Here is a 57,320-nt window from a genome sequence, read left to right as displayed (position 1 = left end):
CGCACTGGAGGCGCTCGGCGCACCGAAGCTCGGCGCACCGGCGACCGGACCGCTCACCGTCTGGATCGGGCGCGATGCCGGGCGCTCCTGCGGCTGGTAGGCCCGCAGCTCACCGGTGGCGGGCTGCCCCGGCCGGCGACCGAACAGGCCACGCTTCTGCTGGGCGGGCTTGGCACCCTGCTGGGTGCCCGAGCCGGTCGTGCGGCGGCTCGGGAGGTCCGCCATGAGCTCCTCGAACGCGGGCAGCGCCTCGAAGGACGAGTCGGGACCCTCCGGAGCCTCTGCCCCGAAGCTCTCCGGCTGCTGCCCGTCGTCGCCCCGCACCGGGCCTCCGTAGCCGCCCTGCGGCCCGCCGAAGCTCCGTGCGGACGCCGGCGCGTGCTGCGACTGGTCGCCGCTCCCGGCCGGGAACCGCATCACGTCGGTGTCGGACATCCCCGGCAGTGCTGCCGGGTCCTGCGTGATCGGGTCGAGCTGCAGCGACTGCGTTCCACCGCCCTCGACCGGGTCGATCGTGTTCAGCGAGCGGAAGCTCGAGAAGAGGGCGCTGCGCTGGTCCACGTCGACCGCGGCCGGCGTGGTGTCCTCGAAGACCGGCGCGACGGGCTCCTCCGGCTGCGGCGCGCGCTGGCGGCTCGGGAGCGAGCTGCCCTCGGACACGTTCGACGGCGGCGCCCAGGCGTTGTCGTCACCCTGGTACTCCTGCGGGAGCGACGGCGTCTGGATCTCCGGCAGCACGATCGAGCCGGTCGGCGTCGTCTCCGCCGACGGCTGCGCAGCCGTCGAGCTGCGCCGACGGGCCAGGCCGAGCGCCGTCGTGCCGTCCGTCAGGGCGTTGATGTCGACCTGCTGCGCCGCGGGCGCCGGCTGCGCCGCGAAGGCGGCAGCGGCGATCTGCGACGTACCGGTCGGGACCGGCATGCCGCTCTGCTGCGGGAAGGAGGTCGTGGCCGGCGAGGCAGGGTTGACCGCGGGCGAGCCGAAGCCGTTGGTGGGCGCTCCAGCACCCCGCATCGCGCCGGTACCCGGGCCGGCAGCCAGACCGCCGTTGAACTGCGAGGCGGCAGCCTGCGTGTTGGCCTCGAGCGGGTCCGTCGGCATCGGCAGCGGCATCGCGTTGTCGGGCATGAACAGCACCGCAGGGAAGCGGACCGTCACCTCGGTGCCGGTGCCACCCTCGCCGACGCCGAACTCCACCAGGGCGCCGAGCCGGTCCGACAGGCGGCCGACCACGTAGAGGCCGAGCCGCTGGGCACCGACGGCGTCCGACGCGGCGTGGCTGAGCACCTTGCGGTTCGCCTCGGCCACCTCGTCAGGGTTCATGCCGAGACCGTGGTCGCGGACGACGACGGTGACGAACTGCTCGTCGCGCGCCGTCGTGACCTCGACCGGCGTGTGCGGCTCGGAGAACATCGTCGCGTTCTCGAGGAGCTCGGCCAGCAGGTGCGCGGCGTTCAGCGCGTTGTGGCCCAGCATCATCGGGTCGACCACGAGGTTCAGGCGCACGCGGTCGTACAGCTCGATCTCGGAGGACGCCGTACGGATGACGTCGGAGACCGGCATGGGCTGGCGCACGCGACGACCGGAGTCGATGCCCGCGAGGACCAGCAGGGACTCCGCGTTGCGGCGCATCCGGGTCGCGAGGTGGTCGAGGCGGAACAGGTTCGACAGCGTCGACGGGTCTTCCTCGGAACGCTCCAGGTCGTCGAGGAACGCGAGCTGCCGGTTGAGGAGCACCTGGTCACGGCGGGCCACGTTGACGAACATCTCGGCGATGGAGCCACGGAGGGCTGCCTGTTCGCGGGCGACGTCGATGGTCGTTCGGTTGACGTCGTTGAACGCCGCGGCCAGCTGGCCGATCTCGTCCGACGACTCGACGGTGATCGGGTCGAGGTCGATGCTCGGGCCCTGGCCGGGCACCGACACCTGCTCCACCAGGGTGGGGAGGCGGTCACGGACCACGCCGGCGGCCTGGGTCAGGCGACGCAGCGGGGAGACCAGACGGCGGGCGATGACGAGCGCGGTGATGATCGAGAAGCCGAGGGCCGCGATCGCGATGCCACCGGTGAGGTAGGCACGGTTCGCGGCGACGTCGGCCTGCTCCTGCGCGAAGCCCGCGGCGTCCTCGCGGACGGCGTCGCGGACGATACGGGCCTCGTCCACCCACTTGGCGGACTCTGCCTGGAACTGGTCGACCTGCGCCAACTGGATGGCGTCGAGCTGCCCCCGGGCCATCGAGCCGCGGACGTTACCGAGGACGCCGTCCATCACGGGCACCTGGTAGTCACCGGGGATGCGGTCGTAGAGGTCCTGCGTCTCGTCCCACCGGCGGTCACCCAGGTTCACCAGGTCCGCCGCGCGGAGCGACATGGTCCTGGCGGCTTCCGCGCGCTGCGGGTGGTTGTTGAAGATGTTGAGCGCCAGGGCGACGACCGGGCGCTCGTAGGTGTTCGTCAGCATGAGCTGGTCCATCGAGTGGTACGCCGTGAGCCGGGTACCCAGGTCGCGGTCCTCGGACGTGTCGGCGATGGCGTCCATCACCTCGAGGGCGCCGTCGATGTAGCCGCCGTACGCGTCCGTCGCCGCCTGCTCGGTGAGTCGTCCGGCAGCGACCTTCTTCTGCACGTCGGTGATGGCCGCACGGTCCTCGATGGTCTCTGCCACCGCGGTCTTGACGCGCTGGTCGAGCATCGAGATGTCGATGTCCAGCAGGGCCTCGTCGCGCTCGTCGAGAGCCTTGATGGTCTGCGCCTGGGCGGCCGGCCTCTCCCACTTGGGGCTGCCGTCCTCGTTCTTCGCCTGGGTGACGCCGTCGTCCTCCATCTCGGGCACGCCCTGCAGCAGGGCCATACGAGCCGCGCTGCCTGCCTCGCCGTCGTCGATCATCGCGACGATGTTGTACGACCGCTCCTGCGCGAACGTCGTTCCTGCCGCGTCCTGGTACTGCAGCGCGGCGACGAGATCACTCGTCTGCTGCGCGCGCATCGCGTCGACCACCGACAGACCGATGATGTACGCCGCCGCGATGACCAGGACGATGGCAGGCGTGACCAGTGTCGCAAGAACTTTCCCGCGCACTCCCAACCTGCGGAACATGCGTACCTCTCTCCATCACTGATCCGGAAGGGGGTGGCGTGCTGGTGCCCGCCGAACGACCCTCGGTGCTGCGTACAAGTTACCGGCACCTGGTTTCCGCTGACGACCCTCGTGAGGCCACACGGAAGTAGGCTTCATCGATGTGCGAGCCGTCACGATATCCGGACCGGGCCCATCAGGGAAACTCTCCGTTTCATCCCTGAATCCACCGATTGCTGGCCAAAGGGACGTGGTGATCACCGTCGCCGCTGCCGGAGTGAACCGTGCTGACCTGCTCCAACGCGCCGGATACTACCCCCCTCCGGCGGGTGCCCCCGACTGGCCGGGTCTTGAGATATCCGGAACTGTGAGGCGTGTCGGGCCCGGCGTGTCGCGCTGGCGCGCCGGAGACCGGGTCACCGCACTGCTCGAAGGCGGTGGTTACGCGGAGGAGGTAGTGGTCCGCGAGACCCAGGTGCTCCCAGCTCCTGAAGGTGTCGACCTCGTCGATGCGGCAGCGCTTCCTGAGGCCGCGTGCACCGTCTGGAACAACCTCGTGGACGTCGGGCGGCTGCACTCCGGTGAGTGGCTGCTGGCCCACGGCGGGTCCGGGGGCATCGGCACCATCGCGATCCAGGTCGCCCGGGCGCTCGGCGCGCACGTGGCCACCACGGCCGGCGGACCGGAGCGCACCGCGCGGTGCGCGGCGCTCGGGGCGGACCTGGTCATCGACCACCGGGAGCAAGACTTCGTGGAGGAGGTGCGGCGGGTGACGGACGGTCGCGGCGCCGACGTCGTGCTCGACCTGCTGGGCGGGGGCGCGCTGGGTGACAACGTCCGCGCACTGGCCCGCGGTGGCCGCCTGGTCGTCATCGGCATGCAGAAGGGACGGCGCGGCGAGCTCGACCTGAGCGACCTCCTCGCCCGGCGCGGGACCGTCACCGGCACGCTGCTCAGGTCGCGACCCGCGGACGAGAAGGCGCGCATCGTCGCCGACACGGAAAAGCACGTCTGGCCGCTGGTCGCGGACGGGCGGGTCCGCCCAGTGGTGCACGCCCGGATCCCGTTCGCCGAGGCGCAGTCGGCCCACGAGCTGCTGGAGTCCGGAGAGGCCTTCGGCAAAGTCCTCCTGGTGCCCTGATCAACCCGTGCCTATATATAGGCATGGTCGACAATTTCGTTCCCGTGCGAATGCTGCCATGCGGACGACAGGCAATCCGGGCAAGACTGGACCCATGACCGACGAGCGAGCCAACCCCCAGCCCGACGAGCGACGCGATGACGAGTCCGGCCACCGCGAGCGCCCCGACGACGAAACGTCCACCGTCCACCCGCAGGTGGTGACCCCGGACGGCGCGGCAGTGCCGTCGGGCCGTACGTCCGAGAGCGGCGACGACGAGGACGAGGTGAACGAGGCAGAGGCCGTGGTGGGCCAGGTCGAGGAGCCGGCCAAGGTCATGCGCATCGGCGGCATGGTCAAGCGACTGCTCGACGAGGTCAGGGACGCCCCGCTGGACGAGGCCGCGCGCTCGCGCCTCGCCGAGATCCACGAGCGGTCGATCCACGAGCTCGAGGACGGGCTCTCCCCCGACCTCGTCGACGAGCTGCACCGGATCACGCTGCCGTTCTCGGACGACTCCGCGCCGTCCGACGCCGAGCTCCGGGTGGCTCAGGCGCAGCTGGTCGGGTGGCTGGAGGGCCTGTTCCACGGCATCCAGACGGCGCTGGTGGCACAGCAGATGGCCGCCCAGGCGCAGCTCTCCCAGATGCGCCGGGCCCTGCCGCCCGGCACCGGGACGTTCGGTCCGGGCGGTCCTGGCGGTCCTGGCGGCCCCACCATGCCGGGCGGCCAGGACGACGAGTCGGGCGGCGAGCGCCGGACCCCGGGTCAGTACCTCTGATCCGGTCACCGGGCCGGCACGCTGGAGAGCCTCGCCCCATCGGGTAGAGGCCGAGCCGTCAGAGGTCGGAGGGGTCTACCAGAAAGCCGTCCTCGTCGGCGATCTCGCCTCCCGCGGCGGCATGGACGGCGCCGGCGAGCCGGGCCACCAGCTCCGCCGCGCGCTTGCGCGCGACGCGCAGCTCCATGGACGGGAACTCCCGCTGTGACTCCGCGAGGTCGTGCGGCTCCCAGTGCACCCAGTAGCGCACCGCTCCCTGCTCGGCCCACGGCAGGCCGCGCAGCAGGCGCGGCAGCTTCTCCTCGCCGCTGATCTCCACCGAGACGATCCCGTCGACGCCGAGCTCCACGACCAGCCCGTACCCGTCCAGGACGCGCGGGCCGGTGAGGGCCTTGATGTCGTAGTCGTCCGCGGCCGCGTGCAGCTTCTTGCGCAGCTCGGGGTCAAGGGGGTCGCCGGGGTACAGGGGCTTCTCCGCGATGCCGTCGGGCGGCCCGCCCCATTCCTGGCCGTCCATGTGGAGGCGGGCGCGCGGGTGCACCTTCTGCAGGATCGTGTGCGCGGCTTGCGGGTCGAGCCAGACGTCGGAGTACACGGTCATGTCGATGGCGGCCCCGGCGTCCGGGGTGAGCACCACACCGGCGCCGGCCTTCGCCGTCGGGCCCGCAGGGTTGGGGGCGTCCCACAGGCCGCCCACGTCCAGGCGGAGCGAGCCGCCCAGGCGGCGCGCCACCGAGACGAGCCACTCGACGAGACGGCGCTCCTCGCGCTCGGGCATGCCCGCGGCGAAGGCGCGCCCGACGCCGTCGCGGTCGCCGGCCGGGAACGGTGGCTCACCGCGTTCCCGGTGGCAGACGACGTCGAAGGCCATCGCGGCGCCCGGCGGCACACCGAGATCGAATCCCACGCCTGCAGGCTGGTACGGCCCGTTGATCACGGCGTGCCGGGAGACCCGCAGCACGCCGACCTCCTTGCCCTGCGCACGGCGACCCTGCGGGGCTCCGGCGACGTTGCCGGGGAGGATTCCTGCGGGCACCACGTCCCACCGGGTGGCGGAGAACCGGGAGAGCGCGAGGACCTCGATCTCGTCCAGCTCCACGTCGCCGGGCACGGTCAGGACGTGCCGTGCCTGGTGCGCCTGCGCGGCCGTGCGCGGCAGGAGCGGGAGCTGAGGAGCGGCCATCGGGTTCCCTTCAAACGTCCGGGTGCCCGGTCCGCGCCGGGCACCCGGAGCCTACCGCTCGGCGAGCATCCCCAGAGGCCCCGTCCGGCCCGGCGGTCACACCTCGGTGCGGTGGAAGTTCTTCGCCGAGCGGGACGCCGTCGGACCGCGTTGGCCCTGGTAGCGGGAGCCGTACAGGTCGGATCCGTACGGGTGCTCGGACGCCGACGACAGCCGGAAGAAGCACAGCTGTCCGATCTTCATGCCCGGCCACAGCTTGATCGGCAGGGTCGCGACGTTGCTCAGCTCGAGCGTCACGTGCCCGCTGAATCCCGGGTCGATGAAACCGGCCGTCGAGTGCGTCAGCAGGCCCAGCCGCCCCAGGGAGGACTTGCCCTCGAGCCGGGCGGCGACGTCGTCGGGCAGGGTGACCGACTCGAACGTGTTGCCGAGCACGAACTCCCCTGGATGCAGCACGAACGCATCGCCGTTCTCCGCCTCCACGAGGCGGGTCAGCTCCGGCTGGTCCTCCGCGGGGTCGATGTACGGGTACTTGTGGTTGTCGAACAGCCGGAAGAACCGGTCGAGACGCACGTCGATGCTCGACGGCTGGAGCATCGACGGTTCGTACGGGTCGAGGACTACGCGGTCGGCCTCGAGCTCGGCACGGATATCGCGGTCGGAGAGGAGCACCCGGATACGGTACTGGCCACCGCGGGGCCGCGCCGCCCCGCGGCGGGCCCGCACCGCGACCTCACCGCGCGACCGTCACCACTGCAGCGGCTTGTGCTTCGCGTCGACCGACCAGTAGCCCTTGCGCATCACGAGGTACAGGATGCCCTCGATCGCACCCCAGATCGCGGGGACGAACCACGCGTTCCCCAGCGACACCGCGGTGATGAGCAGCATGATCCAGCCGAGGCCCTTGTAGCCGAGGTAGAACCGGTGCGCGCCCACCACGCCCAGCAGGATCCCGAGCAGACCCACCGTGATGCGGGACTTGCGGCCCGGCACGTGCTCGACCGGCGGCGTCGGGCGGTCGTAGTCGTACTGCTGCTGGTAGTTCGCCGGGCCGACGCCCGACGGGGCCTTGCCCGCTGAGGCCCTCTTGGACGTCTTCATGGCGCGCGTGTCACCCGGTGGGGGCGGCGGGGGCTTCGGCGGGCTCGGCGGCCGCGGGGGCAGCCGCTTCGTCTCCTGGTAGATCGGCTCGGTCGGCTTCTCGCTGGGGTGCTCGGTCACTGCTGCTCCGGCTGCTCGGCGACACTCGCTCCGGAACCCGGTTCGGGCTTCTGGGCGAGGTTGGGTATGATCAGGTCGCACGCCAGGTTCACGGGCGCTGTTGCGGAACCCTAGCGGGGTTTCTCAAGCAGCAGATACCCGGCCAGAACCGGACGATGCGGGTGTAGTTCAATGGTAGAACTTCAGCTTCCCAAGCTGATAGCGCGGGTTCGATTCCCGTCACCCGCTCCACGGGCTCCGCCCCAGGTCAGGAGATGTTTCCTGACCTGGGGCGGAGTCATTTCCACGGGCCGCGGAGCGGCTTCGTGCCACTCAGGTGCCAGGACGTCTCGGTCGGCAGCGAGCCGTGCTCAGCCCCGGACCGGTGCCGTCAGGTGCAGCGAGACCGCCAGCCCACGTTCGGCGACCGGCACCCAGCCGCTCCAGCATCGCCACACCGCCGGCCCTCCGTCGTCGTGGTGTCCCCGCTGCTCGGCCAGGTGGAGCATCCCGGCGAGCCGTACGGCGTCGCGCATCCGCGCGGCGACGACGTCCACGGTCACCACCCCCACCACGTCGTCCTCGAGATCCAGGTGATCCACACCTGCCCGGACGTCCAGGGTGTGGATGTCGAAGATGTGTGCGATCAGCGCGGTGACCTCGACGAGCTCCGCGAGATGCGCTCCCGGCATCGGGCACTCGTCGGCACCCGGGATCGCGTCGCAGGGCCCGGCCGTCACGTCGGCCACGCCCGAACCGGCCGCGTCGTTCCCCTGAGCTCGCCGTAGACGAACATGTCCATGTTGTTCCAGCAGCCGGTCCACACCGTGAAGCCGGGCTTCGTCGCCGGGTAGTCCGTCGCGACGGTGATCCCGAGCTGGGCGGCGATCTCCGCCCCCTCGCTCAGCCGCGCCGGATGCACGACCAGATGATCGCGGAACACCTCGACCCACTTGATCCTCGCGTCCCCTACCTCCGCCAGCAGGTCCGCCGCACCGGCCGCGGAATCGGCCAGGCTGCCTGCGATCGTCGCCATCTCTCCCACCTCTCCGCGCCTACCTCTAGGCGCATAGACAGCCTGTTGGGGGCTTGCCGGGCGTCGCAACCGCTACGCCGAAAAGTTGCGTATACGCACTGGCTGCGGGTTAGGTGGGTTCCGTGTCTAGAGAGGGACGTGTGACTGCCGCAAGCATCGCCAAGGATCTTCGTGCCGCGATCCGCTCCGGGACCTACAAACCGGGCGATCGCCTTCCGAGCGAAGCAGCGCTCATGTCGAACTACGGCGTGGCGCGCATGACCGCGCGCCACGGCTTGTCCATGCTCAAGGACGAGGGCCTGACCGTCACCCGGCACGGCTCCGGCGTGTTCGTCCGCGCCTTCGAGCCGATCGTGCGGGACACGACCGGTGCCAAGGCCGACGAGTCCACCGTGACGGCCGAGACGGACGAGACCAGCGCAGGGCTCACCGTCCGCACGCTCGCCGTCACCGCGGAGGCGGATCCGCCCGAGAAGGTCCGCGCGACGCTCGGCCTCGCCGAGGACGCCAAGGTGACCGTGCGCGAGCGTCTGCATCTGCGCGAGCGCAAGCCGGTGCTGTTCGCGACGTCGTACCTGCCGGCGGAGATAGCGGCCGGCACGCCGATCGCGGACCAAGAGGTGGGACCGGGCGGCACGCACGCTCGCCTCACCGAGGCCGGGCACGCACCGGTGCGGTTCCGCGAGGACGTGGTGGGCCGCATGCCGACGATCGAGGAGATCGAGGAGCTGCGGATCGAGCCCGGCACACCGGTGCTGTCGGTCACGCGGACGGCGTTCACGCAGGACGGCACACCCGTCGAGGTCAGCTACGTCGTGCTCGACGCCGGTGAGTTCATGCTCCGCTACGACATCGGCGGCTGAGCCGTCGGGTCGACCCGACGGCTCCCGCGCCGCACCCGCCGCTGATCCGGCCGGTCAGCCCTGCCCGGGCCGCGCCCTCGGCTTGAGGCGGAGGTCCGGCAGGGCTGGTGCACGCAACGGCCCGCTCGGATAACCGCGCACCTGGCCGAACCGACGGTCGGCGGCTCCGTCGGCGTACGCGGTCGCCCCGGCACGTGGTCCTGAGCCCGTCGAAGGGCCCAGCTCCGCGACCAGAGCCATCCAGTCCTCGCGAGCCCTGACGATGTCCTCGTGCGTGCGGCCCATGAAGTTCCACCACATGATGACGTCCTCGGCGAACGGCACACCGCCGATCAGGACCGCCCGGGCCGGCGCGCCGGCGGACGCACGCACCACGAGCGAGGATCGCCCCGGCGCCGTGTAACCGAGGTTGGCGGGCGGCACCACGCTCTCCTCGAACGTCACGTCCCCGGTGTCCACCAGCAGGGCATGCTCGTGCGCCGGGTCGACGTCGAGCCGTACCGCCGCGCCGGCCTCCAGGTCGATCTGTGCTCCCACGAGCGGTGTGTACGTCGTCGCGGGCGAGTCGAGCACCTGGCCACCCACCGCGAGGCGCCCGATGAACACCTGGACGACGGCGCCGTCGTGCCGTGCGACCGGGAGGTCGCCGTGGTGCTCGAAGTGCGGGTCGAGGCCGAGCGCCGAGCCCGGTAGCGCCGTCCACAGCTGTACGCCGTGCAGCCGGGGCGGGCGCCCGTGCGCCGGGGACTCCTCCGAGTGCGAGATGCCCACACCCGCCGTCATGAGGTTGAGCTCGCCCGGCCGGACCGTCTGGAGGGAGCCGACGGAGTCGCGGTGGAGGATCTCGCCCTCGAAGAGCCAGCTCACCGTCTGGAGCCCCGTGTGCGGGTGCGGAGGCACCTGCATGCCGTCGCTGGACGAGACGTCGTCAGGACCGTAGTGGTCGCTGAAGCACCAGGCCCCCACGAGGGACCGGGCGCGCTGCGGGATGGTGCGCCGAACGTTCATCGCCCGCGGCCCACCGAGCGGCACCTCGCGGGGGGTGAGGAGCTCGACGCCGGCACCCTGCTCGCCCGCTGCGCAGACCTGCTCGGCCGGGTGGCTCTCGAGATTGCTCATGCCCTGAGCCTAGGTCGGAGCCGGCGTCCGGGCGCAAGGCCAGGGCCCCCGGGGCAGGCCGGGGGCCCTGGCGTGAAACCGCGCACCCGTGGCCGCCGTCAGCGGGACCAGGGCGCCGTGTTGACGTCACGGCCCCGACACGTCCGTCAGACCCGGATCGCCAGGTCTGTTCTGCACGGACGCCTCGGACGCGGGCGGTCTTCCGGCCCCGTACAGGCACCTGTGACGTCATCCACAGCCCGTACCGCGGTACGGGGCGTCCTGTCGTTCTCCGGTCAACCATGTGTCCGATGCCCGGGCCGGTCGGTACTGCTGCAGCGCACCGCATCTGCACCCGGATCGTCGAACCATTGCCCACGTTTCTATCCGCGTGGCGCACGCCCGGCAACCGCTCCACCGTTGTAATTTTCACCCTTCCTTCGCCCACAGTTTTGTCCACAGGAACAGGCCCGGATTTGCCACACCGCACACAGGGCTGTGGATAAAATCTGTGGATAACTAAAGGGCATTCACACCCAGGCTCGCGATCCCTGGGCGCCACCCGCGGTCGGGTCGTTGCGCCCGTCCAGCTCCTCAGGGGCGGCGATGAAGCCTCCGTCGTCCACGAGGACTCCCCCGATGCGGCTCTGCAGCGCCACGGCGAGGCGGGCGATCGAGACCCGCAGGCGGGCCCGCGCGATGGCATGCAGCCCGGACACGTGCTCCAGCTCGAGCTCGTAGGGGTCCGCCGGCGCCCAGCCGATGCGATACGCGAACGGTCCGTAGGTGCGCCAGTCGAGCGAGCCCAGCGCGCGCGGCACCCGGTCGACGCGCTCCACGTCGACGACTATCGCTCCGTCGTACGCGGTGGTGCCGGCGAGGGTGTAGCGCGGCGACCCGTCGGGTGTGGTCTGCTCGGCGGACACGTCGGCGGTGGCGATGAGCGACCGCAGCATGGGCAGCACGTCGCCAGGCATGAGCGGATGCGCGGCATAGAGCGCCAGGTTCACCGATCCAGCGGCGTCCGGGAGCAGCACCTGCCTGCCATCCGCGAGCACGGCACCACCTGACTTGCGCGCCGCCGCGACCATCCACTGCACGATGCGCAGCTCCTCGCCCTGCGGCAGCGCATGCGGGAAGGCCCGCGCGATACCGTCCCGGTCGTCGTACGACGACGGGGCGGCGCCACGGACGCCCCGTAACCCGTCCGCCCGGGTCACCGCGTACGCCTCCGCCTTCGTGGCGGAGATCTTGAGCTCGGCGAGGTGCGACTCGCCGACCTCGAACGGACCGGTCGCCACGTGCTCCTCCCCGAGGCGCAGGACACCGGGGACGAGCGTGTCCGGCTGTGCCATACCCCGGAACCGGGCACCGGCGACCCGGCGCGCCCCCGAAGTACGGGACGGTTCTCGAAGCCATTCGGTGTCCGAGAACCACGCGGCAGCGAGCTCGCTGACGGTGACAGGGCCGTTCGTACTGGGCAGGATCAGAATGTGACCCGAGGCGTGTTCCGCTGGAATCACACCCGCCAGAAATGTCATGCGGGGCACTTTACTGCCGGTCACTTTCAGCGATGATGCAGGCATGTTACGGCGAGGAAACGTGCTCGTGACAGTACCCGCACAGCGGTAACGTGCCTGGCGACAGCCATTTAGCAGCGCCTCGTCCTAATACCCATGAATCTACATAGGCAGACTGAGTCTCAGTGCAAGAAGACGAGAAATAGCGCAATTCATGGACCGCATCGTGCGGCGTGCGGACACCGCACCGCGGACGTCCCAGCCCGTCCCCGGCGCACCCGACGAGCCCCGATCCGGAGTTCCAGTTACCTGACGATGCGTGCCTATGATGTCAGCATGCCCAAGATCATCGGCAAGAGCCTGCACGAGCACCGGCAGATGACAAGGCACAAGCTGTTCACCGCTCTGTCCACCCTCATGGCGGAGCGCGGGTTCGACACCATCACGCTGGCCGACATCGCCGCAGCGGCGCACGTCGGCCGGACCGCTGTCTACAACCACTTCCACGACAAGGAAGCGCTGCTCCTCGGCTTCATCACGCACGAGACCGAGCAGTACGCCCACACGCTGGAGCGCGCGCTCGACGGCGTGGACGACCCGGTGGAACAGCTGCGTACCTACATCCGCCAGCAGGCCCAGCTCACTCGCGTCTTCCACCTCGCCCCTGGCCCGGATCTCCGGACGGTCCTGTCCCGCGCCACGCAGCAACGCCTGCGCGAGCACGCCGACATCGTCGAGGCGATCCTCCGCCGCATCCTCGCCGCCGGCATCGATGCCGGGACGTTCCCGCCCCAGGACATCGAGCCGACGGTGCACCTCGTCAACGCCTGCTTGTCCGGCCGCCTCATCCCCGACGAGCCCGTCGCCCGCGAGCGCACCATCCGCGCCGCCGAGTCGTTCGTGCTGCGCGCGGTGGGAGCCCGGACCCCGGTCCCGGCCTGACCCTCTGGCAGGGGTTGTGGACGTGCGCGGGTCAGGTCAGATCCAGCGCTTCCAGCGGAAGACGCCGAACAGGCCCACGCTGACGGCCAGCATCGCGACCAGCGCGGCGGGGTAGCCGTATGCCCAGTCGAGCTCCGGCATGACGTCGAAGTTCATGCCGTAGACGGTGCCGACGAGCGTCGGCGCGAACAGGATGGCCGCCCAGCCCGAGATCTTCTTGACCTCCTCGCCCTGCCGGATGCTGACCTCCGAGAGGTGCTTCATCTCCTCGTTCTGCCGCTGCGCGACGAGGGTGGCGGCCACCGTGAGGATGTCGCGCAGCGCGGCCCGGAAGACCTCGATGCGGTCGGCGGCCTCGGTGAGGTGGTCCGCGACGTCGCGCAGGTATGCCTGCAGCTCCGGGTCCACGCCGTACTTGTCGGCGCCCTTGGCGAGCGAGGCGCAGAGGCTCTGCTCGGGCCGCACCGCGCGCTGGAAGTCGATGACCTCGCGGGACAGCTCGTAGATGCGCCGCGACACGTCGGGGGCGCCGCCCCAGACATCGGACTCGATCTCGTCGATGTCGTGGTCGAGGCCCGCGACGACCGGGGCGTACCCGTCCACGACGCTGTCGAGGATCGCGTACAGGACGGCCTCCGGCCCGCGGGAGAGCATCTCCCGGTCGGACTCCAGACGGCTCCGCACGGCTGCCAGGTCCGGCGAGGCGCCGTGCCGCACGGTCACCACGAAGTCGGGCCCTACGAACACGTGCAGCTCGCCGAACTCGACCTCCTCGGCATCGTCCAGGTACCGCGCGGCCCGGAGCACCACGAACAGGGTGTCGCCGTATCGCTCGATCTTGGGGCGCTGGTGCGCCTGGATCGCGTCCTCGATCGCGAGGGGGTGCAGGTCGAACTCGCGGGCGAGCGACGTCAGCTCGGGCTCTTCGGGCCGCTCCAGCCCGATCCAGGCCATGCCGCCGGGCCGCGAACGGAGCGCGCTGAACGTCTCGGCGAGGTTGTCGTAGGCGGCGGTGCGGACGCCGTCGTCGTAGATCGCGGCAGCGACCACCGACGAGCGGGGCGCGGGCTCGGCGGGGCGCGGTGCGACGTCGGGCACGACGGCGACGGCGCGGCGCGGGCGCCGGGCGCCCAGCAGCGGACGAGAAGGGCGGGAGGGCAGGAACGTGGCCATGGGGGACTCCTGGGGGTCGAGCGCAGGAAACGGACTGCGAACGGCACCGCAGCAGAGACGGCCGAACGACCGGTGGACCTCACGCCCGAGCAGAGAAGGGGCGGAGCGCACCGGTGCGCGAGAGCCCGCGGACGCGCGGGCGGGGAACCGTCAGCTCAGCTGCGGTTCGGACTACTCGGAGGCTCGCTGCGGGTCATGCGCGCCACCTCCTTGGTCCCGGCGGCGGTTCGCCGCGCCATACGTTCTCGACAGGCACCCAGTCTAGCCATGCCGAGGCCACGAATCGAACCCATTCGAGAGCGGGATCACAAAATCGTCACCACGCGTCGTGCGGACGGTGGCGTACCCCGGGCGGGGTGTGGAACTCGTGCGGCGTCGGCGACAGGTAGGCGCGCGCGAACTGGAGCGAGGCGGCCAGGTCGTCGTGCCGCTCTGCCGCCGTGCGCGCCGCGCGCGTCGAGATCTCCACGCAGACGTCACCGCTCCAGCGGCGGGCCACCAGCTCCTGGAGCACCTTCTCTGCCTGCATGCTGCCCCGGCCGGGCACGAGGTGCTCGTCCCGCGCGCCGTGGTTGCCGTCCGCCAGGTGCACGTGCCGGAGTCGGTCGCCGAACGTGTGCAGCAGCGTCAGGGCGTCCTGCTGCGCCACGCTCGCGTGCGACAGGTCGAGGGTGACGGCGTCGTAGTCGTGCTCCGCGGGGTCCCAGCCAGGCAGGTACGCCTGGAACTCACGCTTGCCGCCCCGCCACGGGTACATGTTCTCGACGGCGATGGTGATGCCCACGGTCTCGCTCAGCGCGCGCACCTGGTCCTGGAACTGCCGCGCGTACTTGTACTGCCAGCGGAACGGTGGGTGCACGACCACGGTGCCCGCCCCGAGCTCGAGCGCCATGTCGGCGGTCCGTTCGAGCTTGGCCACCGGCGACCGGCCCCACACCCGCTGACTGACCAGCAGAGTCGGCGCGTGCACCGAGCGAACCGGCATGCCCGTGTCGGCGGCCAGCTTGGCGAGCGAGCGCGGGTTCCGGGTGACCTCCTCGGACCAGACCATGACCTCGACGCCGTCGTAGCCCAGCTCCGCCGCCGCATCGAAGGCCAGGGGCGTGCGGCGTGGAAAGACTGACGCCGTCGAGAGCGTGACCCGCACGTCGGGTGCGACCGGCTCCTGCGGTTCGGTCCAGATCGGTTCGGGCATGCGGGCCACCTTAGAGCGCCTACGTGACTGTGATGTGACCGGGGAGTTCAGATGAGGTTCATGCAAGCAGACGCCCCCGTACGACGTCGCGCGCCGCCTGCGCCGTCGGGCACTCGAGCACCGTCCGTGCCAGCTCCGCGCACTCGTCGCGGGACACACCTGCCAGAGTGCCCGCGACGTCGGCCAGCGCGCGGGGCGTCATAGACAGTGACGTTACGCCCAACCCCACCAGGACGGGGGCGAGCAGCGGGTCCGCCGCCGCCTCACCACACACGCCCACGGGAGCACCATGCACCGCACCGCCCTCACACGCCACCCGGACGAGCTCCAGCACGGCGGGCTGCCACGGCGTCGACAGGGCGGCGACGCCGGCCAGGTCCCGGTCGGCCGCCATCGTGTACTGCGTGAGGTCGTTGGTGCCGAGGCTGGCGAAAGAGACCTCCGCCAGGACGTGCCGGGCCTGGAGCGCGGCGGCCGGCGTCTCGATCATCACGCCCGACTGCTCCAGACCGTGCGCAGCGCACGCGGCCGCGAACTCGCGGGCCTCGTCCACCGTAGCCACCATCGGCGCCATCACCCAGACCTCGGCCGACTCGGCGGCGGCGGCCTGCGCGATCGCGTCCAGCTGGCGGTCCAGCACGTCCGGGTGCGCGACGGCGGTGCGCAACCCGCGGACACCGAGGGCCGGGTTGTCCTCGTGGTCCGGCGTGAGGAACCGCAGCGGCTTGTCGGCACCGGCGTCGAGCGTCCGGACCACCACCCGCCGGTCCGGGAAGTGGGACAGGACTGCCCGGTAGGCGGTCACCTGCTCCTCGATGGTGGGCTCCTCGCCCCGCCCGAGGAAGCAGAACTCCGTGCGGAACAGGCCCACGCCCCGAGCGCCGGCGGCCGCGGCCGCCTCCGCCGCGGCAGGGTCCGCGACGTTCGCCACGAGCTCCACCGGGAACCCGTCCCGGGTGGCGCCCCGACCGTCGAACGTGACAGCGGTGATCCGGTGCCGGGCGCCTTCCACGTCCGCCGGGGACGGGGTCCGCAGGACGGTGCCGAGCGTGCCGTCGACGACCACCTCCTCGCCGTCGGCCAGGTCGCCCGCCCCGGGAAGTGCCACCACGGCGGGGATGCCGAGGGCGCGGGCGAGGATCGCCATGTGCGAGGTGGGACCGCCGCGCGCCGTGACGACCGCCGTCACGACCGCCGGGTCGAGCATCGCGGTGTCCGCCGGAGCGAGGTCGCTCGCGACCAGCACGAAGGGGTGCCCCGGGTCCGGCACACCCGGAGGGGCCGCACCGGTGAGGGCGGCGACTATGCGGTCGCGCACGTCCCGCACGTCCCGGGCCCGCTCCGACATGGGCGGGCCGAGCGTCTCGAGCTGTGTCGCCACCGAGCCCGCCGCGTCCCACACCGCGCGCTCCGGGGTGAGGCGGTCCTCCCGGACCCGCCGGGCGGCGCCCGCGGCGAGGGTCGGGTCGGCGGCCATGGCGGCGGTGACCGCGAGGACGTCGGCCGCGGTGCCCGACGCGCGGCCCGCACGTTCCGCCAGGTCAGCCTCCACCCGGGCGGCGGCCTCCTCGACGGCGCGAACGGCTTCGTCGGCCGAACCCGACAGGCGGCTCGTCCTCGGCTCGGGCACCCGGGCCGGCATCCGGACCACCACTCCCACCGCGCTGCCCGGGCTGGCCGGGACCCCCGTGAGCCTCTCGCTCGTCATCCGTACGCTCCCTCAAGGCTCGTCGTCGAGTGCGCTCGGAACGTTACACGCGAGCGCACTCGCCGGGCGAGGTCGGTCGTGGTGCCCCTGGCCGAGGTCCGCTCTCCCCGAGGGCCGCACCCGCAGGGTCCGCCTCGGAGAGGCCGGCCGTCTGACAGGATGGCTCCATGGCCGAGGCCCTGCTCGTCGGATCTCCCGTCGTCGGACGCGTGGTCGCGATGCGCGACGTGCCCGATCCCGTCTTCGCGGAGAGCATCGTCGGCCCGGGGCTCGCGATAGATCCCGACCCGGAGCTGGGTGGCCGAGTGGTCGCGCCGTGCGCCGGAGTCGTCGTGAAGCTGCACCCGCACGCGTTCGTGCTGCTGGCTCCGCCCGGCGAGCCGCCGGCACCTCCCGGACCGGCAGAACAGGCCGGACCGGCAGGCGGCCGGGGTGTCCTGGTGCACCTCGGCATCGACACCGTCCAGCTCAAGGGCACGGGCTTCAGCCTGCTCGTCGCGGAGGGCGACATCGTGGTGGCCGGCCAGGTGCTCGTCACCTGGTCCCCTACCGAGGTGTCCGACGGCGGGCGTTCGCCCCTCGTGCCGGTCGTCGCGCTCGACCTCGGCCCGCGCGGGCTCGAGGAGCTGGTCCGTCCGGGCGCGTGGGTGCAGGCCGGGGAACCGCTGTTCCGCCTGCCCTGACCCGGGCGCACGGCCCGGACGAACGACCCCTGCACGCCGCACGGGAACATCGGCGTGTCGCATGCAGGGTGTAGCGGTCGTATCCGACGTCGGTTCCCGGGCGAGGCGGCACACGTCCTAGGGTCGGGCCCATGGTGCGCACCGTGGTGTTCGACGTCGGAGAGACGCTCATCGACGAGTCCCGGATCTGGCTCGGCTGGGCCGAGCGGCTCGATGTCCCGCCGCTCACGTTCCTCGGTGTGCTCGGCGGCTGCGCCGCGCTCGACCTGACGCACCAGGACGCGTTCGACATGGTGCGCCCCGGTCTGGACGTCGAGGCCGAGATCGCCCGCTGGGTGCAGGACGACCCGGACGGCCTCCGCAACGGGTTCGATGAGGGCGACCTGTATCCCGACGTCCGGCCCGCCCTGACAGCGCTTCGGGAGGCGGGCCTCGACGTCGTCATCGCCGGGAACCAGCCGCCCGAGGCACGTGCGGCGCTGGAGGCCATGGATCTGCCGGTGAGCGCGATCCGGACCTCGGACGAGTGGGGCGTGCAGAAGCCGGAGCCCGGGTTCTTCACACGGGTCGCCGAGCTGTCAGGAGTCGCGCCCGAGGAGATCGCCTACGTCGGCGACCGGCTCGACAACGACGTGCTGCCCGCCGCCGAGGCGGGGATGCGGCCGATCCTGCTCCGCCGGGGGCCGTGGGGCTACCTGCACGCTCTCCGGCCGGAGGCCGCGCGGGCGACGGTCATCGACTCGCTGACCGAGCTGCCCGGAGTCCTGGCCACCTGAGTCAGCCCCGAGCCGGCCCCGAGCCGGCCCGGAGGTCAGCCCCGGAGCGGGAGCGTGAGCCCGGCGTCGCCGTCCGGAACCACGCGGACCGGGACGCCCCAGTCCTGCTGCGCCAGGTGGCACGCGGGGAACACGTCGGGGTCCGGCTCGCCGTTCGGCAGGATGGGGACCTCGTCGCACGACGCCGCCTTCGCGGTCACGTGCAGCACGCCCTCGGTCACCTCGGGGTTGATCACGAGATCCCGGAACAGGTCGGTGCCGTTCCCCGCGCCGGACAGCAGCAGCTCCGGCGGAGTGGCACTGACCTGGAGCGACGTCGACGGGCCCCAGCGCTCGTCGAGCTTCTGTCCCGGCGCGGGCACGAACGGCACCGCCAGGTGGAGCGCCCCCGCGCCGACGTCGGTGGCGGGCCGGGCGACCCGGTGCGCGCCGCCGTCGAGCACCGTGCCCGCCAGGCTCGCCGGGAGCGCGACCCGGGTGAGCCGGTGGGCCGCCGACTCCACGACGAGCAGGTGCACGGCGGAGCCCGCGACCTCGACGAGCACGTCCGACGGCTCGGCCAGGTCCGTCGCGAGGGTCGTCACCTCGCCGGGGCCGGGGTCGTACCGGCGCACCGCACCGTTGTAGGTGTCGGCGACGACGACGGAGCCGTCGGGCAGCACGGCCACGCCGAGCGGGTGCTGCAGCAGCGCCTGGTCAGCGGCGCCGTCGCGGTGGCCGAAGTCGAACAGGCCCTGGCCGACGGCGGTCCGGGTCTCCGCGCCGCCGTCACCTCCGGGCCGGACCCGGCGCAGCGCCGACGTCTCCGAGTCCGCGAGCCAGATCGCCCCGTCCGCGGCTCGCGCGAGGCCGGAGGGCTGCGCGAACCAGGCGGTGGCGCCCGGCCCGTCCTCCAGCCCTTCGTTCATGGTCCCGGCGAGCAGTCGCACGCTCCCGTGCGCCTCCCGGGCGACGGGATCGAACGCCCAGAGCGTGTGGTTGCCGGCCATGGCCACGACGAAGGCTCCGAGCTCTGGAGACCACTCGACGTCCCACGGCGAGGAGAGCTTCACGATGCCCCCGGGATAGTTCTCCTGGCCGCCCACCATGAACTGCTGGCCCGTCCCCGCCAGGGTGACCACGACGCCGTCCGCCAGCCGTACACCGCGCAGGGCGTGGTTGACCGTGTCGGCGACCACCACGTCATAGCCGAGGCGGGCCGTGAGGTCCTCCGGCACCAGGGCGAGCCCGTTCGGCTCCGAGAACCGCGCCGCGCCCGGACCGCCGTCGACCAGACCGCGCTCACCCGAGCCGATCCGCCGCACGAGCGTCTCGCCGTCGGGCGCGAGTTCGGCGAGGGAGTGGTGCCCGGCGTCCGCGACGAGGAGGTTGCCGTTCGGCAGGGCGAGGGCCTTGGCGGGGAACCGCAGCGTGCCCGACGCCGGTGCGGGCGGGACGTACGGACCGGAACCGCGGTGCAGCGTGCCCTTGGCCGCATGCTCGGCGATGAGGTCGGTCACGATCGCGGCGATGGCGGAGCCGTGCCCCTCGCCCGCCATCTGCGCCACGATGTAGCCCTCGGGATCGACGACCACGAGCGTGGGCCAGGCCCGCGCGGTGTAGGCACCCCAGGTCACCAGCTCCGGGTCGTCCAGGACAGGGTGCCGCACCTCGTACCGCTCGACGGCGGCGGCGAGGGCGTCGGGGTCTGCCTCGTGCTCGAACTTGGGCGAGTGCACGCCGATGATCACGAGCTCGTCGCGGTGCTGCTCCTCGACCGCACGCAGCTCGTCGAGGACGTGCAGGCAGTTGATGCAGCAGAAGGTCCAGAAATCCAGGACGACGACCTTGCCACGCAGCTCGGAGAGCGTGACGCTGCGTCCGCCGGTGTTCAGCCAGCCGCGCCCGACGAGCTCGGACGCGCGGACCCGCGGGAGGTTCTGGGCGGTGGTGCTCACCGGCCCATTGTCACTCCCTGGGTGCGCTGCCCTTCCCGGCGTCCGGCTTGCGGGCACGCCACTGCTCCACCAGGGCCTTGTCGGCCCGCCGGCGCGCCAGGTCGCTCTTGGTGGCGTGCACAGCCGCCCGGTGTGCGAGCAGTGCGGCGCGATCCCGCTCGAGTGCCCACATGAGGGCCTCGCGCACGTCGGCGCGGGTTACCCGCACGCTCCGCGTCTCATCCATCGTCCCGATCATTCTCGCCGTTCCGTGTCCACCGGCGTCCGGAGCGAACGCCGCCAACGATTCAGGAGGCTGCCGATGACGTTTTGTGACATCTCAGGTCTTCCTGGCTTTCACCCGGCCATGGTTGGGTGTAGCAGAGGAACGTACCGCGCAAACCTGGCAGGGCGATATCCGCCTTTAGGATGACTTTGCCGACCGAGCGGCGTGTCGCCAACTGTGTGCCGTGTGGTGTGGGTGGGTGAGGAGAGGATCAGGGCATGGACCGCGACCAGGCCAGGAAGATGAAGGAACAGCTCGCAGCCTTCGCCCGAGAGCTAGCCGAGAAGCACGGAGTCGTGGCAACACCGCGGTCACTGGGCGGGCAGACGGTGTCGGAGGCCGCCGATCTCGTCCGCGCCCCCACCCTCGCCCTCGGCCTGGTGCCCCAGCCGGAGGGCGGCTTCGGCATCGCCGTCCGCTACCGGCTCGGCGTACCGAGGGCCCGCTCGATAGTGCGCAAGATCTCAGCAGAGGTCGGGCCCGACGTCGACGTCCGGCGCACCGGGCGCATCCGTCCCGTGAGCGAGCTGGGACCGCGGCCGCCCGCGCCGACGTCACAGGCCGACGGCGAGACGGACCGGCGCCGCCCGCTCCGGCCGGGCATCTCCATCGGCCACGTGGGCGTCACCGCGGGCACGCTCGGCGCGTTCGTGACCCGCGCGAGCTCCGGAGGGGACGGCGGCAGCAACGGTTCCGGCAGCGGTGACCTGTACGCGCTCTCGAACTATCACGTCCTGGCCGGCTCTCGTCAGGCCCGGCCCGGCGACGTCGTCCTGCAGCCCGGACCGGCCGACGGCGGGCTCGCGCCGGGTGACCGGATCGGTGAGCTGACGCAGGTGGTAGACCTCGAGGTCATCGAGCCGGCGTACACGGATGCCGCGATCGCCCGCCTCGACCGGGTCCCGATCGACCTCGAGTACCCCGTCGGGCGGGTGGTGAAGACCGCACGCGCACTCGGCGGTGAGGTGGTCGGCAAGGTGGGCCGCACGACGTCGATCACGCGCGGACGGGTCACCGCCATCGAGCTCGACGACGTCGTCGTGGGCTACGAGGATCTCGGGGCGCTCAGCTTCGACGACCAGATCGAGATCGAGAGCCTGGACGACGGGCCGTTCTCGCGGGGCGGGGACTCGGGTGCGCTCGTGTACCGGGAGGACGGCGTGGCGCTCGGCCTCCTGTTCGCCGGGTCGGAGTCCGGTGGGCGCAGCGGCAAGGGACTCACCTACGCCAACCCGATCGACCAGGTGCTCGACATCCTCGGCATCGAGCTGGCCGGCGAGCCCGCGCACCCGTTCGGGTGAGCTACGGCACGTCCGCGGACCATCTGCACCCGTCCTCGGATGGTTTCGACCGGTTTGGACGCCGTATGTACCAATTCGGGTGACGTTCGGTCTGCGCACCAGCGTTTCCAGCGTCGGGCGTGTCGGGATCGGCGGTCAGGAGCATGGGCGCGTCCCTGCGGCGTGTCGCCGTCCGCCAACTCGCTGACCTGCGGAATCGCACCGGGTCGCACGGAGGCTCGTTCGGCCGCTCCCGAACCCCGTGCAAGGGGTAGACACGGGGGACACAATGGATGACCAGGAGGTGATCGGGATGGCAACACTCGACGAGGCTCGGTCGGCAAAAGCCGCATTGCGGGAAAAAGTGACCGGGCTCGACGGTGTGATCGGAGTTGGCGTCGCCCCTGAGTTCACGACGTCTCTCGGGCAGCCCCCGCGCGAGTACCCGGCGCGCAAGCATGCGGAGCCCGACACGTCCGGTGGTTCGCCGGTCGAGGTGCTCGCCGAGGAAGTCTCGGTGGAGCAGGTGACAGGCCCCGGCGGAAGCTGGGTGCTCCAGGTCAACGTGACAGATCCCGGCCTCGTGGACAAGGTGCCCGAGGAGATCAACGACGTGGCCGTGCGCGTACGCGTGCTCGGCGCGGTCCGGGCGGGCTGAGAGCAGCACCGAGGTCGAGAGCAACACCGAGGCAGAGCGCCTGAACGGCGCTCCGCCCGAGTCTGCCCGGTGCGGGCCTGAGCCCCGCCTCGGTCGTGCCTCGGCTCAGCCGAGCGTCGTCGGCAGCTCCGGCTTCTCGCCGAGCACCTGCTCCGCGAGGAACGCCGACACCACCTGGTACCAGACCTTGGCGTTCTGCGGCGTGAGGATCCAGTGGTTCTCGTCCGGGAAGTACAGGAACCGGTGCGCGGTCTCGCCGTCGTCGGACGCCGGGAGGCCGGACTTGGTCAGCAGCTCGAACCACAGCCGCAGGCCCTCGCCGATCGGGACGCGATAGTCCTTGTCGCCGTGGATCACGAGCATCGGGGTGCGGATCTCGCCAACGGCCAGGTGTGGGCTGTTCTCGAGCGCCATCTCCGGCGTCATCTCGCGGGCCCAGTAGAAACCGGCGTCGGTGGTGGGGCCGAACTGGTCCAGTGCCCACAGGCTCGCGTGCGTGACGACTGCCCTGAAGCGGTCGGTGTGGCCGGCCACCCAGTTGGCCATGTAGCCGCCGAACGAGCCGCCCATGGCCGCCGTCCGGGTCTCGTCGACCTCGGGCAGCGCCTCGGCGGCGTCGGTGATCGCCATGAGGTCCGTGAACGGGGACCCGCCCCAGGCGCCCCAGCCACGCTGGACGAACTCCTGGCCGTACCCGGTCGACAGCGCCGGGTCCGGTAGCAGCACCGCGTACCCCTGGGCGACCATCAGCCAGGGGTTCCAGCGCCAGCTCCAGGCGCTCCAGGAGCTCAGCGGGCCGCCGTGGATCCACAGCAGGAGCGGTGCCTTGGCCTCCGGGGTCTCGACAGGCGGGTCCTGAAGGGCGACCACCGAGTGCGGCAGCGCCAGCCAGGCACGCACGCGCGTCCCGTCCTCGGTCGTGGTCTCGATCTCGGTGAGGCGGCCCGGCAGCGCGGGAGCGGGCGCCGGCGAGCGCAGGAGGGTCGCCGCGAGCGGCGTCCGCTCCCCTGGCGTGCCGGAGGCGAGGAACGCCCCCAGATCGATCCGCACGGGCTCGGCCGGGGCCGCGTAGGAGGTGCGCAGCGCGAACACCGTGGCCCCGTCGGACGTGACGCCGAGGTCGGAGAAGGACGCGTCGTCGACGGTCAGCTTCTCGACGACCACATCGCTACCCGGGAGCGCCCCTGAGAACGTGAGCAGGAAGACGGGGCCGCGGCCGTCGTCGTCGGCCTGGACCAGGAGGCCGCTGCCGTCCGGGAGCCAGGTGGGGCGGCCGGGCCAGCGGTCCCAGTCGTCGGCGAGGACGACGGGCTCCGCCGAGCCGTCGGTCGGCACCAGGGCGAGGCGGACCACCGGGGCCTCGTCCGGGGACGATATGGACTCGGTCACGTAGGCGACCCAGGCGCCGTCGGGCGAGATGCGGGGGCCGCCGGCGTCGGCGTCCGGGTCGTCCACGAGCACCCGGCGGTCGCCGGTCGCCGTGTCGACGACGACGAGGGTCGTGCGGACGGCGGCGCCGGGGTCAGGCACGGCCCAGGTCGCCACGAGCGTGGTGCCGTCGGCGGACAGGTCCGCCGAGTGCTCCTCGAGGTGCCGGCCGGCGCCCGTGAGGTCGCGCAGATCGAGGTGCTTGCCCGACGGCAGGGGCTCCTCGTCCCGGGTCTCGCCCTCGGCGGACGTGGCGCCGGGCAGGGGCGACGCCGGCTCGTCGGCGAGCGTCGCGAGGTCGCCCGCGAAGCGTCGGGTCTGGTCGGGCCCCAGATCGTGGTCCCAGAGCCGGACGGGATAGCCGGTGTGCAGGATTGCGGAGACCTTCTGATCCTTGCGGGCCTTGCGCAGCTCGGTGTCCTGCGCCAGGTCCTTCGCGGAGGGCAGGACGGCGGCGGCGACGCTCACCGTGTCGGCGTCACGCGCGGTGAGTGCGCCGAAGACGCCACCTGGCGGGGCCGCGATCACGCGGGCCTCACCGCCGTGCGCGGGCAGGAGCCACAGGGCGGACGTCGGTTCGGCCGACGAGCCTGCCGCGGCCCCGTCCGGGTCGGGTCGGGCCGAGGTGAACAGCAGGTCGCCGGAGCGGGTGAAGACGGCGGACGACTCGCCCTTCGCCGAACGGGTGAGGCGTCGGGCGGGGACTTCGCCCGCCGGGTCCACCTCCCACAGTGCTGTGCGGTAACCGGTGCGCTCGTCGTCGAGCGTCTGGACTCCTGCGACGAGGCGGGTTCCGTCCTGGCTGGCCGTGAGGCCGGTGAGGCGCGGGATCGCGACGTAGTGGTCGAGGTCGTGGAACGGGGTCTGCGGAGATTCGCTCACCGGACACGTCTATCACGCGCATCCTCGGTCGTGGGCGCGATTTTTGCGGGTTCGTGCCCGTTCGAGGCGCAGCGATCGCGCCCACGGCAAAGGAGGGGGTCAGGGATCGTTGCGGTGCGTTGCCTGGGCGGCCTTCTTCGCCAGCATCTCGTTGTAGGCCTCGAGCTCGGCGTCGCCGTCCCGTTCCGCCTTGCGGTCGGTCCGCTTGGCCTCGCGCGCGTCGGACCGCGCCCAGGAGAACGCCACGCCGACGGCGAGCAGCAGCGTCGGCAGCTCACCGATACCCCATGCGACGCCGCCGCCCTTCTGCTGGTCCTCGATGGCGCTCGGCCCCCATGCCCTGCCCATGAGGCCGAACCAGTCGGGCAGGAGCAGCGCGGTGCCCGACATCAGGGTCACGCCGAAGAAGGCGTGGAACGCCATGGTCGCGAACAGCAGCACGAGCCGCAGGGGGTAGCTGGGTCGGGATGGCCCTGGATCGATACCGATCAGCGCGTTCGCGAAGAGGTACCCGACGAGCGTGAAGTGGGCGACCATCCACACGTGCCCCGCGTAGGTGGACATGGCGAACGAGAACAGTGGCGTGAAGTAGAAGACGATCATCCCGCCGGCGAACAGGACGGCGGCGACGACCGGGTTCGCCATGAACCGGCCCACGGTGGAGTGCACGAGGACCAGTACCCACTCGCGCGGACCGCGTGAGCCGTCCTTGCGTGCCGGGACGGCCCGCATGAGCAGCGTGACGGGCGCTGCCAGGACGAGGAACAGGGGCACCACCATCGCCAGGACCATGTGCTGCACCATGTGGGCGCTGAACAGGACGTGCCCGTAGGCGGCCGCGCCGCCGTTGGTGGCCCAGAAGAGGACCACCATGCCGAGGCACCAGGAGACGGTGCGGCCGACGGGCCACCCGTCCCCCCGCTGCCGCAGCCGCAGCGCCCACCGCACGTAGACGAGCACGGCGGCCGCGCAGGCGAACGCGAGAAGGACGTCCCACTGGAACTCGGTGAGCCAGCGGAGCACCGTTGGCTCGGGTGGCAGGGGGTGACCGGTGACGAGCTCGGCCGGGGTCGGGTCGACTATCGCTTCGTCGGGCACGGGCGGTGCCGTGGAGCCGAGCGCTACCGCGACGCCGGACACGGCGCCCATCACCCCGATCTCCACGGCGGCGAGCCGCCAGAACAACCCGATCGCAGCGTTCCTGGTGGCGGTCCCGGCGGTGAGCCGGGCGACGACCGTGCTGCGGTGCAGCCAGCCCAGGCCGCCCAGGACGATCAGCAGCACGACCTTGACCACCAGGAGGACCCCGTAGTCGGTGCTCAGCCCGTCCAGCGAACCGATCCGGACCCATGCGCTGACCAGGCCCGAGATCGCCACGGCGGCGAAGCACCAGAACGCGATCTCGGAGTAGCGCCGGATGATGTCGGCGGTGGCGGCGTGCCGGACGCCGATGAAGACGATGGCACCCAGCCCGCCGATCCAGAGGGCAGCGCCGCCGAGGTGCAGGAACAGCGCGGAGACCGCGACGTCGTGGCTGGCGGCGCCGGCGGCGTGGCCCGTCGAGGACTGCATGGCGAGGGCGGCCAGCGGCAGCGCGATGGTGCACAGGGCGCCCACCGGGCCGCGGACCAGGAGCGCGACCGCAGCCGTGACCGCGGCGACGATCACGATGGCCAGGTAGGTGCGCCCGACGGGGATCGTCGAGATGTACTCCATGAGCGCGGGGCCGAAGCCCTGCGCGTCCAGCGGCAGGTACGTGGACCACGAGAACCGCAGCACGAGCTGCACCAGCCCCGCGAGGGTCCAGAGGCCCGCGGAGACACCGGCGACCCCGAGGGCACGGTCGACGAGCGGCCCGCGGGGCAGCACGCAGGCCGCCAGCGCGAGGGAGCCGATGGTCACGGCGACGGACAGCTCGGTGACGACCGTCGCGACGGGCATGCCCCAGCGCACGAGGGCACCCGGGTCGGCGAAGTTGGCGAACGCGGTGAAGGCGCCGGAGAACGTGCCTGCCGCGAAGAGGGCTGCGAGCGCCACGAGGCCTGCTGCCGGCAGCGCGGCGGCGAGCCACGACGGGCTCGTCGGGCCGCTCGTGGTGCTCGTCGTCCGTGCGGTCCTGCTGGCGCTGTTCCGGGCGTCGGTCGGGGTCACACGGTCCAGCCTATGCGCGCTCCGAAGCGGTGCGGACCGTTCGCTGGTGTCCGGTTGACCACCCTACGAACGCCCCGGAACCGGGCATTTCGACGAAGTTTTGGAAAAGTTCGGTCCGATTATGAACCAAACCCAACCCTTCGGCCCTCTTCTGCGTTGTGACCAGTGTGGACCTCGCGAACATCATCACCGAGACCGACGACTCCGTGCCGTGCTCGGACCAGCCCGAGCTCTGGTTCGCGGAACATCCCGCGGACCTCGAGGAGGCCAAACGCGCGTGCGCCGTCTGCCCGCTCAAGGCGCAGTGCCTCGCGGGCGCTCTCGCGCGCCGCGAGCCGTGGGGCGTCTGGGGCGGTGAGATCGTCGTGGACGGCACCGTGCGGAGCCGCAAGCGCCGTCGCGGCCGGCCGCGGTCGATCGGGGGCATGCGCGTGGCGTGAGCCGCGTGACCACGAGACGTTGCCCGAGGCACGGCGGCCCGAGTCCAGTCGCCGTGAGACGCCGGAGCAGTGCGCTCTCCGCACCGAGGATCTCCCAGACGGATCCGGACGAGCGCACTGCCCCGGTAGCAGGACGAGCCGGTAGCAGGACGTGTCAGGCCCCCAGGTCACCGTGGTGACCTGGGGGCCTGACACTTTGTCCGTCAGCCCCAGACGAGGCCGTGCGCCGGCTCCTCGAGCACACGCGCGACGTCCTTGATGAACCTCGCACCCAGCTCGCCGTCGGCCAGCCTGTGGTCGAAGCTGAAGCTCAGCTGCGTGACCCACCGCGGCTTCACCTTGCCCTTGTGCACCCAGGGCTGCTTGCGGATCGCGCCGAAGGCGAGTATCCCCGCCTCTCCCGGGTTAAGGATGGGCGTACCCGTGTCGATGCCGAAGACGCCCAGGTTGGTGATCGTGATGGTGCCGTCGGACATGTCCGTGACGGACGTGCGCCCGGCCCGTGCGGTCGCCGTCAGCCCGACGAGCGCCTTCGCGAGGCCGAGCAGGTCGAGCGTGTGCGCGTCCTTGATGTTCGGCACCACGAGCCCCCGGGGCGTCGCCGCGGCGATGCCCAGGTTCACGTAGTGCTTGTAGACGATCTCCTGCGCCGCGTCGTCCCATGAGGCGTTGATCTGCGGGTGCCGCTTCACCGCGAGCAGGATCGCCTTGGCTGCGATGAGCAGCGGCGTCACCTTGACGTCCGCGAAGTCGCGGTCCTCCCTGAGGTTCGCCACGAGCTTCATCGTCTTGGTGACGTCCACGGAGTGCAGCACGGTCACGTGCGGTGCCGTGAACGCGCTGGCCACCATGGCCTCGGCGGTGCGCTTGCGCACCGACCGCACCGGGACGCGCGTCTGGCGCCCGTCCGGCGAGACCACGCCCGAGGCGAGCCACGGCTCGTCGTCCGGGTAGTGGGTCAGCGTCCGCACCGACGAGCGCTCGGCGTGGGAGACCACGTCCTCGCGCGTGACGATGCCGCCAGGACCCGACGCGTGCACACCCGCCAGGTCCACCCCAAGGTCCTTGGCGAGCTTGCGGACCGGCGGCTTCGCCAGGACCCGAGCTCGTGCGGCCGTGGTGGTACCGGTGTCCGACGCCGGCGCGGCCGCCGGGACCGGTGCCGGCGTCTGGGCGGGTGCTCGGGCAGGTACCTGGGCAGGTGCCTGGGCGGGGGCAGCGGGGGCCTTGGTGGCGACTGCCGTGGCAGCGGCCCCGCCGGACCCGGCAGGCCCGGCCGCCGGAGCAGGCTCGGCCGCCGCGGCCGGCGCCGACGTCGGCGCGGCAGCCGAGGCCACCTGGTGCCGCCGACGCCGTCCGCTGGCCTTCGCCTCGGCCGTGCCGTAGCCGACGAGCACGGACCCGGAGCTCTCGTCCTGAGCGCCCTCGCCCGCGGGAGCGCCGCCGGAACCGGCGTCCGGGCCTGCCTCCGAGACGGTGCCGTTCGGGGTCGACCCGGCCGGACCACCGGCGCCGTCGGACACGGTGATCTCGATGATCGGGGTGCCGACGTCGACGGTGGTACCCGGCTCGACGAGCAGGGCGGCGACCGTACCGGTCCATGGTGACGGCAGGTCGACGAGCGACTTCGCCGTCTCGATCTCGACGATCGTCTGGTTCACCTCGACCGTGTCGCCGACGGCGACCTGCCACTCGACGATCTCGGCCTCGGTGAGGCCCTCTCCGACGTCGGGGAGCGGGAACCTCTGGTTCTTCAAGCTCACTCTCGACCCACACTCCTTTTTTCCATGCGGCTGATCCGTGACTCGTTCACTGGTCGGTCGCGGCTCAGTGCGCGAAGGCACGATCGACGGCGTCGAGCACACGGTCCACGCTCGGCAGGTACTCGTGCTCGTGCTTAGCCACGGGGTACGGGGTGTGGAAGCCGCCCACGCGGAGCACGGGCGCCTCGAGAGCGTAGAAGCACTCCTCGGTGACGCGAGCGGCGATCTCAGCCCCCGCGCCGAAGAACACCGGGGCCTCGTGGATCACCACGCAGCGTCCGGTCTTGCGCACGCTCGCCACCACGGCGGCGGTGTCGATCGGCGAGATCGCACGCAGATCGAGCACCTCGGCCGAGCGGCCCTCCTCGGCGAGCGCGTCGGCGGTCTTGACGGCGGTCGCGACGGACGGCCCGTACGCGACGAGCGTGACGTCGGTGCCCTGGCGGACCACGTGGGCCGCGTTGAGCGTGTCCGTGCCGATCGCGGTGTCCAGGTCGACCGAGCCCTTGCCCCAGTAGCGGCTCTTCGGCTCGAAGTACAGCACCGGGTCCGGGGAGGCGATGGCCTCCTGGATCATCGTGTAGGCGTCCTGCGGGTTGCTCGGCGAGACCACGCGAAGACCCGCGGTGTGCGCGAACAGCGCCTCCGGGCTCTCCCCGTGGTGCTCGACGCCGCCGATGCCGCCGCCGTACGGGACGCGGATCACGACCGGCATCTGGATCGCGCCGCGCGTGCGGTTGTGGATCTTCGACAGCTGGGTGGTGATCTGGTTGAACGCCGGGAAGATGAACCCGTCGAACTGGATCTCGCAGACCGGCCGGTAACCGCGCATGGCCAGGCCGATGGCGGTGCCGACGATGCCGGACTCCGCCAGGGGTGTGTCCACCACCCGCTGCTCGCCGAACTCTGCCTGCAGACCGTCGGTCACCCGGAAGACGCCGCCCAGCGGGCCGATGTCCTCACCCATGAGCATGACCTTGTCGTCGTGCCGCATCGCGGCGCGCAGGCCCTCGTTGATGGCCTTGCCAAGCGTGAGCGTCTTGGTGCCGGACGCGTCGGAGTCGCTGGATGTGGTGTGCGTACGTTCCGCCATGGTTGTCATCGTGCGCCTCCCTGCGCTGAGTCCGCGATCGCATACTGCGATGCCGGCGGGTCACCGGCGTCGTAGGCCTCGTACCAGGCACGTTCCGCAGCGACGTTGCCGTGGGGCGTGGCGTACACGTCGTCGAACGTGCTCGCCACGGCCGAACCGCCGTCGAGGGCACGGACGCCGGTGCGCAGCGCGGCGCCCAGCTCGTCACCCGCTGCCTTGATCTCGGCCTCGAAGTCCGCGTCGAGCGCGTTCTCCGCCCGCAGCAGTGCGGCAAGGCGGTCGATCGGGTCACGGCGTCGCCACTGCTCCTCCTCGTCGGAGGTGCGGTACCGCGTCGGGTCGTCCGACGTCGTGTGGGCGCCCATGCGGTAGGTGAACGCCTCGATGAAGCTGGGGCCCTGGCCGAGCCGGGCCCGCTCGAGCGCTTCCTGGGTCGCGGCGTACACGGCGAGCACGTCGTTGCCGTCGACCCGCAGGCTCGGCAGGCCGAAGGCCTCGCCCCGCTTGTACAGCGGGGCCTTCGTCTGCCGGGTGGTCGGCTCGGAGATGGCCCACTGGTTGTTCTGCAGGAAGAACACGACGGGTGCGTCGTTGACGGCGGCGTAGACCATCGCCTCGTTGACGTCGCCCTGCGAGGTGGCGCCGTCGCCGAAGTAGGTGACCACCGCGGTGCCGTCGTGCTTGTCGTGCGGGGTGCCGTCACGCTGGACGCCCATGGCGTAGCCGGTGGCGTGCAGGGTGTGCGCGCCGATGACGATGGTGTAGACGGCCGTGTTGCTCTCGTTCGGGTTCCATCCACCGTGGTCGGAACCGCGGAAGAACCGCAGCCGGTCGACAGGGTCCAGGCCACGGACCTGGAGGACGCCGTGCTCCCGGTACGACGGGAAGACGTAGTCCTGCGGTCGCAGGGCGTAGGCGCTGCCGACCTGCGCGGCCTCCTGGCCACGAGCCGGCGCGAACAGGGCGAGCTCGCCCTGTCGCTGGAGCGAGGTTGCCTCGTCGTCGAAACGGCGAGTGAGGACCATGTCGCGATACATGCCACGAAGGTCTTCCGTGGTCAGGGCAGCGGCTCGGTCACGATATCCCTTGGTACCGCGCGTCGTGACGCGGTTCCCTTGGGGATCGAGTAGCTGCAACGTCGGGATCGCCTCGTTGGAGCCGTTGGTCGTAGTCACGCTTCCTCCTTCAACTGCGGACGCGAGCGCCCGCTGTTGCGGAGACGCCCGGTCCGTTCCGGGGACCTTTCCATCCTGGCACGGGTCCAGCCGGAAATTTAGCCGATCCGCAACCTACGCTGTCGTAGCCTACGCAACCGTAGGCTACGCAACCGTAGGTAGGCCTGTCGGATGTCCCCCAATGTCTCGGGGGACCGTTTGTCGGATTCCACCAAGCCGCGCGACGGAGTCTCGGCGAGCAGCCCTCTGCGGCGCCTGCGTCTCGCCCGGGCTGGCCGGGTGGGCCGGCGGGGTGGTCGGCAAAACGTCAGGTGATCGGCAGCCCGGGCTACCGATCACCTGACGTTCTACCGACCACTCTCAGCGCCAGGCCGACGCGACCCGCAGGAACGCGTCGTTCGCCTCGGGGTCGCCGATGCTCACGCGGATCCCATGGCCGGCGAACGGGCGCACCAGGACGCCTGCGTCCTTCGCCGCGGCTGCACGATCCATGGTCGGCTCGCCCAGGTCGAACCACACGAAGTTCGCGTGGGTCTCCGGCAGCACCCAGCCCTGCCCGCGCAGGCTCTCGACGACGCGGTCGCGCTCGCCGACCAGTGCCTCGACACGCTCCGCCAGCTGGCTCTGCGCCTCCGGTTCCAGCGTCGCCAGCGCGGCCGCCTGCGCCACGAGCGAGACGCCGAACGGCGTGGACACGCTGCGGATCCCCGCGGCCAGCCGCGGCTCGGCGATCGCATAGCCGATGCGGAGCCCCGCCAGGCCGTGCGCCTTGGACAGGGTGCGCAGCAGCAGCACGTTCGTGTGGCGGGTGAACATGTCGATGCCGTTCGGCGCCTCGGGGTCGCGCACGAACTCGAGGTATGCCTCGTCCAGCACGGCGAGCACATCCTTCGGCACCGCGGCCAGGAACGTCTCGAGCTCTCCCACGTGCACGGCAGGGCCGGTCGGGTTGTTGGGCGAGCAGACCAGCACCACACGGGTACGTGGCGTGATCGCCGCCGCCATCGCGGGCAGGTCTAGCCGGCCGGTGCCCTCCTCGAGCGGCACGGTCACGGCCCTGCCACCCGACACCGCCGCCGCGATGGGGTAGGCCTCGAACGAGCGCCACGGGAACACGATCTCGTCCCCGTGGTCGACGACCGCGTTCAGGACGTGCGACAGCAGCGCCACCGAGCCGTTGCCGACCACCACGTTCTCGGCTGCCACACCACTGTGCGCGGCAAGCTCGCCGACGAGCTCGTCGGCGTAGAGGTCGGGATACCGGTTGACCTCAGCGGCGGCGCGGGTGATCGCGGCCTGGACCGAAGGCAGCGGCGCGTAGGGGTTCTCGTTCGACGAGAGCTTCCACGCCGGGGCGCTGGACCCGGCACGCGCGCCGGGCACGTAGGCGGGCAGGGCCGACACGGCAGGGCGGAGCGGTACGAATGCGTCTTCCACGGGGGTCAGCATGCCACGATGAACGGATGAAGCTCGTGGCGCGCATCCTCATCACCGCACTCGCGATCGGGCTGTCGGCCCTGATCCTCGGCTCCCACATGGACATCGTCAGCAACGGCACCACGCTCGGCACGATCCTCGCCACCGTGGTGGTCGCAGTGATCTACGGCCTGGTCCACATGATCGTGAAGCCGATCGTCCAGCTCATCTCCCTGCCGCTCTACATCCTCACCCTCGGCCTGGTGTCGGTCTTGGTCAACGCGCTCATGCTGTGGATCACGACGCTCATCACCAACCAGTCCTGGTTCTCGGACCAGCCCAACTGGGGGCTTGAGGTGACCGGCGGCTTCTGGTGGTTCGTGCTCGCGGCGCTCGTGATCTCGGTGGTGCAGACCATCCTGCTGGCGATCCTGCCCAACAAGGTCTCGGACTGAACCAGGGACGTACCGCGGGACGCCGGCCGGACGAGGTCAACCGCCGGACCGCTCGGCCCGATAGAACGTGGTGCTCACCACCTCTCCGTCCAGCTGCGGGCTGATCCGGTCTGCGACGTCGGTGACCCGGGGGTCGCCGACACCGAGCGCGAGGTCGAGCGTGCGCACGTGCGTGGCGACGGCGTGCGCCTGCACCACGCTGCCCGACGCCGCGCGGTCGGCAGCGGAGGCCGAGTCCCCCAGCGACCGGACCACCGTTACCCGGTCCCGGGTGCGGGGATTCTCCGACGCGGACCGGCCGTCGGCGTGCGAGACGATCTCCTCCGGCGTCTCCAGGTGCAGCACCGGGACTCCGGTCGGTGTGGTGAGCTGACCTGTCGGTGACCCGGCGGTGATGAGCCCGCCGACCCGGTAGCGTTCCGCGAAGCCTGCGCGGGACACCAGCGCGGCCGCGGCGATCCCGCCCAGGCTGTGCCCGACGAAGGTGACTGGCTCCGCAGGTCCGACGCCGGAGTCCGTGAGCGCACGCTCGACGGCAGCGGTCGCACCGTCTGCCTGGCCCGCTACGAGCTCGACGTCGGTCCGGCCGTCCCAGGGGTGCTCCGCCGGGAGCGCCGACTGGGTACCGGGAATCAGCACCGTCCAGGACACCGCGCCGTCGGCCCCTGTCACCTTCTGGAGCGCCACCGTGCCTGCGGGTGCGCCGCCCTGTTCGGGGTAGAGGCTGTCGATCCGGCTCAGTGCTTCCTGGACTGACCGCGCTCCGCTGTCGGACCACGCCGGCACCGCACCGTCCGCGAAGTCCTCGGCACCGATCCGCGTGACCCGCACCCCGTTGTCGTCGTTCCCGAGCACCGGCAGCTCACGAGCCACGTGCGCCAGCACGCCGGCCCCGCCGGCGACGCCGGAGCGCCCCTGCGCCAGCCGGGGCTGGGCCAGGGCGACGCCGCTGCCCATGCCGGTGAGGACCTCGTCAGAGAACGGGGCGAGACCCCTCGTCGCCGTGGCCCCGAGCTGCCCGGTGACCGTCCGCGAGGCGCCGCCCGAGAGGAGCCCGCCGACCACGTGTCCCGCCATCCCCGCACCGCCCACGACACCGACTCCTGCGAGGCCTGCCCAGCCCAGGCCACCGAACGCCGCACCCGCACCGAAGGAACCGGCGGTGACCAGCGCACCGACGACCCGCTGCGCCGTCGACTCCGCCTCGAGGTAGAGGCCTGCCGCCCGGAGCAGGCGCCAGCCCAGCAGGTCGCACCGGTCGGCGGACGCGACGAGGCAGCGTGCGGCTTCCTCGGCAGCGGCTTCGAGTGCGCGAGCACGGGCCATCGCCTCTCCCACCGCCTCGACGGGTAGCCACCGGGTCGCCTCGGCGGGACCCGCTCCGGGCGCGACGAGGTCGCCGCTGACCCCCAGGCAGCGCACGGCCGCCGCCCGCAGGTCGTCTGCGGCGCGGGTGGCGAGCGCCGCCGCCCGCCGCACGGAGTCCAGGTCGACGACCGATGGTCCCGCCCCGCCGTACACGGTCACGGTGTCCACCGGCGCGAGCGGCGCGTCCGGAGGGCTCACCACGGCCGGCCACCGTCCGGGTACGGAACGGCAGCGCTCCGTGCCTGCTCCGGCCTGTCGGAGTGCCCGAAGCTCATCGCCTGGCACGCACGCGCCTGCCGCACCGTAGCGTCGAGCAGCTCTCGGTCCCGGACGAGTGCCTGCAGCGTCTCGGCGACCGCTGCGCGGTACAGCGCCGCCGCACGGGCCTCCCACTCGACGTCACCGGACGCCCGCAGCCCGTCGATCGCTCGCTCCACCAGCCCGACCGCCTCGGCGAGCGCCGACGTCGGGCCGGCTCCCCACCTGTCGTGGCCCGGCACGGGTGACCACCCGTCGTTCATGGACGCGCTCCGTACATCGACACTCCCTGCCTCCACGTGCACCGAGCCGGTCGGCTCTTCCGCAGACGTTACGGAGCGGCCGGGGGCTCGCGTCGGGCCGGCCGGGCCACCTGTTCACAAGTGGCCGAAGATCGGAGGTGTGGTCGGGCTCGGGCCCGCTGAACGTGGTCGGGAGGGCCGTTCGCGCGACGGAGGCACGCGCACGGCCGGTGGGCCGGCGCCCTGCCCCGGACCGTGGTCAAGGGCAGGGCGCCGGTACCTGCTACAGGCACATCTCGGTGCGACCGGCCTCGACGGTGGCCCGGTGCGCGGCGCCCCGCTCCGGGAAGACCTGGAGCCGAACCTGGTCCTCGGCGTTGATCTCGAAGCAGGCGCCGTCGGCGGACCACGTGAAGTCACGCACCACGACCCGGCCGCCGACGGCCTGGAACACCCTGCGGCCGTCCTGTCGCAGCTCGGTGCGCTCGGGGCTGACCGTCGCGGCGTACCGGTGCCCGTGCACGCGGACGTCATCGACGGCGTTCCGGCCCTCCAGGTCCCACGACCCGAACGTGACCGAGCCGGGCTCGCCCCACGGGTCCTCCGCGACGAGCTCGTGCACCGCCATCAGCGGCATCACGTTCGACCAGGTGTAGTAGCGCCACGCGCTGTCGACCGCCGACGCGCTGATCGCCTGGCCCGGCTCGGGGTCGAAGTACTCGGGGAACCAGCTGTTCTTGTCCCAGCTGTCGAGCCACATCCGCGTGCTCTTCGACGCGAGCTCGCCTGCCGCCGCGTCGAGCCCGTACCGCTTGACGCCGTCGTACACGGTCGCGTTCATCGGCGGCCACACGGCACCACGCCACTGCTCGCAGGAGTTCTCGTCGCCCCACGCGAGGTAGTACCGGTAGTGCTCGGAGTCGTTCGGCTGGTCCAGGCCGTTCGCGCAGTACTCGGGGTCGGACCGGCTGATGCTCGGTATGCCGTACTCGCCGCCGAACTTCTCCGGGTCGAGCAGGTTCTCGTCGACGGTCCGCTGGGCCCGCTCCGGCGTCGCCACTCCGCCGAAGAGCGGGTAGAAGACCGTGGGCGTGACGACCTTGCCCCAGGTCCCGTCGAGGTGCCGGTCGAGGTACATGCTCTCCTCGTCGTTCCACAGCCTCTCGTTGACGGCTTCCTTCACCGTGCCGAAGACCGCGCGGAAGCGCTCTTCGTCCGCAGGCCGGTCGAGCACGTCGGCGAGCTCGGCCAGCGATTCCGCCATCAGCGCGTAGTAGGACGTCAGCGCGACGTCGGTGAGGTCGGTGTTGTCACGCTCGTCGCCGCTCCCGCGGTCCTTCGGGATGCGGTTGGCGGCCTGGTAGACCGGTAGGTCGTCGAGCCCGAGGTGGTTCCCGACCTTGCTCGCGTCGGCGTCGTACGGAGCTTCGAGGAGCCCGTCACCGTTCACGTCCCACTCGGGCAGCTTGTCGAAGAAGTCCACCAGGGCGGGATAGGCCTGCTCGACGAGCTCCCGGTCCCCGGTCGCCGCATGGATCCGCTTGACCGCGTACGCGTGCATCGGTCCGGAGTGGAGCTGGTCGTAGCGGGGCCCGCCGACGTCGAACAGGTCTCGCTCGTGCTCACGGGCCAGCCCAGGATCGACCGTGAGCGCGATGATGGCGTCCCACGCCGAGTCCCAGCCGGTGAAGATGGTGTCGTTCTCGGCGCCACCACGACCCCAGCCCCAGACGAGGAAGCTCCGCTGGAACGTCTCGTCGTAGTTGGCGTTGAGGGCGATGGCGGAGCGCATCACCGTCGCCGCTCTGCCCGCCGGTCCCGCACCGCTGAGCGTGCCCACGTCCGCGCGCGCCTCCGCGCGGTCGAGGATCGCGAGGATCTCGCGCTCACCGGTCTTCGCGGTCCCGGCGGTCTCCACCGGAGCTCCGGACACGGTCGAGGTGAACGTGATGGTCTCGTTCGCGTCCAGCGTGTAGCGCAGGGCAGCGGCCGCCTGGCCGGGTGCTCCCTGCTCACCTTCCATCGCCGCGACCAGGTCTTCCTCCGACGCGTACGACGCGCCGCTGTCCGGGCGCGCCGTCGGAGTGAGCGCGAAGTGACCGGTCTCCTCCGGGTCCTCCACTCCGGCGCCGCTGGCGCGGATCCCCTGGTCGGTGACCTGGTAGGTCCCCGGCTCGTCCCAGGGCGGGGCGGCCTCGAGGAAGACCGTCGTGTCGTCGGCCGACGCCGTCACAGCACCCACCAGGACGTTGGGCGCCGTCCGCGCAAACCGGATCCGGATCGTCTGCTTGTCGCGCTGCGTCTGTTCGTAGCGCGCCTCCATCACCGGGAGCAGCTCGCGCGCCTCGGCCACCTGGTCGGCGGACCAGTCGTCGGGGTGGTCGAGGATCTCCCGCAGGGCCCCGAGCTGCTCGGGGGTGATCTTCCGGTCGTCGCTGCCGACCTGGACCTCGTAGTACGAACCGTCGACGGTCGCCGGGCCGACGTCCGCGACGTACGGGACCAGCCCCTGGTTCTCCCGGATGAGGCGGTTGCCGCTCGTCAGCAGGTTCACCCGCATGGTGAACCTGCTCTCCCCCTCGCCGACGAACAGCGCGCCGTTGTCGTCACGCTCCGTGTAACCCGGCATGGCGAACGGGCGCTCGAGCCCACCCGCGCTGTCCTCGGTATCCGGCGCGGCGACCTGGCCATCCGCCGAGAACGCCAAGGACGCCACCGACGCCACCGACGCCACCGATACGAAAGCTGCCCCTACGACGAGTGGTCCTCGGCGCGCGAGCCGGACCACGCCATTGTGATCTGCCATCTGTTGTTCCTCCCATGAATGTGAGCGCTAACACCATGACGGGAACGAGCGTAACGTAACATGTATCATATGACAACGGTTCCTTTCCCGGCGCTCCGCAGGCCCCGACCAGGCGGTCCCGCGCTCGTCGGCGGGTGGCGAGCCCGTCGTGGGAGAATGGAGCACGTGCCTGAGACGACCGCGCCCGCCGCCAGCCCTGCCAGCCCCGTCACCCGCGTCACGTTGGCGGAGGTGAGCCCGGCCATCGCGCTCGGGCCGCTCGACGGCCGGTACCGCAAGGCGGTCGCCCCGCTCGTGGACCACCTGAGCGAGGCAGCGCTGAACCGCGAGCGCATCCACGTCGAGGTGGAGTGGCTCATCACGCTGTGCAACGGCACGTCCGGCGACCCGTCGCCCGTGGTCCCCGGCGCCCCGACGCTGTCGTCGCGGGAGATCGACTACCTCCGCGCGATCCCCGCGACGTTCGGCGCGAACGAGATCGCCGAGCTGGCCGAGATCGAGCGCGAGACGGTGCACGACGTCAAGGCGGTCGAGTACTTCATCAAGCGTCGTATCGCCGCGGCGTCCGAGGTGCTCGGCGAGACCAGCCTGCCTGCCGCGAGCGAGCTGGTGCACTTCGCCTGCACCAGCGAGGACATCAACAACCTGTCGTACGCGCTGATGGTCCGGGGCGCGGTCCGGGACGCATGGCTCCCGGCCGCGACCGCCGTCGTCGACCAGCTCGCGGACATGGCGCGCGAGCACGCGGCGGCGCCGCTGCTGAGCCGCACGCACGGGCAGCCAGCGACGCCGACCACGCTGGGCAAGGAGCTCGCCGTGCTCGCGCACCGCCTGCGCCGTCAGCTGCGGCGTATCGAGGGCGCCGAGTTCCTGGGCAAGCTGAACGGTGCCACCGGCACCTACGGCGCGCACACGGTCGCCGTCCCGTCGACGGACTGGCCCGCCGTGTCGAAGGCGTTCGTCGAGGGTCTCGGCCTGGACTGGAATCCGCTGACCACGCAGATCGAGTCGCACGACTGGCAGGCGGAGGTCTACGCCGACGTCGCCCGCTTCAACCGGATCCTGCACAACCTCGCGACCGACGTGTGGACCTACATCTCGCTCGGCTTCTTCAAGCAGATCCCGGTGGCGGGCGCCACCGGCTCGTCCACGATGCCGCACAAGGTGAACCCGATCCGGTTCGAGAACGCCGAGGCCAACCTCGAGATCTCGTGCTCGCTCCTGGATACTCTCTCGGCGACGCTCGTGACGAGCCGCCTGCAGCGCGACCTCACCGACTCGACGACGCAGCGGAACATCGGCCCGGCATTCGGGCACAGCCTGCTCGCGATCGACAACGTGGCGCGTGGCCTGGACCGGCTCGCCGTGAACGAGACGCTGCTGCGCGAGGACCTCGACGCCAACTGGGAGGTGCTGGGCGAGCCCGTCCAGTCCGCGATGCGCGCGGCTTCGGTCGCGGGTGTGCCCGGCATGGAGAACCCGTACGAGCGCCTCAAGGACCTCACACGCGGCCAGCGCGTGGACGGCGCACGGATGCGCGAGTTCGTCGCGGGCCTCGGCCTGCCCGACGACGTCGCCGCCCGCCTCGCCGCGCTGACCCCCGCCACGTACACGGGGCTGGCCGAGCAGCTGGTGAAGGACTACCTGGAGGCCTGACTCCGCACGACGTCCCTACGATGGACCGCATGAGCCGCACCACCCCGCCGAGCACCGCGTATCTCGACCACCTCGTCGCCGAGACCGCCGGGCGGCGAGAGGCGCTGGCCGGCGCGGCCTCGACGGGCGGGCCCGGCGCCGTCGGCCGCCCTGGGACGCCTCCGTCCCACGGAGGTGCGCCCGCCGCCGTGGTCGCCGCCGTCGAGCAGGCGGCCGGGCGGCTCGAGCCGGAGCTCGCGGAGATCGTCCGGCGGCTGCACGAGCACCCCGAGCCGGCCTTCGAGGAGCACCGCAGCGTGGCGACGCTGGTCGAGGTGCTGGCCCGGCACGGCGCCGAGGCGGAGGTCGGCGTCCACGGAGTGCCGACGGCGTTCCGGGCCGACGCGGGCGACCCTGCAGGTCCCACCATCGCCGTCTGCGCCGAGTACGACGCGCTGCCCGGCATCGGGCACGCCTGCGGCCACAACGTCATCGCGGCGTCGGGGGTCGGCGCCTTTCTCGCCCTGCGCGAGGTCATGGCCTCCGCCGACGCCCCGGCGGGCCGCGTCGTGCTGCTCGGCACGCCCGCCGAGGAGGGACACAGCGGCAAGGAGGTCCTCGCCCGCAACGGGGCGCTCGACGGCATCGACGCCGCCATCATGGTGCACCCGTACGGGCTCGACGTCGCCGACCAGGTCTGGCTCGGCCGACGACTCCTTACCTGGACGTTCACCGGGCGCCCCGCGCATGCCTCGGCCCAGCCGTACATGGGCCGCAACGCGCTCGACGCCGCCAGCCTGGCCTACCAGGGCATCGGCCTGCTGCGGCAGCAGATGCCGCCGGTGGACCGGGTGCACGCGACGATCGCCGAGGGCGGCACGCGGCCGAGCATCATCACCGAGCGGGCCGTCGTCCACCTGTACGCGCGCTCCAAGTACGTGGACACCCTGCGTGACCTGTCACGCCGCCTCGACGACATCGCGCACGGTGCTGCCCGCATGACCGGCACCGACGTCGAGATCGCCTGGGACGACGGCGCCCACCCGAGCCTGCCGGTGCGCGGCAACCGGGTGCTCACCGACCGCTGGGTGGCGGCCCAGCGCCGTCGTGGCCGCGACCCGCTGCCGGCCGGTGTGCTGTCGGAGACGCTCGCGGCATCCACCGACTTCGGCAACTTCTCGTTCCGCATCCCCGGTATCCACCCGCTCGTACGAGTCTCGGAGCCGGACGTCGCGCTGCACACTGCCGAGTTCGCGGAGGCAGCGGCGACCCCGGCGGCCGTTGCCGCCGCGGTCGACAGTGCGGCCGGGCTCGCGTCGACGGCCCTGGACTACCTGTACGACGCCGACCTGCGCGCCGCCGTCCACGCGGAGTTCGCCGACGAAGGCGGCGCCGTCGACGTGCCGGCGTACTTCGTCTGACTCTGCCGACCATGCATCTGCTGCCAGTCTCCGGCCCGACCTGGCAGCAGGTACATGGTCAAAACAGGAGGCCTCCCAGCGGCGGTCAGCCCTATGGTCAGGCCATGACGACGCCGGAGACCGCCCCCATCGACACCTGGCTCGCCGTCACGCGGGAGGACGGCGAGACCGTTGGCTACCTCGAACCGCTGACCGCCGACTACGCCGACGTGATCCCGCGCAACCGCCTCGGCCATGCCGTCGGTGACGCCGTCGGTGACGCGCACGACTATCACGCGGCCGAGGAGCTGGTGCTCGATCGTGGGCTGCGCGAGCTGGCGGAGCACTGGGTACTCGACGGCGAGGGTCCTGAGCTCACGGTCATCGAGCTCTCGCCGGACGGGATCGTGCTGCGCGACGCGTTCCTGTCCAAGGCGCTGTCACCGACGAAGCGGGTGCACGTCCCGTGGCCGGACACGGCGGGCCGCCTGCGCCGGGTCTGACGCCGGTGAGGTGACGAGGGCCCGGCCCGACGGCGGGACGGGCCCAACGACTTCGGCCCGTTGCCCCGAGATCGGTCTCCTGATGGACCGATCTCAGGGCAACGGGCCGATCTCATCCGCGCCTCGGACCGCAGAGCGGGTCAGGCCGTCCGGAGCAGCTCCTGGACCCGGACCGTGCGCCGTCGCGCCACCATGGCCGTCGTCACGGCGACTCCTGCGGCACCCCACAGGGCGACCGCTGCGACGGCGGTCCCTACTCCGCCGACGCCCGGCTCGATGAGCCCCACGAGGCCGTCGAGGCCCGCGCCGACCGGCAGGAACGCCGCGAGGCCCTCGAGCAGGGCCGGCACGGTCGACACCACGCCCGTCGCGATGACGAGCACCGCGATCAGCAGGCTGATCCCGCGGCCGACATGGCCGAACGCGGCGGCCAGCGCCTGGTTGACCGCCACGAAGGCGACCGAGACCAGCGCTCCGAAGCCCATGGTCGCGATCCATCCGCCGAGGTCGAGGTCTTCGATACCGGCCAGCACCGCACCGGTCCCGAGGCCGGTGACCAGACCGACCGCCGCGGGGATCGCGAGCGTCTCGAGCGTGAGCCGCAGGGCTCCCCTGGTCGAACCGCGGGCGTGCAGCGGGACGGGAGTGAACACGATCATCAGGGCGAGCGCACCGAGCCAGAGCGCCAGGACCGCGAACATCGGGCCCGTCGCACCGGTGTCCAGGTCGGTGACCGCACCATCGGTGGCGACCGGGTCGGCCACCACGGAAGCAAGCGACTTGCGCTCCTGCTCCGTGTACGACGGGATCTCCTCGGTGGCCTGCCCCAGGCCGTCCGAGAGGTCTTCCGCACCGCCGGCCAGCTCGCCGACGCCGTCGGCCAGGCCGTCCACGCCGGTCGCGATCTGGCTGGTGCCGGTCTCCAGCTCACCGACGCCGCTGGCAATCTCGGTGGCACCGGACGCGATGCCGCCGGCTCCGCCGGAGAGCTCGCGTGCGCCGGTAGACAGCTCGGACACGCCCGCGGCAGCTTGGTCGGCACCGGTTTGTAGTTCTGTGAGCCCGTCCGAGAGCTGGTGTGCTCCGTCGGCCAGAGCGGAAGCACCGCCGGACACCTGCTCCGCGCCCACCGAAAGCTCGTTCGCACCCTGGGAGAGACCAGCGATCCCGGCCTGGAGCTCGTAGAGACCCGTGGGCTTCTTGCCGGGAGTGCCGGCGAGGCCGGCGGCACCTTCGGCGACCTGCTTGGCGCCTGCGTCAAGCTTCTTGAGCTCGGGTAGCTGTTCACACAGCGCGATGAGGCGGGGATCGACCGCGGGGACGGCGCACGCCTTCTCAAGACCGTCGACCAGCTCGGCCACGCCCCCCGAGACACCCGTGGCACCCGTCGCGAGCTGCGTCGCGGCCGCCGCGGGTCCCGGGGCCCCGGATGTGCCTTGCAGCGAGGCCGAAGTCTCCGCGAGACCGCCTGCCAGGCCCTTCACGCCGTCGGCGACGCCCGCCGTGCCGGTCGCGAGCTCATCAGCGCCCGACGCCAGGTCGGCGGCGCCCGCTGCCGACTGCCCCGCTCCGTCGGCGAGCCGGTCGACGCCTGCTGCGGCCTGGTCAGCACCCGCAGCCCACTCGCCCGCACCGGAAGCCCATTCGCCGGCACCGCCGGCGAGACTCGACACGCCGTCGCCCAGACCGGCCACGCCGGCAGAGGTCTGGTGGGCCCCGTCGGCCAGCTCCTCGGCACCCTCGCCTGCCTCCGTCGCCCCGTCGGCGAGCTGGTCCGCGCCGTCGGCGGCCTTGCCCAGCTCCTCCGAGAGAGTGGAGAAGCCGACGAGGACGTTGTCCACGTAGGTCTCGGTCAGGGTGCTGCCCAGCACTCCGGTAGCGGTCTGCGCCACCACCTGCGCGAGGGCGTCGTCGAGCACGCGGCCGTTGGCCGGCGTCGCGACATCGATCGTGGCCTGACGGGCTTCCGCCGGGTCATCGCCGCCGAACGACGTCGCAGCGGCGGAGAAGCCCTCCGGGATGGTGACGACGGCGGCGTAGGTGCCGTCGGCGAGTCCGTCGGCCGCACTCGACGCGTCGGCGATCTCCCAGTCGTAGCTCGCGTCGGAGGCCGGGACCGCCGCCGCTTCACCGGCCGCTGCGTCCGCCGTCTCGCCACCGCTCACCAGACCTGCGGCGAGCTGCCGACCCAGCGGGACCGTCTGGCCCTCGACCTCGACGGGCTCGTCCAGGTTGACGATCGCCGCCTTGACGGTGTCGAGCCGGTCCTGCGGGTTCCAGAGGGCCGAGATCAGCAGTCCTAGGATCATCAGCGGAAGGAGCGCCACTGCCACGGCGCGCCACGGGTTGCGGAACGGCTCGGGCCGCAGCCATCTCGTTGCGGTGCTCATGCCCGCACCTCCTGCTCGGTCACGTCTGCTAGCTGGTCAGGTTCTGTACTGCGGGGTTCGGTGCGGGCACCCGGGCTGACGTCCAGCACCGGCGTGCCGGACGGCGCGAGGTCGGTCGCCGCGAAGCCCGTCGAGCCGAGCAGCACCGCGATCCCGGTGCGCTGCGCGTCGGAGATGGCCTGCGCCAGCTCCCCGCGCGCCGCGAGGTCCCCCACCGTCTCGGTGGCGTCCACCACGAGCACGGCCGGCTTGTCGCGCAGCGCCCGGCGGACCGCCTCTGCGGGATGTCCTCCCTCGGCCGCCGAGTCGACGACCGCCGCCCGGTGCCGCACGGACGACGCGCGCTCGGGCAGCACCAGCCCGGCGGTCTTCGCGACTCCGCCCGTGAGGTCGAGCCGGCCGGCGACGGCCAGCAGGAACGCGCTGACCGGCGCGGTGGCGTCACCACGGACGAGCAGCGCGCCGCCGTCGGGCACCCGCACGCTCACCGGGCCGACGACCACGCCGGTCCGTCCCCGGACCTCGAGGTCGCCGGTGGCCACGGCATCGGTCGCACCGGGCTCCGGCCAGTCCCTGAGCGACAGCTCGCGGGCCAGGCCCTCGCCCTCGACGTCGAACGACGGCAGCACCCGGTCGAGCCACTTCGGCATGTACCAGGCCTTCTCGCCCAGCAGGGCGAGCACCGCCGGGACGAAGACCATGCGCACGATGAACGCGTCCACGGCCACACCGACGGCCAGGCCGAGCGCGATCGGTTTGAGGTTCATGTCGCCGTGCGGGACGAACGCCACGAAGACCGCGATCATGATGATCGCCGCGGCGGTCACGACCTTGGCCGAGCCCTGGAACCCGCTGGTGATCGCATGCTTGGCGCTGCCGCCGTGCACGTAGTCCTCGCGCATGCGGGACACGAGGAAGACCTCGTAGTCCATCGCCAGCCCGAAGAGGATGCCCATGAGCACGATCGGCATGAAGCTGATGACCGGGCCGGTGCGGGTGACGTTGAGCGCCTCCGCGAAGACGCCGTGCTCGAACACGAGCGAGACCACACCGAACGCCGCGCCGACGGAGAGCAGGTAGCCGACCGTCGCCTTGATCGGGACAGCGATCGAGCGGAACACCATCGTCAGCAGGATCAGCGACAGGCCCACGACGACGAGGGCGAACGGCAGCAGCGCGTCGCCGAGCTTGTCCGACACGTCGATGCCGACGGCCGTGAAGCCGGTGACGGACAGGTCCACTCCGTACTCGTCGAGGAAGTAGTCGTGCTGGGCCCGGATCTCGCGAACCAGGTCCTCCGTCTGGGCGGACGTCGGGCCGCCCTCGGGAACCACCTGGATGATGCCGGTGTCAGCGGACTGGTTCGGCGTCGCGAGCGGCACGTCGGCCACACCCGGCAGGTCGGCGATCTCGTCGCCGATCTGGTCCATGAGCGTCACCGGGTCGGTGCTCGTCACGATGGATCCGGTGACGATCAGCGGGCCGTTGAAGCCGTCACCGAAGTGCTCCGAGACAAGGTCGTACGTGACGCGTGCCGGGTCGTCCTCCTCCATCACGCCCGCGTCCGGGAGCGCGAGCCGCAGGTCCAGCGCCGGGTAGCTGAGCGCACCCATCGCGGCGATGACCAGCACCACGGTCAGCGCAGGGATCTTCGTCACCGTACGCACCCAGCCGGCGAAGAACCGGTTGGGCTTCGGCTCCGGCGAGGCGACGGAGGGGGCGTTTCGCCGAGTCGTCTCGGGGTCGGCGGCCGCGGCGGCGTCGGCGGCCTCGGCCTCCTTGACCGCGGCACGGCGGGCCCGTCGCGACGGCTTGGGCCGCAGCCGCTCCCCCGCGAACCCGAGCAGCGCAGGCAGCAGCGTGAGCGAGACGAGCACGGTGATGCCCACCGTCACCGCCGCCGCGACACCCATGATGGTGAGGAAGGGGATGCCCGCCACGCCCAGGCCGACGAGCGCGATCATCACGGTGAGGCCCGCGAACACGACGGCGGAACCTGCAGTCGCTGTGGCGCGTGCGATCGACTCGTGCACGGCGAGCCCGGTGCCGAGCTGCTCCCGGTGCCTGGACACGATGAACAAGGCGTAGTCGATACCGACCGCCAGGCCTAGCATCACCGCCAGCATCGGCGTCGTCGAGTTGATCGGGCCGAGCGCCGTGGCGGCGAACAGCAGCCCCATCGAGGCCCCGACGCCGAGCAGCGCGTTGATCAGGGGCAGCCCCGCGGCCACGAGCGAGCCGAGCGTCAGGACCAGCACCACGAGCGCGACCAGCAGACCGACCCCCTCGGTGAGCGTCATCTCGGGGAACTTCGACGAGAAGAGCTGACCACCCAGGTGCGCCTCGGCGCCCTCGGGCAGGGCCTCCGCGAGGGCGGCGGCCTCGACCCCCAGCGCGTCCTTGGTCTCCTCGGTGATGGAGCCCTGGTCACCGTCGAGCTGGATCGTCAGCAGCGTGGCGCGCTCGTCGTCGGACACCGATGCCGGCATCTGTTCCTCGAACGGCGACGTGACGGCGGCGACCTGCGAGACGTCGCCGATCGCCTCGACGCCGTCGGTGATGGCCGAGCGCACGGGCTCGTCCTCGATGGACCCGCCTTCGGGAGCCACCACGATCACCTGCGCCGAGGCTCCGCTGACCTCAGGGAACGTCGCCGCGAGTCGGTCGAGCGCCTCCTGGGACTCGGTGCCGGGGATGGCCACCTGGTTGTCGAGACCTTGCTGCAGCAGGCCGGCCGCGCCGCCCACGAGGACGAGCGCCACGACCCAGACGGCCACGACGAGCCGGCGGGCACGGACGGCCCAGCGGCCGAGCGAGTAGAGAACGGAGGACACGCACACTCCTGGACGAGGCGGGGTACGACAGGGGACGTTCGATGCACCACTGTATCCGATACATCAGTGCATCCAATACACGGACGTATGGATAGACTGGCCCCTTGACACACCAAGGAGTTGCCGTGACCTCTGAGCACGCCACCGACGTCGGCTCCGGGTCCTCCGTCGAACGTGCGCTCGCCGCGGCGCTGACCCCCCGACGCGAACGAACCCGCGAGCGCCTGCTCGACGCTGCCTTCACCGTCTTCGCGCACCACGGCATCCGTGGCGCGTCCATCGAGGCGGTCTGCGAGGCCGCCGGGTTCACCCGTGGCGCCTTCTACTCGAACTTCAGCAGCAAGGAGGAGCTGTTCCTCGCGCTCGCCGAACGTGCGATGCGTCAACAGCTCGCCTCGCTGGAGTCCATCGGCAAGGAGCTGGAGCCGGACATCGTCCGGGGCGGCTGCGTGGACCAGGACGCGATCCGCACCATCCTCTCGGTGGTGGTGACCGACCCTGGGGACGCGCGGCAGTGGTCGCTGATGCGCGCGGAGCTGGAGCTGCTCGCGATGCGCGACCCGGCCGTCGGCCGGCCGTTCCTGGCGCAGGAGGAGATGCTCCGTACCGAGGTCGGGGCCGCTATCGAGCGGATCCTCGCGGACCTGGGCCTGCGGTTCACCGTCGACCAGCGGACGGCGGTCGATCTCCTGCTCAGCATCTACGAGTCGTCCGCCCGTGCCGCCGTGGTCGCACGCCCGACGGCTGAGGACGGCGATGCCGCACCCGACACCGCCGTCCTGAGCGAGCTCGTCAACCTCCTGGTGACGACCGCCGACTGATCCTGTCCCCGCTCGTCACCAGCTCGCGTTGGCCGCCAGCTCCAGGGCGATCTCCTGCCACCACTGGCCGGCCGCGGGGCCGCCGTTGCACGCGCCGTCCGACTCGCCCGGGAGCTTGACCCACAGCAGCGCGTCGAGCGACGTCGCGTCGGCGACGAGCCGCGGCTGCTCGCCCAGCGCGCGGCCGCGCGGGTTGCACCATTCCCCGTTGGAGCCGTTGCCGTTCCGCGACGTGTCGATCACGTACGGTCGCCCACCCACCTGTGCCGACACCTGTTCGGCGTACGCCTGGGTGTCCGCTGTCGTCTGGTAGTTCGAGGTGTTGAGCGCGAACCCGACGGCGTCCGTGAACCCGATGAGCTGCAGCCGTCGCGCGGCCTCGCTCGCGCTCAGCCACCCCGAGTGCCCGGCGTCGATGTAGACGCGCGCCCCGGCGTCGGTCAGGGCGGCCGCCGCGTAGCGCAGGTATCCGACGCGGTCGCCCTGGCCGTCGCAGTCGCCGAGCTGAGCCAGGGCGTCGGGCTCGAGGATCACTGTCGGGTTGCCCTCGATGCCGGTCGCCACCGTGTCGACCCACCGTGCGTACTCGCTCTCCGGCACGCCGCCCCCTGAGTGGTTGCCGCAGTCGCGACCGGGGATGGCGTACACGGTCAGGATGCCGGTCTGCCCCGCCGCCGCGGCTCGGCCCGTGTAGTCGGCGACCTGCTGGCGGGTCTGGTCGGCGTCGGCCCAGTCGCCCACCCAGTACGCCTGCGGGGTCAGCGCGATCTTCGCGAGCAGCTCCTTGTCCTGGCCGCTCGCCGCTTCCCACGCCGCGTACGCCTGCGTGGTGGGGTCCACGTAGAGGTCGGACGCGGCGGGTTCCGGCACGCTCAGGCTGGTCACGCCTGCTGTGGCGGTCTGCGGCACCGCGACGGCGCCGGCGGTCATGAGTGCGAGGGCTGCGGCCAGGGCCGCCGTCCGGGTACGACGTCGTACGCGAGGCATGGCGCTCTCCGTTCAGTCGGGTTCACCCCGGCCGGGCCGGCCGGGGTGTACCCGCGTGACGCTATGGAGAACGCCGCTGCCTCGGAAGCCCGCGAAACGTTTAGGCGAGGGCCTCGTCGACCAGTGCCTTCGCCGCCTCCTGGACCTCGGTGAGGTGCTCGGCGGACACGAACGACTCCGCGTAGATCTTGTAGACGTCCTCGGTGCCGCTCGGCCGCGCGGCGAACCACGCGTCCGCCGTCGTGACCTTGAGGCCGCCGATCTTCGCACCGTTGCCGGGAGCCTCGGTGAGCTTGGCCGTGATCTCCTGCCCGGCGAGCGTGGTCGACGTGACGTCCGACGGTGACAGCGCGCCGAGCCGGGCCTTCTGCTCCCGGGTGGCCGCCGCGTCGACCCGGGCGTACCAGCTCTCCCCGTAGCGCTCGACCTGCGAGGCGTGGTGCTCGGACGGCGTGCTGCCCGTGGTCGCCGTGATCTCGGAGGCGAGGAGCGCCAGCAGGATCCCGTCCTTGTCCGTCGACCAGACACGGCCGTCCTTGCGCAGGAACGACGCGCCCGCCGACTCCTCCCCGCCGAACCCGACCTCGCCGGACAGTAGGCCAGGGACGAACCACTTGAAGCCGACCGGCACCTCAAGGAGGCGCCGGTCCAGTCCCCCGGCCACCCGGTCGATGAGGGCTGACGACACGAGCGTCTTGCCGATCGCGGCACCGGTGGGCCAGCTCGGCCGGTTCCCGCCGTACAGGTACTCGATGGCCACCGCGAGGAAGTGGTTGGGGTTCATGAGGCCATCGGCCGTGACGATGCCGTGCCGGTCCGAGTCGGCGTCGTTGCCCGTCGCGATGTCGAAGGGCGCCTGCCCGGTCGAGCCGTCCACGCCACCCGTCATCCGCTGCACCAGCGACGCCATCGCGTACGGCGAGCTGCAGTCCATGCGGATCTTGCCGTCCCAGTCGAGCGTCATGAACGCCCACCGCGGGTCGACCCGCGGGTTCACCACGGTGAGGTCGAGGTCGTACCGGTCGGCGATCTCACCCCAGTACTCGACCGACGCCCCGCCCAGGGGGTCGGCGCCGATCCGCACTCCTGACGCGCGGATGATCTCAAGGTCCAGCACGTTTGCGAGGTCGTCCACATAGGAGGACAGGAAGTCGTGGCGGTGCGTCCGCTCGGCGCCCAGCGCGGTGTCCAGGGACACCCGCTTCACCTGCCCGACGCCGGTGCGCAGGATCTCGTTGGCCCGGTCGGCGATCCACCCGGTCGCGGCGGAGTCGGCAGGGCCGCCGTGCGGTGGGTTGTACTTGAACCCGCCGTCGCGCGGCGGGTTGTGCGAGGGCGTCACGACGATCCCGTCCGCCAGCCCGGCGCCGGATGCGGCCAGGCCGGGCGTCCCCTCGGCGAACCGTGTCTGGTTGTGCAGCAGGATCGACTGGCTGACGGCGGGGGTCGGCGTCCAGGAGTCGCGGGCATCGACCATGACGTCGACGGAGGCCGCGGCGAGCACCTCCAGCGCCGTCTGCCAGGCGGGGCGGGACAGCGCGTGCGTGTCCCGGCCGATGAACAACGGGCCGTCTGTGCCCTGACCACGCCGGTACTCGATGATCGCCGCGGTGATCGCGACGATGTGGGCCTCGTTGAAGGCGTGGTCGAGGCTCGACCCGCGGTGGCCGGAGGTACCGAACGCGACCTGCTGGCCAGGGTCGTCAGGGTCGGGCGAGAGGTCGTAGTAAGCGCCGACCACCTGGTCGACGTCGATCAGGTCGCTGGGCTGGGCGGGGGTACCGGCACGCGCATCCATGCAGGTGATACTGCCAGGTACCGGGCACGTCCGCCGCGATTTCCAGGCGCGACCGTCGCGCCCGGGGTGCTCGAGGGGTGCTCGGGTCACGCCGTCGTAGGCTGGAGACATGTTCCCGCCGATGCTGCCCGAGGTCCCCTCGGTCCACCCCAGCGAGCTCGACCCGACCTCCCCCGTTCCCGACGGGTCCACCCTGCTGGACGTGCGCGAGCAGGACGAGTGGGACGCCGGCCACGCCCCCGGCGCCGTGCACATCCCGCTGAGCGACCTCCCCACGCGGTACGGCGAGCTGGACGCCGACTCGCAGGTCCTGGTCATGTGCCATTCCGGCGGGCGTTCGGCACGCGCGACGCAGTGGCTCAACGACGCGGTGGGCTTCGAGGCGACGAACCTCGACGGCGGGATCGTCGCCTGGCAGGGTGCAGGACTGCCCGTCGAGCGCTGAACCGCCCAGGGCCTGCCCCGACGCGCTACCTGGTGGCGCGGGGCTGGCTCGGGTCGGTCTCGTTCCAGACCCGGTCCAGCGCGGTGACGACGTAGGTGTAGTCCGTGCCCGCTTCGGCCGAGGTATCGAGCCACGACTGGACGCGCCCGCCCGCTGAGCGGAACGTCCCCACGAGGTTCGCCGGGTCGTTCGTGTCCACGAGGTCAACGGCGCCGGGCACGCGGTACACGGCGAACGACGTCGCCCGCCCTGCCCTGGTGCCGATGTCCGCCACGTGCAGGCGCACGCCGTCACGTACCCGGCGCGCGTTCGCGAGGACCGGGGTGACCACGGGATCGGCCGGAAGGTGCGGCATCGGCGGCATCAGCGCCGGGTACTGGTAGTGGTCCTCGACGACCTTCGACATGCCACCCTGCGCGTCGAGGGGAATGTGCTTCGCGGAGTAGTAGACGTTGCCGTGGATCGGACCGACGTCGCGGCTGACCTCTCGGCACAGGTCGAGGTGGTTGGTGAGCTCGTCCGGGTCGGTGAAGACCCCGCTCGTCATCTTGTACAGCGCCTCGCCGACGTAGAGCTGCGTGCCGGACTGCGCCGCGACCTCCGCCCACCACGGGACCAGGGCCGCGTAGTCGGCGACCGCGAGCCCGATCTGCCAGTAGATCTGCGGGTTGATGTAGTCGAGCCAGCCCTCGAGCACCCACTTGCGGGTGTCGGCGAACTGGTCGTCGTACGACTCCGAGCCGCCGGTGTCCGAACCCAGCGGATCTGTGCTGGAGTTACGCCAGATGCCGAACGGGCTGATCCCGAACTTCACCCAGGGCTTGGTCTCCTTGATCCGCTCGCTCATCGTCTCGACGAAGCGGTCGACGTTCCCGCGTCGCCAGTCCTCGATCGTGTCGAAGCCGTCGCCGTACCGTTCGTAGGTTCCCGCGTCGGGCAGCACCTGGCCGGCCACCGGGTACGGGTAGAAGTAGTCGTCGAAGTGCACACCATCGATGTCGTAGTGCTCGACCGCGTGCAGGATCGCCCGCTGGATGTGCTCCGCCGCCTCGGGGATGCCCGGGTCGAAGTAGAGCTTGCCGCCGTAGGCCCACACCCAGTCCGGGTGCTGACGCGCCGGGTGGTCGGGGACCAGCTGCCCAGGATCGGTCTGCATCGACACGCGGTACGGGTTGAACCAGGCGTGCAGCTCGATGTTGCGCTCGTGCGCCTCCTTGACCATGAACCCGAGCGGGTCGTAGCCCGGGTCCTGGCCCTGCGTGCCGGTCAGGTACTGGGACCACGGCTCGTACGGGCTCTCGTAGAAGGCGTCGGCCGTCGGCCGCACCTGCACGAACACCGCGTTCAGCCGGTTCTCCTCCGCCACGTCGAGCCAGTGCAGGAACTCGGCCTTCTGGGTGTCGGCGTCGAGGCCGCTCGCCGACGGCCAGTCGATGTTGACCACCGAGGCGATCCACATGGCCCGCAGCTCGCGCTTGAGGTTCGAGGCCGACGACGGCTGCGGCGTGGCATTGCCCGTCATGGCTGGTGCGCCGAGCGCGGTGGCCGGGTCGAGGGCGGCGATGGTGACACTGATCGCCGCGGCGGCAGTGCCCGCCGTCGCCATGGTGAGGAACTCGCGGCGACCGAACCCCGAGGTCAGCCCGGACAGCTTGGCCGGCGGATGCGACGTGGTGCGCGCATAGGCGGGCATGGGTGTCGCCTCATGGCGGGCGGGCTGCCTCACGTGCTTGACCTCCGGTACTGGCTGCTGGGGGTTGGTGCCGTGGTGCTCTCTGTTGTGTTCGTACGCTGTACTGCGGCAACTGCTACGTTGGCCGGCGCCGGTCCGGGAAACACTGAGGTGACGAACAATGCCACCGGGCGGCGCCGTGGGGAAACTCTCGCACATGTCGCTTCGGATGTGAAGTTTGCAGTGTGGTCAAGATTGTGGAACTTACTTTCACACCTCCTTGCCAACAACCTTTGCGAACGGTCGCGCGTGAACAGCGCGTGACAGAACAGATGATGAACCCGGTCAGCCGAGCCCGGCGCCTCGCGCGCGGCGTCGCCTACGGCGCGCCGGCGCTGCTGCTGGTGGTAGCCCTCGTCGGCGTCGACTTCTGGCCGTTCTCGGCCTACCGCCTGTTCAGCACCGTCCGTAGCGACGCGACCTCGAGCCAGCGGCTGGTGGTGAGCTACGGCGACGGCACGGAGCAGGCGGTGAGCTGCGTCGATCATCCCGTGCTGCGGGAGACCATGCGGTTCGTGCCCAGGCTGCCCGACGTCGACGCCAGGACCCGGGACGTCATGCTCGGCACGTGGTTCGCCGACTGCAACATCGACGGCGCCGACGTGGTGCGGGTCCGCATCGACAAGGTGGACCGCGCCGTCGACCCGGTCACGCACGTGACGACCGAGACCGCCCTGACCACGGTGTGGAACGAGGTCCTGTGAGCCACCTCGTCCGCGCCACGCTCAGCCTGGCCGGATGGCTGGGCCGCAGGTTCGACGCCGCCGTCGTCGCCCCCGGCCGCCCCGGCCCCGTGGTCCTGCTCCGGGTGGCCCTTGCCCTGATCATCGCGCTCCGCCTGCTGGCGCACGACTGGAGCCTCGTCGCGGAGCGCCCCGCCGAGCTCACCTCGCACCTCTGGATCCTGGGCTGGCTGCCGGGGCTGTCCCCGTCGGTGCTCGTCGCGATCCAGGTCGTCGGGCTCGCCGGCGTGGCGCTCGTGGTGATCCGCCGAGCTCCCCGAGCCGGCCTCGTTCTCTCGTGGCTCTCGCTCCTGGTCCTCGCCGGGCTCTGGGGCGCGTCGGGAAAGTTCCACCACAACGACCTTCTGCTGCTCACCGCGACCTTTCCCGTCCTGTTCGCGCGCGCACCGGACCGCTCGAACCGGCCTGCCGCCGGCGACGTGGCCGGAGACATGGCCGGCGACGGAGACGGGACCGCCCGCGCGATCACGTGGGGATGGACGCCACGGGCCGCGCTCGCGGTGGTCGGCTGCGTCTACTTCCTGACGGGCCTGCAGAAGCTGCGGCACAGCGGCCTGACCTGGGTGTTCTCCGACAACATGTCATGGGTGCTCCTGCAGGGCGCCGACTCCTCGCCGGTGAGCCCCGAGCTCGTGCGCGCGCTGGCCGAGACCCCCGTGCTACCTCAGCTGCTCGCCGGCGGTGCGCTGGCCCTGGAGCTCGGCGCACCGCTCCTCCTGTGCTGGCGGCCGACCCGGCTGGCGTTCGCCGGTGCCGTGACCGCCATGCACCTGTCCATCTGGGTGTGCCTGGGGCTCGACTACTCACCGTGGTGGCTCACCGTGTGGGCCGTCACGCTCGCCACCGGGGTACCGACCGGGTGGGCGGCGGTGCGGGACAGGATCGTCCTGCGTCGAGCAGCCAGGACCGGCCCTCGCGCTGGGCCCGGGGCCGGGGCCGCAACCGGATCCGGGCCGGAGAGCACCCTGGACGTACCGGTGGCACACGGATGAGCGACGGCGTCGTCGTGGTCGGTTCCGGGCCCAACGGGCTGGCGGCGGCGGTCACGCTCGCCCGCGCCGGCGTCCCCGTCACCGTGCTGGAAGAGCAGGAGACCGCCGGCGGCGGAGCCCGGACGCTCGACCTGGGCCTCGCACCCGGCGTCGTCCACGACATCTGCTCGGCCGTGCACCCGATGGCGGCCGCCTCGCCCTTCTTTCGCGGGCTGGACCTGGCGTCGCTCGGTGTGGAGCTGCTGACGCCCGACGTGTCCTACGCCCAGCCGCTGCCCGGCGGCCGGGCGGGGATCGCCCACCGGTCGCTCTCCGCCACGATGGCCGGCCTCGGCGCGGACGGTCCGGCATGGGAACGCCTGCTGGGCGGGCTCGCTCGACGGTGGGACCGCCTGGCCGAGCTGGGGCTCGGCGACCTGCGGCGCGTGCCGGGCCAGGTACGCCCGCGCGACCTGCCGCTGCTCACCCGGCTCGCCCTGGGTGTGCTGGAGCAGGGCACACCGGCGTGGGGAGCCAGGTTCCGTGGTGACGTGGCGCCCGCTCTGCTCTCCGGTGTGGCCACGCACGCCATCGCCCCGCTGCCATCGGTCCCCGCGGCCGCGGTGGCTCTCGTGCTCGCTGCCCTCGCACACTCCCCGGGCGGCTGGGCCGTTCCGCGGGGCGGCTCCGGAGCCCTCACGGAGGCACTGGTCCGTGACCTGGAGCGGCACGGTGGCACCCTCGTGACCGGCCATCCCGTGCGCACCCGTGCGGACCTGCCACCGGCCCGGGCGTACGTCTTCGCGACGGCGCCCGGCGTCGTCGCGCGGATCCTCGGCGACGAGCTGCCGACCCGCGTGCGCCGTCGGCTCATGGGGTTCCGGCACGGCAACGCCGCCGCCAAGGTGGACCTCGTGCTGTCGGGTCCGGTCCCCTGGACCGTGCCCGACGTCGGACGCGCCGGGACCGTGCACGTCGGCGGGACCAGGGCCGAGACCGCAGCCGCCGAACGTGACGTCGCCGCCGGACGGCACGCCGCACGGCCCGTGTGCCTGGTCTCGGACCCGGCAGTGAGCGATCCCGGCAGGGAGGTCGGTGGCCTGCGCCCCCTGTGGGCCTACGCCCACGTGCCGGCCGGTTCCGACGTGGACGTCACCGAGGCGGTGATCCGCCAGATCGAGCGGTTCGCCCCCGGGTTCCGGGATGTCGTCGTCGCCGCACGCTGCGTGCCGGCCGCGCGGATGTCCGGCCACAACGCGGCCCTGGTCGACGGCGACATCCTCGGCGGCGCGCTCACGATCCCGCGCCTCGTGTCCGGCCCCGCGCGGTGCCGGGACCCCTACGCGACCGGAGCGCCGAACGTCCTGCTCTGCTCGTCGTCGACGCCGCCAGGACCCGGGGTGCACGGGCTGGGCGGGCTGTACGCCGCCCGCCGCGTGCTCCGGCTACTCGGTGCGGACGTGGGGTAGCCGGCGCCCGCGGGCTCACTCCTCAGGGTCGTCCCGGAGCAGGTCGTCGTACTCGGGCGCGTGCTTCCGCACGTACGCACGGATGTAGGAGCACTCGGGCACGACGGTGCCGCCCGCTGCGCGCACCATGGCGAGCGACTCCTTCGCGAGCCGGCCCGCCAGGCCCTGACCCTCGTATTCCTCGAACACCCTCGTGTGCACGAAGGTGACGGTCCCCGAATCGACCTCGTAGGCGGCGAAGCCGGCCAGAGTGCCGTCGATGCTCACCTCGAAGCGGGACTTCTCGGGGTTGTCGGCCACTGTCACCTGCGGTTCGTCGGTCATGCCGACAATCGTGTGCCCTGGAGGCGGCCGCACGCCACCCGCCCTCGATGGCCGGCCCGACGCCTGCGACAAAACAGCAAGAGCTCTGTCAGTGGCCGGTGGGACACTCGAGCCGTGCCAGAGACCGCCGCTCCAACCCGCTCCAACCCGTACACGGCAGTCCTGCGTACCCCCGGCGCCCTCAGGTTCTCCGCGGCCGGATCGCTCGCCCGTCTGCCCATGTCGATGGTCGGCATCGGCGCCGTGCTCATGGTGCAGGGCCTCTACGACAGCTACGCCATGGCGGGCCGGGTGGCTGCGGTGCTGGGGCTCGCCCAGGCCTTCCTCGCGCCACAGATCGCGCGCTGGGTGGATCGTCGGGGCCAGCGGACGGTGCTGCTGCCCGCACTCGCCGTGTCCGCCGTCGGCCTGGGCGGACTCATCACGGCTGCCGTGCTGGGCGCTCCCGAGTGGGTGCTGTGGCCGTTCGCCGTGCTCGCCGGCGGCAGCCAGGGCTCGTACGGCTCCATGGTCCGGGCGCGCTGGAACCATGCGCTCGACGACCCGCGCCGTCTGCACACCGCGTACTCGCTGGAGTCGTCGATCGACGAGCTGGTCTACATCGTCGGCCCGGTGCTCGCCACGGTGCTCGCGACGGCGGTCGCACCCTCGTCGGCCCTGGTCCTCGCCGTGATCGTGGCCGTGGTGGGCGGCCTGCTGTTCGTGGTGCAACGCACCACGGAACCGCCCGTCGTGGTGCCCGACGCCGAGGTGCGCAGCCGCCCGGTGGTGCTCACGCCCGGCATGCCGGTGATGGTGCTCGTCTTCGTCGCGATGGGCATCATCTTCGGCTCCATGGAGGTCGCCACGGTGGCGTTCGCCGAGGAGCTGGGCAACAAGGGGATGGCCGGCGTGGTGCTCGCGATCTTCGCGCTCGGCTCCATGCTCGCGGGACTCACCTACGGTGCCCGGCACTTCAGCAGTCCGGCGGCGCGCCGGTTCGTGATCGGGATGGCGGCACTCGGCCCGGGGGTGTCCCTGTACTTCCTGGCGAGCTCGCTCTGGACGCTCGCGGTCGTGCTGTTCGTGGCCGGGCTGGCAGCGGCGCCCACCATCATCACCGGGAACGGCCTGGTGCAGGACATGGTCGGTCGGCACCAGCTCACCGAGGCCCTGACGTGGGTGGGTACGTCCATCGGCATCGGAGCCTCCCTCGGGGCGTGGCTCGCCGGGGCCCGCGTCGAGGTGGCGGGTGCCGATGCGGGCTTCCTCGTCACCGTGGGAGCGGCCTGGTTCGCGACCCTGCTGACCCTCGCCGC

At 71.7% G+C, this 57,320-nt stretch carries 47 protein-coding genes and 1 tRNA gene (1 of these 48 running past the window's edge); 20 read left to right on the top strand and 28 right to left on the bottom strand.

Annotated features, from left to right (window positions below; all coding sequences use genetic code 11):
- A protein-coding gene (locus AB0F40_RS15840) for an ATP-binding protein (protein ID WP_357469185.1) crosses the window boundary here: on the bottom strand, positions 1-3,096 show its 5' portion. The gene continues 1,053 nt to the left of window position 1, outside the view; the window shows 3,096 of its 4,149 coding nt (coding positions 1-3,096); it begins with the start codon at positions 3,094-3,096; its stop codon lies off the left edge, out of view.
- A 142-nt stretch (positions 3,097-3,238) separates the two neighbouring features.
- Here AB0F40_RS15840 and AB0F40_RS15835 point away from each other — a divergent pair, with 142 nt between their 5' ends.
- Positions 3,239-4,216, top strand: a complete 978-nt coding sequence (locus AB0F40_RS15835; RefSeq protein WP_357469182.1) for an NAD(P)H-quinone oxidoreductase — start codon at positions 3,239-3,241, stop codon at positions 4,214-4,216.
- 94 nt (positions 4,217-4,310) lie between these two features.
- Positions 4,311-4,976, top strand: a complete 666-nt coding sequence (locus AB0F40_RS15830; protein ID WP_357469179.1) for a bacterial proteasome activator family protein — start codon at positions 4,311-4,313, stop codon at positions 4,974-4,976.
- Between the two features lie 58 nt (positions 4,977-5,034).
- Here the strand turns inward: AB0F40_RS15830 and AB0F40_RS15825 are convergent, their stop codons facing one another.
- The 3 genes from AB0F40_RS15825 to AB0F40_RS15815 all read right to left on the bottom strand — a co-directional run bounded on the left by AB0F40_RS15825 (position 5,035) and on the right by AB0F40_RS15815 (position 7,380).
- Positions 5,035-6,159: a hypothetical protein gene (locus AB0F40_RS15825; RefSeq protein ID WP_357469176.1), complete on the bottom strand. Its 1,125-nt coding sequence runs from the start codon at positions 6,157-6,159 to the stop codon at positions 5,035-5,037.
- Positions 6,160-6,255: 96 nt separating this feature from the next.
- Complete coding sequence (gene dcd / locus AB0F40_RS15820) at positions 6,256-6,831, bottom strand: dCTP deaminase (protein WP_357469172.1); 576 nt, start codon at positions 6,829-6,831, stop codon at positions 6,256-6,258.
- A gap of 75 nt (positions 6,832-6,906) precedes the next feature.
- Positions 6,907-7,380 carry a TM2 domain-containing protein gene (locus tag AB0F40_RS15815; RefSeq protein WP_357469169.1) on the bottom strand — a complete coding sequence of 158 codons (474 nt, stop codon included), beginning with the start codon at positions 7,378-7,380 and terminating at the stop codon, positions 6,907-6,909.
- Between the two features lie 157 nt (positions 7,381-7,537).
- On the opposite strand from AB0F40_RS15815, the gene AB0F40_RS15810 reads away from it, so the two are divergent.
- Positions 7,538-7,611, top strand: a tRNA-Gly gene (locus AB0F40_RS15810).
- Between the two features lie 119 nt (positions 7,612-7,730).
- Here the strand turns inward: AB0F40_RS15810 and AB0F40_RS15805 are convergent.
- Together AB0F40_RS15805 and AB0F40_RS15800 are read right to left on the bottom strand one after the other, a co-directional pair.
- Complete coding sequence (locus AB0F40_RS15805; RefSeq protein ID WP_357469166.1) at positions 7,731-8,108, bottom strand: hypothetical protein; 378 nt, start codon at positions 8,106-8,108, stop codon at positions 7,731-7,733.
- Positions 8,096-8,395, bottom strand: a complete 300-nt coding sequence (locus tag AB0F40_RS15800) for a hypothetical protein (RefSeq protein WP_357469163.1) — start codon at positions 8,393-8,395, stop codon at positions 8,096-8,098. The genes AB0F40_RS15805 and AB0F40_RS15800 overlap by 13 nt, the downstream gene beginning before the upstream one ends.
- A gap of 140 nt (positions 8,396-8,535) precedes the next feature.
- On the opposite strand from AB0F40_RS15800, the gene AB0F40_RS15795 reads away from it, so the two are divergent.
- Entirely contained in the window at positions 8,536-9,258 is a 723-nt protein-coding gene (locus tag AB0F40_RS15795) for a GntR family transcriptional regulator (protein ID WP_357469160.1), read from the top strand.
- A 54-nt stretch (positions 9,259-9,312) separates the two neighbouring features.
- Here the strand turns inward: AB0F40_RS15795 and AB0F40_RS15790 are convergent, their stop codons facing one another.
- Positions 9,313-10,377 (bottom strand): pirin family protein, encoded by a 1,065-nt coding sequence (locus AB0F40_RS15790; protein WP_357469157.1) that lies wholly within the window; start codon positions 10,375-10,377, stop codon positions 9,313-9,315.
- 509 nt (positions 10,378-10,886) lie between these two features.
- A complete protein-coding gene (locus AB0F40_RS15785) occupies positions 10,887-11,711 on the bottom strand; it encodes a hypothetical protein (RefSeq protein WP_357469155.1) in 825 nt (274 codons plus the stop codon).
- Between the two features lie 501 nt (positions 11,712-12,212).
- On the opposite strand from AB0F40_RS15785, the gene AB0F40_RS15780 reads away from it, so the two are divergent.
- On the top strand, positions 12,213-12,818 hold the full coding sequence (locus AB0F40_RS15780; protein WP_357469152.1) for a TetR/AcrR family transcriptional regulator: 606 nt from the start codon (positions 12,213-12,215) through the stop codon (positions 12,816-12,818).
- A 36-nt stretch (positions 12,819-12,854) separates the two neighbouring features.
- Here the strand turns inward: AB0F40_RS15780 and AB0F40_RS15775 are convergent, their stop codons facing one another.
- The 3 genes from AB0F40_RS15775 to ptsP all read right to left on the bottom strand — a co-directional run bounded on the left by AB0F40_RS15775 (position 12,855) and on the right by ptsP (position 16,894).
- A complete protein-coding gene (locus AB0F40_RS15775; protein WP_357469149.1) occupies positions 12,855-13,991 on the bottom strand; it encodes a magnesium and cobalt transport protein CorA in 1,137 nt (378 codons plus the stop codon).
- A 316-nt stretch (positions 13,992-14,307) separates the two neighbouring features.
- Positions 14,308-15,186 carry a sugar phosphate isomerase/epimerase gene (locus AB0F40_RS15770; RefSeq protein ID WP_357469146.1) on the bottom strand — a complete coding sequence of 293 codons (879 nt, stop codon included), beginning with the start codon at positions 15,184-15,186 and terminating at the stop codon, positions 14,308-14,310.
- Between the two features lie 58 nt (positions 15,187-15,244).
- Complete coding sequence (gene ptsP / locus AB0F40_RS15765) at positions 15,245-16,894, bottom strand: phosphoenolpyruvate--protein phosphotransferase (protein WP_357469144.1); 1,650 nt, start codon at positions 16,892-16,894, stop codon at positions 15,245-15,247.
- Between the two features lie 167 nt (positions 16,895-17,061).
- On the opposite strand from ptsP, the gene AB0F40_RS15760 reads away from it, so the two are divergent.
- On the top strand, positions 17,062-17,577 hold the full coding sequence (locus AB0F40_RS15760; RefSeq protein WP_357469141.1) for a PTS glucose transporter subunit IIA: 516 nt from the start codon (positions 17,062-17,064) through the stop codon (positions 17,575-17,577).
- A gap of 131 nt (positions 17,578-17,708) precedes the next feature.
- Positions 17,709-18,353 carry an HAD family hydrolase gene (locus tag AB0F40_RS15755; protein ID WP_357469139.1) on the top strand — a complete coding sequence of 215 codons (645 nt, stop codon included), beginning with the start codon at positions 17,709-17,711 and terminating at the stop codon, positions 18,351-18,353.
- Between the two features lie 35 nt (positions 18,354-18,388).
- Here the strand turns inward: AB0F40_RS15755 and AB0F40_RS15750 are convergent, their stop codons facing one another.
- Together AB0F40_RS15750 and AB0F40_RS15745 are read right to left on the bottom strand one after the other, a co-directional pair.
- The gene (locus AB0F40_RS15750; RefSeq protein ID WP_357469136.1) at positions 18,389-20,290 is read right to left on the bottom strand and encodes an NHL domain-containing thioredoxin family protein; all 1,902 of its coding nucleotides are present in this window, start codon (positions 20,288-20,290) and stop codon (positions 18,389-18,391) included.
- A 10-nt stretch (positions 20,291-20,300) separates the two neighbouring features.
- The gene (locus tag AB0F40_RS15745; RefSeq protein WP_357469133.1) at positions 20,301-20,516 is read right to left on the bottom strand and encodes a hypothetical protein; all 216 of its coding nucleotides are present in this window, start codon (positions 20,514-20,516) and stop codon (positions 20,301-20,303) included.
- Positions 20,517-20,773: 257 nt separating this feature from the next.
- On the opposite strand from AB0F40_RS15745, the gene AB0F40_RS15740 reads away from it, so the two are divergent.
- Complete coding sequence (locus AB0F40_RS15740; protein WP_357469130.1) at positions 20,774-21,856, top strand: hypothetical protein; 1,083 nt, start codon at positions 20,774-20,776, stop codon at positions 21,854-21,856.
- A 292-nt stretch (positions 21,857-22,148) separates the two neighbouring features.
- Positions 22,149-22,493, top strand: a complete 345-nt coding sequence (locus tag AB0F40_RS15735) for a hypothetical protein (protein WP_357469127.1) — start codon at positions 22,149-22,151, stop codon at positions 22,491-22,493.
- 105 nt (positions 22,494-22,598) lie between these two features.
- Here the strand turns inward: AB0F40_RS15735 and AB0F40_RS15730 are convergent, their stop codons facing one another.
- Complete coding sequence (locus tag AB0F40_RS15730; RefSeq protein ID WP_357469124.1) at positions 22,599-24,803, bottom strand: prolyl oligopeptidase family serine peptidase; 2,205 nt, start codon at positions 24,801-24,803, stop codon at positions 22,599-22,601.
- 99 nt (positions 24,804-24,902) lie between these two features.
- The gene (locus AB0F40_RS15725; protein ID WP_357469121.1) at positions 24,903-26,954 is read right to left on the bottom strand and encodes a cytochrome c oxidase assembly protein; all 2,052 of its coding nucleotides are present in this window, start codon (positions 26,952-26,954) and stop codon (positions 24,903-24,905) included.
- Between the two features lie 167 nt (positions 26,955-27,121).
- Between AB0F40_RS15725 and AB0F40_RS15720 the strand changes: the two genes are divergently transcribed.
- On the top strand, positions 27,122-27,394 hold the full coding sequence (locus AB0F40_RS15720; protein WP_253875305.1) for a WhiB family transcriptional regulator: 273 nt from the start codon (positions 27,122-27,124) through the stop codon (positions 27,392-27,394).
- 203 nt (positions 27,395-27,597) lie between these two features.
- Here the strand turns inward: AB0F40_RS15720 and AB0F40_RS15715 are convergent, their stop codons facing one another.
- From AB0F40_RS15715 to hisC, 4 genes are all read right to left on the bottom strand, one after another.
- Entirely contained in the window at positions 27,598-29,157 is a 1,560-nt protein-coding gene (locus AB0F40_RS15715) for a dihydrolipoamide acetyltransferase family protein (RefSeq protein ID WP_357469118.1), read from the bottom strand.
- 64 nt (positions 29,158-29,221) lie between these two features.
- Complete coding sequence (locus AB0F40_RS15710) at positions 29,222-30,250, bottom strand: alpha-ketoacid dehydrogenase subunit beta (protein WP_357469115.1); 1,029 nt, start codon at positions 30,248-30,250, stop codon at positions 29,222-29,224.
- Between the two features lie 5 nt (positions 30,251-30,255).
- Positions 30,256-31,425, bottom strand: coding sequence for a pyruvate dehydrogenase (acetyl-transferring) E1 component subunit alpha (gene pdhA / locus AB0F40_RS15705; protein ID WP_357469112.1), 1,170 nt, complete (start codon positions 31,423-31,425; stop codon positions 30,256-30,258).
- Between the two features lie 360 nt (positions 31,426-31,785).
- On the bottom strand, positions 31,786-32,874 hold the full coding sequence (hisC, locus tag AB0F40_RS15700) for a histidinol-phosphate transaminase (RefSeq protein ID WP_357469109.1): 1,089 nt from the start codon (positions 32,872-32,874) through the stop codon (positions 31,786-31,788).
- A gap of 14 nt (positions 32,875-32,888) precedes the next feature.
- Here hisC and AB0F40_RS15695 point away from each other — a divergent pair, with 14 nt between their 5' ends.
- Positions 32,889-33,296 carry a phage holin family protein gene (locus tag AB0F40_RS15695; protein ID WP_357469107.1) on the top strand — a complete coding sequence of 136 codons (408 nt, stop codon included), beginning with the start codon at positions 32,889-32,891 and terminating at the stop codon, positions 33,294-33,296.
- A 36-nt stretch (positions 33,297-33,332) separates the two neighbouring features.
- On the opposite strand, the gene AB0F40_RS15690 is transcribed toward AB0F40_RS15695, so the two are convergent.
- The 3 genes from AB0F40_RS15690 to AB0F40_RS15680 form a co-directional block, all read right to left on the bottom strand.
- Positions 33,333-34,865: a hypothetical protein gene (locus AB0F40_RS15690; protein WP_357469104.1), complete on the bottom strand. Its 1,533-nt coding sequence runs from the start codon at positions 34,863-34,865 to the stop codon at positions 33,333-33,335.
- Positions 34,859-35,185 (bottom strand): hypothetical protein, encoded by a 327-nt coding sequence (locus AB0F40_RS15685; protein WP_357469101.1) that lies wholly within the window; start codon positions 35,183-35,185, stop codon positions 34,859-34,861. The genes AB0F40_RS15690 and AB0F40_RS15685 overlap by 7 nt, the downstream gene beginning before the upstream one ends.
- Before the next feature lie 262 nt (positions 35,186-35,447).
- The gene (locus AB0F40_RS15680; protein ID WP_357469097.1) at positions 35,448-37,970 is read right to left on the bottom strand and encodes a trehalase family glycosidase; all 2,523 of its coding nucleotides are present in this window, start codon (positions 37,968-37,970) and stop codon (positions 35,448-35,450) included.
- A gap of 156 nt (positions 37,971-38,126) precedes the next feature.
- On the opposite strand from AB0F40_RS15680, the gene purB reads away from it, so the two are divergent.
- The 3 genes from purB (at position 38,127) to AB0F40_RS15665 (ending at position 41,508) form a co-directional block, all read left to right on the top strand.
- Positions 38,127-39,626, top strand: coding sequence for an adenylosuccinate lyase (purB, locus tag AB0F40_RS15675; RefSeq protein ID WP_357469095.1), 1,500 nt, complete (start codon positions 38,127-38,129; stop codon positions 39,624-39,626).
- A 20-nt stretch (positions 39,627-39,646) separates the two neighbouring features.
- Positions 39,647-41,026 (top strand): amidohydrolase, encoded by a 1,380-nt coding sequence (locus tag AB0F40_RS15670; RefSeq protein ID WP_357469092.1) that lies wholly within the window; start codon positions 39,647-39,649, stop codon positions 41,024-41,026.
- A gap of 104 nt (positions 41,027-41,130) precedes the next feature.
- The gene (locus AB0F40_RS15665) at positions 41,131-41,508 is read left to right on the top strand and encodes a hypothetical protein (RefSeq protein WP_357469090.1); all 378 of its coding nucleotides are present in this window, start codon (positions 41,131-41,133) and stop codon (positions 41,506-41,508) included.
- Between the two features lie 140 nt (positions 41,509-41,648).
- On the opposite strand, the gene AB0F40_RS15660 is transcribed toward AB0F40_RS15665, so the two are convergent.
- Together AB0F40_RS15660 and AB0F40_RS15655 are read right to left on the bottom strand one after the other, a co-directional pair.
- On the bottom strand, positions 41,649-43,898 hold the full coding sequence (locus tag AB0F40_RS15660) for a hypothetical protein (RefSeq protein ID WP_357469088.1): 2,250 nt from the start codon (positions 43,896-43,898) through the stop codon (positions 41,649-41,651).
- Positions 43,895-46,732, bottom strand: a complete 2,838-nt coding sequence (locus AB0F40_RS15655; RefSeq protein WP_357469086.1) for an MMPL family transporter — start codon at positions 46,730-46,732, stop codon at positions 43,895-43,897. The genes AB0F40_RS15660 and AB0F40_RS15655 overlap by 4 nt, the downstream gene beginning before the upstream one ends.
- Before the next feature lie 125 nt (positions 46,733-46,857).
- On the opposite strand from AB0F40_RS15655, the gene AB0F40_RS15650 reads away from it, so the two are divergent.
- Positions 46,858-47,553, top strand: coding sequence for a helix-turn-helix domain-containing protein (locus tag AB0F40_RS15650; RefSeq protein WP_357469083.1), 696 nt, complete (start codon positions 46,858-46,860; stop codon positions 47,551-47,553).
- A gap of 15 nt (positions 47,554-47,568) precedes the next feature.
- Here AB0F40_RS15650 and AB0F40_RS15645 read toward each other — a convergent pair whose 3' ends face one another.
- Positions 47,569-48,540: a glycoside hydrolase family 6 protein gene (locus AB0F40_RS15645; RefSeq protein ID WP_357469081.1), complete on the bottom strand. Its 972-nt coding sequence runs from the start codon at positions 48,538-48,540 to the stop codon at positions 47,569-47,571.
- Between the two features lie 100 nt (positions 48,541-48,640).
- Positions 48,641-50,338, bottom strand: coding sequence for a phosphoglucomutase (alpha-D-glucose-1,6-bisphosphate-dependent) (gene pgm / locus AB0F40_RS15640; protein ID WP_357469078.1), 1,698 nt, complete (start codon positions 50,336-50,338; stop codon positions 48,641-48,643).
- Positions 50,339-50,447: 109 nt separating this feature from the next.
- Between pgm and AB0F40_RS15635 the strand changes: the two genes are divergently transcribed.
- Positions 50,448-50,783 (top strand): rhodanese-like domain-containing protein, encoded by a 336-nt coding sequence (locus AB0F40_RS15635; RefSeq protein WP_357469075.1) that lies wholly within the window; start codon positions 50,448-50,450, stop codon positions 50,781-50,783.
- A 25-nt stretch (positions 50,784-50,808) separates the two neighbouring features.
- Here the strand turns inward: AB0F40_RS15635 and AB0F40_RS15630 are convergent, their stop codons facing one another.
- The gene (locus AB0F40_RS15630) at positions 50,809-52,476 is read right to left on the bottom strand and encodes a family 10 glycosylhydrolase (RefSeq protein WP_357469072.1); all 1,668 of its coding nucleotides are present in this window, start codon (positions 52,474-52,476) and stop codon (positions 50,809-50,811) included.
- Between the two features lie 299 nt (positions 52,477-52,775).
- Between AB0F40_RS15630 and AB0F40_RS15625 the strand changes: the two genes are divergently transcribed.
- Genes AB0F40_RS15625 through AB0F40_RS15615 form a run of 3 tightly spaced genes read left to right on the top strand, consistent with a single transcriptional unit; the run spans position 52,776 to position 55,698 of the window.
- Positions 52,776-53,219 (top strand): hypothetical protein, encoded by a 444-nt coding sequence (locus AB0F40_RS15625; protein WP_357469069.1) that lies wholly within the window; start codon positions 52,776-52,778, stop codon positions 53,217-53,219.
- Positions 53,216-54,250 (top strand): hypothetical protein, encoded by a 1,035-nt coding sequence (locus tag AB0F40_RS15620; RefSeq protein WP_357469066.1) that lies wholly within the window; start codon positions 53,216-53,218, stop codon positions 54,248-54,250. The genes AB0F40_RS15625 and AB0F40_RS15620 overlap by 4 nt, the downstream gene beginning before the upstream one ends.
- Positions 54,247-55,698 (top strand): NAD(P)/FAD-dependent oxidoreductase, encoded by a 1,452-nt coding sequence (locus AB0F40_RS15615; protein WP_357469064.1) that lies wholly within the window; start codon positions 54,247-54,249, stop codon positions 55,696-55,698. The genes AB0F40_RS15620 and AB0F40_RS15615 overlap by 4 nt, the downstream gene beginning before the upstream one ends.
- Positions 55,699-55,713: 15 nt before the next feature.
- Here the strand turns inward: AB0F40_RS15615 and AB0F40_RS15610 are convergent, their stop codons facing one another.
- On the bottom strand, positions 55,714-56,022 hold the full coding sequence (locus AB0F40_RS15610) for a GNAT family N-acetyltransferase (protein WP_357469061.1): 309 nt from the start codon (positions 56,020-56,022) through the stop codon (positions 55,714-55,716).
- A 114-nt stretch (positions 56,023-56,136) separates the two neighbouring features.
- Here AB0F40_RS15610 and AB0F40_RS15605 point away from each other — a divergent pair.
- Positions 56,137-57,320: MFS transporter (locus AB0F40_RS15605; protein WP_357469058.1), on the top strand; the 1,184-nt coding region annotated here is incomplete at its 3' end.

This window comes from Promicromonospora sp. NPDC023987 (genome assembly GCF_040639055.1).
GTDB lineage: Bacteria > Actinomycetota > Actinomycetes > Actinomycetales > Cellulomonadaceae > Promicromonospora.
The sequence above is the reverse complement of the archived record's forward strand: the minus strand, read 5'-3'. Positions and strand labels throughout refer to the sequence as shown.

What these genes read in the sequence shown, in the direction of transcription:
- AB0F40_RS15755 (WP_357469139.1), top strand. Translation starts at nt 17,709, where the DNA reads ATGGTGCGCACCGTGGTGTTCGACGTCGGAGAGACGCTCATCGACGAG.
- AB0F40_RS15740 (WP_357469130.1), top strand. Translation starts at nt 20,774, where the DNA reads ATGGACCGCGACCAGGCCAGGAAGATGAAGGAACAGCTCGCAGCCTTC.
- AB0F40_RS15785 (WP_357469155.1), bottom strand. Translation starts at nt 11,711, where the DNA reads ATGGCACAGCCGGACACGCTCGTCCCCGGTGTCCTGCGCCTCGGGGAG.
- AB0F40_RS15695 (WP_357469107.1), top strand. Translation starts at nt 32,889, where the DNA reads ATGAAGCTCGTGGCGCGCATCCTCATCACCGCACTCGCGATCGGGCTG.
- AB0F40_RS15610 (WP_357469061.1), bottom strand. Translation starts at nt 56,022, where the DNA reads ATGACCGACGAACCGCAGGTGACAGTGGCCGACAACCCCGAGAAGTCC.
- AB0F40_RS15760 (WP_357469141.1), top strand. Translation starts at nt 17,062, where the DNA reads ATGGCCGAGGCCCTGCTCGTCGGATCTCCCGTCGTCGGACGCGTGGTC.
- AB0F40_RS15735 (WP_357469127.1), top strand. Translation starts at nt 22,149, where the DNA reads ATGGCAACACTCGACGAGGCTCGGTCGGCAAAAGCCGCATTGCGGGAA.
- AB0F40_RS15770 (WP_357469146.1), bottom strand. Translation starts at nt 15,186, where the DNA reads ATGCCCGAACCGATCTGGACCGAACCGCAGGAGCCGGTCGCACCCGAC.
- AB0F40_RS15745 (WP_357469133.1), bottom strand. Translation starts at nt 20,516, where the DNA reads ATGGATGAGACGCGGAGCGTGCGGGTAACCCGCGCCGACGTGCGCGAG.
- AB0F40_RS15790 (WP_357469157.1), bottom strand. Translation starts at nt 10,377, where the DNA reads ATGAGCAATCTCGAGAGCCACCCGGCCGAGCAGGTCTGCGCAGCGGGC.
- AB0F40_RS15670 (WP_357469092.1), top strand. Translation starts at nt 39,647, where the DNA reads ATGGACCGCATGAGCCGCACCACCCCGCCGAGCACCGCGTATCTCGAC.
- AB0F40_RS15710 (WP_357469115.1), bottom strand. Translation starts at nt 30,250, where the DNA reads ATGGCGGAACGTACGCACACCACATCCAGCGACTCCGACGCGTCCGGC.
- AB0F40_RS15685 (WP_357469101.1), bottom strand. Translation starts at nt 35,185, where the DNA reads ATGAACGACGGGTGGTCACCCGTGCCGGGCCACGACAGGTGGGGAGCC.
- AB0F40_RS15630 (WP_357469072.1), bottom strand. Translation starts at nt 52,476, where the DNA reads ATGCCCGCCTATGCGCGCACCACGTCGCATCCGCCGGCCAAGCTGTCC.
- pgm (WP_357469078.1), bottom strand. Translation starts at nt 50,338, where the DNA reads ATGGATGCGCGTGCCGGTACCCCCGCCCAGCCCAGCGACCTGATCGAC.
- AB0F40_RS15775 (WP_357469149.1), bottom strand. Translation starts at nt 13,991, where the DNA reads ATGGCCACGTTCCTGCCCTCCCGCCCTTCTCGTCCGCTGCTGGGCGCC.
- purB (WP_357469095.1), top strand. Translation starts at nt 38,127, where the DNA reads ATGGAGCACGTGCCTGAGACGACCGCGCCCGCCGCCAGCCCTGCCAGC.
- AB0F40_RS15615 (WP_357469064.1), top strand. Translation starts at nt 54,247, where the DNA reads ATGAGCGACGGCGTCGTCGTGGTCGGTTCCGGGCCCAACGGGCTGGCG.
- AB0F40_RS15830 (WP_357469179.1), top strand. Translation starts at nt 4,311, where the DNA reads ATGACCGACGAGCGAGCCAACCCCCAGCCCGACGAGCGACGCGATGAC.
- AB0F40_RS15635 (WP_357469075.1), top strand. Translation starts at nt 50,448, where the DNA reads ATGTTCCCGCCGATGCTGCCCGAGGTCCCCTCGGTCCACCCCAGCGAG.
- AB0F40_RS15665 (WP_357469090.1), top strand. Translation starts at nt 41,131, where the DNA reads ATGACGACGCCGGAGACCGCCCCCATCGACACCTGGCTCGCCGTCACG.
- AB0F40_RS15780 (WP_357469152.1), top strand. Translation starts at nt 12,213, where the DNA reads ATGCCCAAGATCATCGGCAAGAGCCTGCACGAGCACCGGCAGATGACA.
- AB0F40_RS15825 (WP_357469176.1), bottom strand. Translation starts at nt 6,159, where the DNA reads ATGGCCGCTCCTCAGCTCCCGCTCCTGCCGCGCACGGCCGCGCAGGCG.
- AB0F40_RS15800 (WP_357469163.1), bottom strand. Translation starts at nt 8,395, where the DNA reads ATGGCGACGATCGCAGGCAGCCTGGCCGATTCCGCGGCCGGTGCGGCG.
- AB0F40_RS15645 (WP_357469081.1), bottom strand. Translation starts at nt 48,540, where the DNA reads ATGCCTCGCGTACGACGTCGTACCCGGACGGCGGCCCTGGCCGCAGCC.
- hisC (WP_357469109.1), bottom strand. Translation starts at nt 32,874, where the DNA reads ATGCTGACCCCCGTGGAAGACGCATTCGTACCGCTCCGCCCTGCCGTG.
- AB0F40_RS15660 (WP_357469088.1), bottom strand. Translation starts at nt 43,898, where the DNA reads ATGAGCACCGCAACGAGATGGCTGCGGCCCGAGCCGTTCCGCAACCCG.
- AB0F40_RS15680 (WP_357469097.1), bottom strand. Translation starts at nt 37,970, where the DNA reads ATGGCAGATCACAATGGCGTGGTCCGGCTCGCGCGCCGAGGACCACTC.
- ptsP (WP_357469144.1), bottom strand. Translation starts at nt 16,894, where the DNA reads ATGACGAGCGAGAGGCTCACGGGGGTCCCGGCCAGCCCGGGCAGCGCG.